This window comes from Rhizobium phaseoli, assembly GCF_001664385.1.
Lineage (GTDB): Bacteria > Pseudomonadota > Alphaproteobacteria > Rhizobiales > Rhizobiaceae > Rhizobium > Rhizobium phaseoli.
This window is the reverse complement of sequence record NZ_CP013536.1, coordinates 1-53,776: the sequence shown is the minus strand read 5'-3', so window position 1 is coordinate 53,776 and position 53,776 is coordinate 1. Positions and strand designations below refer to the sequence as shown.

Here is a 53,776-nt window from a genome sequence, read left to right as displayed (position 1 = left end):
GGATCGGTATCCCTTTCCAAGCGACGAGGCCGGGATCTACCGGCATATGATCGAGAGCGCGCTGGATTACGCTATCATTTCGATGGATCTCGACGGCACTGTGGCGACGTGGAGCGCTGGTGCGGAAAATCTTTTCGGCTATTGCGCGAACGAGGTCGTCGGGCAGAGCGGCGCCGTCATCTTTACCTTCGAGGATCAGCTTGCCGGAGCGGCGTTGAAGGAGATGAGGATTGCTCTGGCGACCGGTCGCGCCGACGACAATCGATGGCACGTCAGAAAAGACGGCAGCATGTTCTGGGCCTCCGGACTGATGATGCCGCTGCGTAACGATGACGGCAAGATCTACGGCCTTATGAAAATCGTCCGTGACCGAACACGGGCGCTTCAGGACGATGAAGCGCTGCGTGCCAGCGAAGAACGGCTGCAGCTCATACTGGAAAGCGCGATCGACTATGCGATCTTTGCCTTCGACCGGGATGGCAGGGTCATCAGCTGGAATACCGGGGCCTGTCGCATCTTCGGCTATGAGGAGCGTGAAATCCTCGGTCGCGACGTGGGTACCCTGTTCCTGCCGACGGACCGCGAGGATGGTGCGCCGCAGCGTGAGATGAAGACGGCGCTGGAGCGTGGTCGCGCCGAAAATGAACGCTTTCACTTACGCAAGGACGGATCGACCTTCTGGGGCAGCGGACTTACCATGCCGCTTCGAGCCCGTCATCAGCGCGCCGGGTTTCTTAAAGTGCTCCGGGACGACACCGAGCGCCATTTCGCCGACGAGCACCAGGAGATCATGATGCGGGAGATGAGCCATCGCATCAAGAATAGCCTGGCGCTGGTTGCGGGCATGCTTGCCATGCAGGCTCGCTCGGCGAAACAGGCCGAGGTCGGTCAGGCGCTGCGTGATGCGGAGGCGCGTGTCGGCACGATTGCCCAGGTGCATGATCAATTGTGGCGCCAGCCGCATATCGAAACGGTTGATCTTGCGGATTTTCTGTCGAGCCTCTGCCAGCGCCTGGAGCAGTCGACGTCCCGTCATGCAGTTTCTGTTGATGTGGATTCATGCACGGTCGATGCGGATCGGGCAATCCAGATCGCCCTTCTTGTCAACGAACTGGTGACCAATGCCTTCAAGCACGCCTATTCCGACACATGTGGCACGGTTAGCGTAATTGCGCGCAGCACCGGCGATGAAATTTGCCTCGAGGTCGCCGACGCCGGCAAAGGCCTGGCTGCGGAATTTTCAGCTGACGAAAACGACGGAAAAAGCCTTGGAATGAAGGTCGTGCGAGCGCTGGTGCAGCAACTGCGGGCCGAACTCCAGGTCGAGGACCGTCGTCCGGGAACAAGTTTTGTCATTCGACTACCGAGAAATATTTGAACGGTCACCTTCTCCGCTTTCCTGCACGGGCCACCGTCAGTTTTGTCAGAACCGTACAAGTTCGAACGCAGATGGCCATAGCGGCTGTTTTGGCGCATAAGCTGATCATTGCCGCGATGACGAAGATATGAGCGCGGGCTCGCTCCCGCAGGAGACGGTCATGGCTACGCTCGATCGGCACAACACCCGCAATTTATTGTTGAAGGCCTTGCCTGTCGAAGCCTTCAATCTGATCGTCTTCAATGCGGACGATTGAACTCCCGGTGAAGCACATCTTGGTCGAATCCGATCGCCCGAACGAACATGTCTGTTTCATTGAGGACGGACTGGCCTCGATTGGCGTCCCCGAACGGGAATACCACCGCTTGATCGGACTGCCGATCCGTCGTGCTCCGAGATCCCTGAGCTAGATAAACACGGAATGTCGCCGAAAGCGCCATGCGTTGTCATCCAACGCTAGTCAGCCATTTTAATCGTTTCGCTGAAAGCCACGACCAGCAGGAGCGCCCCCTGCTCGTCGCAAATGTGGATTTTCCGTCCAGAAATATCTTTCCCTGAGAGCACTGCCTGGCTCATCAAAGCCCTGGCGTCCTTCACGGCTTCACCCCTCGCATCCTCGATCGTCGCAAGTTCCGTGCCGTCGGGGTCGACGACAGTTGCTGCATTCGAAACGATGTTGAAATAATATCTTGGCATCCGCGGCCCCATCGTTGCCGAAGCAATGCCACAACTTGGGATAAGTTCCTCGGAAAACGACCTGTTCATCAATCAAGCAAAGGAGCCCCTGTCTTACACCCGCTATCCCTCTCCGGGAAGCGGATCAATGGCAGATCCTCGCGGGTCCGGCCAGGTGCAGCATGGTCGCGCGCAACTGGAGAAGTTCTTCGATAATGTCATCCCAGCAATCTTCGTCGGCGCCGGCGATTAACCCGGTCGACGCGCGGATCGTGTGAAGGAGGCTGTTGAGCGCCGGACGCCGCTCGCCGCCGGGAGCGCTGTCGCAAAGATCCTGAAGTTCGTCGACGATGCGTCTAAGCACGTTCTGCCGGTCAGGGAAGCTGAGACCGGCGACGGCAATGGACGCTTTGCGCTGGCTCTTATCCATCATGACACGCTAGGCGACCGGCTTTCGCAGCTGGACGCGAACCCTCGCAACGCGCATTCGCTGCACTCGGGACCTCCATGTGCATGTGTCGCATCAGGCCGCTGAGCTTTTGCCGGTTGCGGATGCCGCATTCGAACCAGGAGACAAGCTCCCGTGCAACGTGTTGCGCGTCCGGACTGCCGATCTCGCATGATTTTTCCTGACACCATTCCCTCAGCACAGCATGCAGCATGGCTATGTCATCGGGTTGCAGTGCCGGCTTCGTAATTCCCGAATGCTGGCTCATCCGCATTCCTCCCGGTTACGTAAGGCGATCCTAATCTTCGGGTTCTCGATTTCAACCACGAGTACGGAAGCGTACTGACCTCGGAATCGCCTTCGACTTGCCGCGCCGAAAGCCGTGGAACCAACGCCGTCCGATCAGGTTCGACGGGGACGACAAAGATGTCGCACGGCAGGCTTGGCTGTGTTACGCACGAGGAAGCGGATCGGCTGAGGTTTGAGTTCGCCATTGGAAAGCATGAGTGCCGTCGAACCAAGGCTAGTGTGGTCATCCCTCATGAAATCGCTCAGCCCCCTTGCCGGCAAAACTATTCTTATCATCGGTGAACCGGGCTTCCTTTCGGATGGCGCCAAACAGGCATTGATCGCCCGTCAGGCTTCGATCACCGGGCCCATCGTCGTCTCCACGGCGATGGATTGCTTGAGCGAGGGCCTCGAGTTCGAGGCGGCGATCATTGACGTCAGGATCTCCGACGAGGCTATGCTCTGGCTGAATGAATGGCTGGAGACACGAGGAATACCCTTCGTCTTTGCGCATGATCAGCGATCAAAGGCACCTGCCGGCGGCTTTATTCTCAGCGGCCGTCGCGCCGATATTGACGCGATGATCACAGCGTTGTTCGGGCCGGACCTCTCCTACTATCATTGAGGGTGTCTGCTTCCGTACAGTTCGGCGGGGAGAGTTGTATCGAGTATCATCGGGTCCCATTATCAGAGGCTACGATGGAAACATCGGCATCAGGAAAGATGCTATGCCCAACTGTCAGTCCATTCATCTGAAAGCCTTGGATTCAGCCGATCTCGGCCGATTGCGGGCGATCTTGAAGGTGATCAGCTGCGAAGCCGATGAACCGTTGCGCGGCCCGGCAATGCAAAGGATCGCGGTATTGTTGATCGGACTCTATCGTCACGGTGTAACGGACCACGATAAGCTGCTGTCAGTCGGCCGTCTGGCGCTGGCGCAGAAGGCGCCCGGCGTAGCTGCTGCGATCGTAACGGGCGCTCGCAGAACGAAAGGCGCAATGGCCGGATCGTAAAGTGGAATACGAGCCCGGCGGCGGCTGCATTGATGTCAACGCGCAAGCTGCCTGCCGATCAAACGCCGATATTCTTCCTCGGCCGCCCCATAGGAGCCGTGCGCCTCTTCGATCAGGCCCCGCCGATTGAGAATGACGATCTGCCGCCGCGTAGAGCGGATCAGACCCTTGCCTTCGAGCAGGTGCAACGCGACGGTGACGCCGGCGCGGCGTACACCAAGCATGACTGCGAGGAATTCATGGGTCAGCCCGATGGTCATGCCGTCGGTGCGGTCGTGAACCATCAGCAACCAACGCGCAAGCCGTTCCTCGAGTTTCGCGTGGCCATTGGCAAGAACCGTCGACGTCGTTTGCGCAAGCAGCGCCTGGACATAGGCGAGAAGAAGACCGCGCAGGGCCCGGCTTTCTTCCATCGCCGCCGAGAGGATACGCGCCGGCAATTTGAAACCGTGCCCGGAGACCTGCATGAACGTTCGATTGGCGGACTGATCGCCGCCGAGGATGACGGCGGCGCCGGTCATGCCTTCGCGGCCGACAATGCCTACCTCGATGTCGCGCCCGCCGGGGAACCGCGCCACGATCGAGGCAAGGCCGGATTCCATTATGTAGACGTCACTGACCGGCGTATCCTCCGTCTCCAGAATCTGGGGGACCTCAAGAGCAACAGGCTCCAGATGCGGCAGCAGAAGCTCACGCTCTTGCGGACCCATGGCGCGCAGCAGTTCATTGCGAAAATTCAATTGTTCGTCGTCCATATCCATCCACGCATCGATGATCATGCGATCGTCGTTGCGGGCGAACCTAACCATCTAGAATCATTGAGCAATGCACTGTGCAATAGCGTACAGAGGCAATCGCCGCCACCGCGTCGGTCCTGATCAGCCGTCAAGCGGTGCGAGCGTTCGCAAAATCCACTCCCGGACAAGGGCGTTTGCCTTGGCCGCCAGCTTCGTTGGGAGCCGATTGAAGCCGTGGGGGGCATCGGGAACGACGACACAGTCGGCGTTGCCGCTCTGCTCCTGCCACTGCCGCGCCATCGAAAGACTGTCGTCGACGATAGGATCGAGCGCGCCTGCAATGAGCAGGGCTGGGGGTAGTCCCGAGAGATCGGCAGACAAAGGCCCCTCGGCCTCCCGTCCCGAAAGGCTCCGCGTCAATCGCCGGAGGTTATGAAGCGCCGCCGGACCGTCGATGATGAGGCTCGTGCCTGTGGAGCGCCGCAGACTGTCCGATCCGGTCAAATCGAAGGCGCCGCAAACCGAAACAAATCCTGCGACGGCGCCAGCCCTGCCGCGCTCGCGCAGATGAAGAAGCGCTTCGGCGGCAAGATGCGCGCCGGACGATTCGCCGCCGATGATGATGCGCTCGACCTGAAGTTCGCCTAGATGCTCGACCACCCACTCGACCGCCGCCTTGCAGTCCTGCAGCGTAATGTCGAGGCGATCATCGATCGCGTTATGAAAGTCGACGCCTGCGACCATCATTCCGCATTCCGCCGCGATCGGGCGAGTGATGCCGTCATCGAGGCGGGCATTTCCCATGACCCACGCGCCGCCGTGGAAGTGAACGTAAAGGCCACGGCGAGAGCCTGCCGGAAATAGCAGCCTCAGACGGAGCCGCCTGCCATCGATGAGGATGGTGCGGCAGGCGACTTCGCCACGGCCGATCAATCCGTCGGAAAGCAGGAACTGTGCTGTGCGCACCGCGGCCTGCACGGTCTTGGCGTTCCAGCGACGGTTGGTGTGATATCGGGGAAGAAGCCTGAGCAGAGCATTGAGCCTGCGCGCGCGGCCGCTTTCTCGACGGGTCACCGGCAGCAGGCACAAACCCGGTGCCGTTGCTGGCGCAGCCTTCTTCACTTCGAGGCCAACCCCTGAATTCTGGTGAGATGCATTCTGAGGTCCGGCAAAATCTTCTGCGCTGCGCGCTTCAGCGCGCCGTCCGGGCCCTTTTGCGCGTAATCGGCAAAAAGCGTGACAGCCTCCTCGTGCGCCGTCACCTGCGTCGAAAGATAAGCCTGGTCGAGGATTGACGCGTCGCTTTGCCGAAGCGCTTCAAGCTTCTTGCTGTGCTCGTCGTCGATCGCGGTGGGCAGCGCAATTCCGTCCTCCCTGGCTGCGTCGGCAAGCATCGATCCCGCGCGGCCATGATCCTTCAGCATGTCGTCGGCAAACCCTCTGGCGTCCTGAGCCTTGCCCTTGGCAGTTTCGATCTTTGCTGCCTCCACTTCGAACATGTTCGACGTGGCGGCGCTGTGACAAAAACGGTCGCTTTGCTGCGAGCGGCATCGTCGGCAGCCAAGCCGGGTGCGGCCGTCAACAAGAGAAGGCAAAGCTTGGATATCAGCCGCATGATTGTTCTCCTCGTCCTTGATCCACCGACGTCGCGATTGCGAACGCAACCCAACAATCGGATGCGGGGACGGTTCCGGACGTTGATGGCATCCGGCGCTTGAATCTTCTTCGGAACCAGGAGCAGCCCCTGCAGTTAGACCGGGGCGAAAAAGGAGCACTGATATGGCAGAGAGCGAAATTCGCGATGTTTTCGTCGCAGGCTTGAGAAATGCGCACGCCATGGAAAACCAGGCGCTAAGCATCATGAAACCGCAATTGAAACGGATCGAGAACTATCCTGAAGTCGCTGAAAAGCTCGATCGGCATATTCGCGAAACCGACGGGCAGATCGTGCGGCTGGAAGAGATCCTCGATGGATTGGACGAGGACAAGTCGACCCTGAAGGATATGGTGCTTTCCTTCACCGGGTCCGCGGCTGCACTCGGTCATGCGGTTGCCGGCGACGAAATTCTGAAGAATGCCTTTGCCAATTTCGCCTTCGAGAATTATGAAGCTGCCGCTTATAAATCACTGTTGGCGATTGCCGAGGCGGGCGGATACGGAACGGCGACGACGGGTCTTCAGGCAAATCTGAGCGAGGAGCTCGCGATGGCGGAATGGATCAATGGCAATCTGGTCGCCCTCACGACAAAGTTCCTGTCGCTGCGCCAGTCGGGTGAAACGGCCAAAGTGTAGGTCTTGGCCGTCAGCGGCTCACCGGTCGCCAGAGCGGAACCAATCACGCTCAAGCAAGTTGAAATGACGAAATCGGCCAATGACGGCGCCACGCTGCCTGCAGATCCCGCACTCGTAGGAGGGCGATATGGCAGAAACGACCATGCAGCCTAGAGAGAATTGCTTGCTCGGCCTCTTGCCGAAAGCGGAATATGAAGCGGTTGTCGCCCATCTCGAACCCTGCGCCACACCCCGCGGTTACGTTATCGTCCCGGCAGACGCCGCGATCGAGCATGCCTATTTCCCATGCTCGGGCGTAGGCTCGGTCATCAATATCTCGCCTGAGGGCAATCGCGTCGAAGCGGGGCTGTTCGGCCGCGACGGCTTTGCACCGGTGGCGGCGGCAATAGGTGCAAGCATCAGCGTCCCTGAGGTCGCCGTCCAGGTGCCGGGTTTCGCATATCGCCTGAGGCAAAGCGCATTGCTGGATCTGATGAAAACGCAGCCGTTCTTCGCCGCCCTCCTCCACAAGGCCGCTCATGTTCTGGCAACGCAGGCCGGCTTCACCGCGCTGTCCAACGCCGTCCATGAGATCGATGAGCGGTTGGCCCGCTGGATATTGATGTGCCACGACAGGATCGACGGCAACGAACTCGCGCTGACGCATGAGTTCATCGCCTTGATGCTGGCGGTGCGGCGGCCGAGTGTCACCACCGCCCTGCATCTGCTCGAAGGTTATCGGTTCATCCGCTCCGTCCGCGGCATGGTGATCGTCAGGAATCGCGCCGGCCTGGAGGACTTCGCCGCCGACGCCTATGGCAAGGCGGAGGACGAATATGAGCGGCTGATCGGGCCTCTCAGAAAACCGAAGCGCGGCCTTATCGACGTACCTATCCCGCGCCCCGTTTGAGCAAGCGGGTCGAAGCTCTGTCGATGACTTATATTCCCGCATACCATTCATAGCCGCGATCTTCCCAGAATCCGCCATTGCCGCCGTAAAGCTGACCGAGATCGGCGACGGCCTCGATGCGGGTCAGATATTTCGCCTGCTTGTATCCGAGCTGCCGCTCGACCCTCAGCCGCAGCGGCGCTCCATGCGCCACTTCCAGGTCGCGGCCATTCATCGAATAGGCAAGGATCGTCTGCGGATGGAAGGCGTCAACGAGATCGACGCTCTCATAGTACCAACCGCTGCCATCAAGCGTCTTTTCGTATTCGTCGGCGCAATGGAACACGATGTAGCGCGCCTCCGGCTTCAGCCCGACCGACTGCAGCAGGGCGCCAAGCGGCAGGCCCGTCCATTTGCCGATCGCGCTCCAGCCTTCGACGCAGTCGTGCCGGGTGATCTGCGTGCGCGACGGCATCGCCTTCAGCTGCGCGAGCGAGAGCTGCGACGGCTTTTCGACAAGCCCGCCGACGTCGAGCCTCCAGGTCGAGAACTGCCGGCTCATCCAGTCGAGATATTGCGGGTTATCGGGCATGCTGGTGCCGTTCGAGCGGAAAACCGGCGACAGATCGGCCTCGGTGAACTCACGGGCGAGCGCGGCGTCACCAAGCAGGAAGCGCTGCGTTTTCATGCTGAAGCGCTCGGCGATCTTCAGCACCGATTTCGTCCGGTCGCTTTCGACCAAAGCGTCGCAGCCGCTGAGACCCATTGCAGAGGCGGTGAGGGCCGAGCCGACCAGGAAGCGGCGGCGGGTGATCAGACGGCTCATCATTTCTCTCCCTGTTCGATGGCGTAGTAGCCGGTGATCATCGAACGCAGATTGTTGAACACACCCGACAGGACCACCATGACGATATGCACGATGACGAAGGCGACGAGCGAGAAAGCCGTGAGGAAGTGCACGGTGCGGGCCGATTGCCGTCCGCCGAAGACATCGAGCAGCCAGGGCGCAACGGCATTAAACCCCGGCGACATGGTGAGACCTGTCGCAATCATCAGCGGCAACAACAGGAAGATCACCACGAGATAGGTCAATTTCTGCAGCGTGTTGTAGTGCCGTGCCTCGGGCCCCTTCGGAAAGCGCAACCGGGCGTGGTTGACGACCTCTTGGCCGAGATGGGTAAGCGCCAGTTCACTGCGGGCGGGCGCCAGATCCCGCCGGAAATGCCGGCTGATCAGCCCATAGGCCAGGTAGGCAAGGCCGTTGACGACGAAGAGCCAGGCAAAGAAGAAATGCCAGCGCCGACCGCTCGACAGATCCTGATAGCTCGGAAGCGTCAACCAGCTTGGAAAACCTCTAGCCGTCGCCTCGCCTTCAGCCGTTGAGAGGCCAAGAAAGCCCGTCGTGTTGAAAGTAAACGAGCCGATATGCGTCAGCCCTTTCACCCGGGCACCATCTTCGACGGCTTCCATCGCGATGAAGGAGGGGTCGTTGTCGGCGCCGTACTGGCCCCAATAGAGCGCCGGATGCGCGTTGAATATCTGCAAGCCGCTGAACAGCAGCACGGTGAGGCAAAGCACGTTCACCCAATGCGACAGGCGCACGACAAGGCTGTGGCGGTATATAAGCATGCGGCCGGTTTTCGCGCCGGCATCGATCGTCGCCATGATCTTTCTCCGAAGGTCGGACGTTTCGAGAGGAGGAGACGCGGCCGCAGCGGATAGAGTTTCAGCGGCCGCGCAGATTGCTATTTCATCGCGTCGCAGCTCTTCATCATGTCGGCCTTTTTCATCGCGTCCTTTTCCATGCCGGCCTTATGCATGCAGTCGGTCTTGGTGCCCGACATCTTCATCGCATCCTTCGACATCGCGCTGCTTTGCATCGCATCCTTTTTCATCGTGTCGTTCTTCATCGTGTCGGACTTCATGGCGTCCTCCGCCGAGGCGGCGCCGGCAAGCGAAAGACCGAGGATGAAGGTGCAAGCTGCGAGACGGGAAAAAAGCTTGGTCATGGAACTCTCCTGAAAGGATTTTCGTGTCCACCGGCGACTTGCCGATGGCTCACATCCGGTTATTCGAGGGAGTGTCGGCATGCGTTACAGGCTCACGCGCATGTGATAGAGCTGTGATGACAAAATTGTTTCGATCTTTCCTGTAACCGGTTGGCCGTTTCTGCGAATGAATTCCGTGACAGCATGACAACCGCCCATTCGGAAGAAGCCCTGAAAGCATTGATGCTTCTGTCCCTCGATGGGGACGAGGCAGCCTATCGGCGTTTGCTGACCGCCTTGCGCGTGTTGCTTGTCGGCTATTACGGCCGCAGAATGGCGGCGGCGACGAAAGCGGATATGGAAGACCTGGTCCAGGAGACATTGCTGGCGCTGCATTCCCGTCGGTCCACATATGACCGTGAAAGACCGTTCACCGCCTGGTTCTTCTCGATCGCCCGCTACAAGCTGATCGACCATCATCGCGGCCGCGGCGGACGCAGGCTGGCTGAGACCGAACTTGGCGAGGAGATCGAGAGCGGGTTCAGCGAGGATACGCTGACGGCCCGCATGGATGTCGAGCGATTGCTTGACGGGCTGCCGCCGCGGCAGCAGGAACTGATCCGGCAGGTGAAGCTTGAGGGCCAGTCGGTCGCCGATACCGCAACCCGCACAGGCCAGTCTGAATCGGCGGTGAAAGTCGGTATCCATCGCGCGCTGAAGGCGCTCGGGGAGAGATTGCGAGGCGTATCGTGACAAAGACGGATGACATCATCGAACGCTTGGCAAGCGATCTGAAGGCGGTCCCGCGCCAAGCACTGCGGCGCCGCTTCGCGCTCGGCATAGTCCCTGCCCTCTCGGTCTCCCTGCTGCTGATGCTGATCGGTCTCGGCCTCAGGATCGATATGCCCGACGTGTTGATGCTGCCGGTTTTCTGGATCAAGTCGGCCTACAATGCCCTCATTGCCGTGGCGGGCATCGTCGCCGTCTATCGGCTTTCCCGCCCTGATGGTTCCGAGGGCGGCTTTTTTGGTTTGCTTGCATTGATCTTCGCTGCCATGGCGGCGGTCGCAGCCACCCAGCTCATGACGGCTCCGGTTGAAACCTATCCGGTCCTGATTCTCGGCTCCTCGGCGCTCCACTGCCCGCTCTTGATTTTCGGTTTCGCGCTACCCGTTTATGCCGGTATTGTCTGGGCACTACGGCGGGCAGCGCCCTCGGATCTGCAGTTGACGGGCTTCGTCGCCGGCATTGCCGCGGGAGCGGCCGGCGCCTGGGTTTATTCCTGGTTCTGCACTGAAAACGGCATGCCTTTCGTGCTGATCTGGTACACGCTCGGTATCCTGATCACGGGCGTTCTCGGCGCCCTTACCGGGCCTCGCCTGCTCCGCTGGTGAAGCCCTTGTCACCCTGTTGACTGGAACATTCCGCCTTTCGGCTGGTTCGAGAGCCGAAGGAGTGGAAGATGAACCACGAATCGGATCGTCGCGCTTTCGCAATCTATATCGGGGCTATCGTTTTGGTCGGACTACTGATCGTGCTCGGCGCCACACTTTCCTGGAACGCTAACGGCATAAGCGATCACGGCACACAGTTTTCGAGGGAAGCCAAGCCGTGATGAAACGGCCCAAAGACGACCCGGCCCCGGTGAATGGGCTGAGCGCCGAGCAGCAGCGGAACGGGCTGAAAACCTTATGGTTGGCCGTCGCCCTGTTCGCCACAACGATCGCCATCGCTTTTCTGCTTTACGTCTCGATCCTCGCCTACGCTGTGATGCAGAGGATGTGAGCGGTCGCGGTAATGTGCCGCCTCTATTTCTCTCTGCGGCGCGCGCTCAGCCGGAGCCGGATGGCGAAGTGATCGAGCGTGCCGGGCAGGTTGTCCACGGGCAACACGGGGTCGATCAGCGCAAGACCGCTCTCCGATAACACCGTGCCCACAGCAAGGCTTGCGATCGTCGGCACGAGATTATGTGCTGGGCAAATGACGGGACCGGCGCTGAAGGGCACGAGCCCGGCGTCCGGCAAAGCATCATTCTCTCCCCAGATGCTAGGTTCCATCCGATTGGCATAGAGAAGCGCGGGGTTTCTATGGAAGAAGGGAGCAAAGATGACGACGCCCGCGCCGCTCGGGACGATCCTGTCGGCGGATCTGATCTCTGTGGTCACGTGCCTGAGGATAGCGGGCGTCGCCGGCCAGAGCCGCAAGGCCTCGAGCAGGCAACTGCGCGTAAACGGACGATCAAGACGCCCGCCCATTGCCTCCTCCACGGCTGGGGCCCAATAGCTCGCATGGCTGGCGAGCAGGGCCAGCGTCCTCATGACGGCAATGCCGGCAGCATCGAAGGCGAACAGCCACTGAGCCACCTGGTCTTCCGGGGCGATCTGGTCGCTTGTCGGAAGACGGCCGACCAGGCTGTGCTTGTCTGGCTCGCCGAGATAGCCAGCGAGTTGCTGATGGAATAACGCAAGCTTGCGCCGGTCGACCCGGGCGGTAAACGGCCAGTTTGCCCGTTCTCGCAGTTCGTTTAAGGTTTCGGTCAATGTCACGTCGTTGCGCGCGCGCTCGCCAAGGACAACTCGCCGGACCACTCGCAACCAAGCTTGCGAAAAACCCAGCCAGTCGAGCTCATTCGGCCGGTTCGATCCGATGCCGCTGATTAGTTGCAGGAATTCCGCGTCGACGATACGCTTGAAATGAATCGAATATGGATGGAGCCGGTCTGCGGTCGCCAGAGCGTGTTCATGCGCCGGCCGAAGCTCGGCCCGCCGAGCGGTCGATGAAATCAGGACATTTTCCGGTTCGAAGTGCGCAAGGGCCGCATGCTTTTCCGCAGTTGCCGCGGCGAAAGGCTCGGGCGAGGATCGGAGCACGGTGGCAAGGTCTGCCGGATCCAGGATGAGGAGCTGTGGTCGGAATGGGATAGGCAGCAGAAGAGGTGACGGACCGTATTTGTCCTTCAGCCGCTGCATCTCTTTCACAGCCCTTATATGAAGGCTCTGCCGCTCCGCCAGACGCTCCATTGTCTGGCGGCGGATGATGGTGCCCTTGGCAACCGTCGGGACTATGACCCTCGTCATCACCCGAAGCGTATCGATCCACCCGGCGCGGTTCACTCTGGGAAAGATGGCGTGGCTTCGTGCGTTCATGGTATTTCAATCGGCAGCAGCAGGCCCTCCGCAGCGGATGGTCTGAAGTGATCCTATCGGCGGGGTTGGAACCAGCACCACGGCCGTTTTGTTCCGCCTCACAGGCCAAAGCCGGCGAAACAGCGCTCAGTCGACCAAGTTGTTTCCGAGCATCGCCACCAGGGATTCGCGGGCACGACTGACACGGCTTTTCAAGGTGCCGATCCGGCACCCGCACATTCTGGCGGCATCTTCATAGCTCGTTCCGGCGGCTACCAATGTCAGCGCGCGACGCCGGTCCTCGGAGAGAAGCGTCAACGCCCGCTGAAGCTCATGTTCCCGCAGCACCCACTCCTGGGTCGGCGCAATTGCGACCTGCTCCATCGCGGCGTCCATTCCCGACGGCTCGCGCTTCTTGCGGCGATAATTAGTGCAGAACGTATTTCGGAGAATGGTGAAAAGCCAGGATTTAAGTGAGGTGCCGGGCTGATAGAGATGGAGCGAGTTCAGTGCTTTGAGCAATGTTTCCTGCACAAGATCATCGATGTCGTCCTCGCTGCGCAGAAACCGTCGGGCAAAGGCGCGCAATGCCGGTGTCAGTTCGACGATCTCCAGCTCGATTGCGGACTTTTCTTTACATTGCGACGCGGAGCGTCCTGGGGGCAAGGAAGTCATTTTTTTCTCCCGGAATGTGAAGGAAAGTCGCTGACTGCCTATTCGTTGCCGTACGATACCGGACAGACGCCGAGGGCGGCGGGCAACTCCCGCCGGCCGAATGGAACCACCACCTCTTGCAATCGTTCGGTCATCGCCGCCCGATGCTGTCGGGCCGGCCTCTTCCTTGGCCGGATAGAGATGACGCCTCCGGCCGCGGAGGCGTCATATCCCCAATCGGAACATCCGACCGATGCGAGAGTTGTTTGTCGTCATGCACGCCATAGGAGGACCAACATGGCAACCGAGAAGACTTTGAATGATCTGTTTCTCGATACTCTCAAGGACATCTACTATGCGGAAAAGCAGATCCTGAAGGCTTTGCCGAAGATGGCCCGTGCCGCGCAATCGGAAGAGGGCAAGGCAGGGTTTCTGCAGCATCGCGACGAGACCCAGGCCCAGGTTGAGCGTCTCGAACAGGTTTTCGAAATGATCGGCAAGCCGGCCCGCGGCAAGACCTGCGAAGCCATTCAGGGCATCATCGCCGAGGCCGAAGAAATCATGGATGAGTTCAAGGGCACGCCCGCGCTCGATGCCGGCCTGATCTCATCGGCGCAGGCCGTCGAGCATTATGAAATCGCCCGTTATGGGACGCTGATCGCATGGGCAAAGCAGCTTGGTCTCAGGGATGCCGTGCCGCTGCTGCAGGCGACGCTAGCCGAAGAAGAAGCAACCGACAAGAAGCTCACACGGATCGCCGAGTCTTCGGCCAATGTGAAAGGCAAAGGCAAGGCGGCCTGAGCTCGTCCATTCAGCAACGGCCGTCTTCCCGGCGGTCGTGCTTTGCACCGGCTCATGCCGAGATCAAAGACCGAGCTGCCAGATTTCGGCCGCGATTACATTTCCCTCGGCTGCGATCAGACGCGCCGAGCTCACCCCCTTGAAGCCGGGCAGCCGTTTGGTTCCCGTCCAGCGGCCATCGTCGGCGAAGACTTCGATCGAGCCCGCATCGAGAAAGATCCGGATGGTCGACGGGCGTGCACCGGCGGCGATATAGCGGGGCGATGCCTTGGCATTCGCCACCGAGAAGGGAATGCTCAGCCCCTCGTCGTTCAACTGAACCGCGATCGTCGCATCGGGATGTTCGAGATCGAGGCGGAAAGCGTTGCCGGCTTGTCCGAGGGTGAGCAGGATTTCGACGGAGCCGTTGGCGAGATCGACGGTCTCGCCAACGAGAAGACTTACGGCATCCAGCCGGCGCTGCCGCAGGCTTTCGACAGCTGAGACCGGCGGCGTGATCAGCGCACCGCCTTGCAAAGCCAGCCGGCGCGGCAGGGTCATCGCCGTCGGCATGTCGAGTTCTCTTGATATATCCGTCCAGTTCGCAAGCCAAGCAATGCCGATCGGGCCGGCATCGTCGACGAAGGCCTGGAAAGCATAGGCATCGGTAGCGAAATCCAGTTCCTGTTCGAATTCCACCAGAAACCGCTGGCCATCGAACCGGCCGACGGTGGCAAGCGTCATGTTGCGCCGGCCGGTTACCGGGTCGCGGCTGGTCAGCAGGCCGAAGATCAGGGCCCAGCGCGTCGAAGGATCCTTCGCGGCACCGTCGAGCGGCACCATGCAGGGGCACTCCGCTGCGGTCATCCCGAAGCGGTTTTCGCGGTGAAGCATGCCGAGGAAGGTCCATCCCGCCGCCGCGGCCGGGTCATCCGTCTCATAGAGCAGAATGACGCCGCCCTCACGGTCGCGGGTCCCGAGCAGCATCTTCCACTTCTCGTCCGGTCCCTTAAAGACATAGGGATCGCGGAAATCGGTCGTCAGATCGAGGCCCGCGGGGCGCGCCGGCAGGATCAGCTTGGCCGGCTCGGCGGCCACCAGGTCGCGGCTGGCGGCGGTAAGCTGAACTTGCTCTTCCGGTTTGCGATCCTTCATGTGCTCGGTGAAGAAGATGCGAATGCCGGCTTCCTCGCCGGGGAGCGCGATCGCCGAGCCGGAAAATGCGCCGCCGCGCCCATCGGCCCGTGCGGCAAACTCGTCCGACGGAGGAAGAAACACCGGCAGATGTTTCCAGCGAAGGTAGTCGTCCGAGATCGCATGGCCCCAGTGCATGTTGTTCCAGCGAAGGCTGTGCGGATAATGCTGGTAGAAGAGGTGCAGCCTGCCGTCGAAACGACCAAACCCGTTGGGATCGTTCATCCAGCCGAATGGCGGACGGAAGTGGTAGCCGCCGGAAATCTCGGGTGCGGCGTTGGCAGGCCCGGTGTGAAGCAGCCGGATGCCGTCTTCCAGCACATGGGATTGGGCAAAAGCATAGAGGACCGAGAGTTCGGTCGTGACGGGATCATAGGCGAAAGCGGTCTCCCCGCCTCTTTCCAGCGTCAGCCGCCGGAATTGGAATTCATCGGAATTCGACACGTCGATGGCAGCGAACAGCTCGCCGCCGACGCAGACGCTCAGCCTTCCTGCGGCGCCGCCATGCGACGCCTTGATCCAGGCATGGATCGTGGACTCCGCGGGCAGGACGGCGCTGATCGTCTCCCGCCCCGCTTCATCGGACGGAGAAATCGCTTGGCTTGTCATCAATTCAACCTTTCACGGCAGACCCGATAAATGAGCTCACGAACCAGCGCTGGAATGCGAGGTAGAGCCCCAGGATCGGGATCATCATCAAAACGGAGGCCGCCATCGCCCGATCCCAGTAGATGCTGTCCTGCCCGAAGAAAGTGGCGATGGCCACCGCGATCGGCCGGGCATAATCGGTCTGCGTGACGAGGATCGGCCAGAGATACTGGTTCCAGGTCTCGATGCCCATGAGGATCGAGACGGTAGCGAGCGCCGGCAGGCTGAGCGGCAGGAAGATCGAGCGATAGGCCCGGAAAAAGGAGGCGCCATCGATCTCTGCGGCCTCCAGCAGCTCCTTCGGCAGCTGCGCGAAGAACTGGTAGAACAGGAAGATGTAAAGCGGGCTGGCGATCCAGGGCACGATCTGCACCGCGAAGGTATCGGACATACCCGCTCTGGAGACCATGATCACCAGCGGCATGATGATGCTTTCCTGCGGGATCACATAGAGCGCAATCACGATGGACAGAATGACGGCGCGGCCCTTGTGCGATCCCCAGGCGAGAACGAAGCCGGCCATCGAATTGACGATCAGGCCGGAGCAGACCGTGGTGATCAGGATGATCAGCGAGTTGATGAGGTAACGCCCGAAGGCGAGTTCGCCCGAGAGGTGGCCGACTTCGGCATAGTTGGAAAGCGTCGGGTTCGACACCCAGAAGGCCCGGAAGCTGCCCATGTCGGCGAGAATCTGGAACCGGTCGTCCTTGAGGCTCGCGACGACCAGCAGCAGCAAAGGCGAGACGATCACCAATGCGATGATGAAGATGCTGACGGTCTGCACGGTGCGCAGAATCCTGGTGGCTGAGCGGGGCCGTGCGGCGCGGGCCTCAGGGATCGAGAGAGCGAGATCAGACATCGAAGCGCCTCAGGAGCTGGCGCTGGATCAGCGCGATGACGAGAACGATCACGAACAGGATGACCGAGACGGCGGAGGCATAACCCATCTTCTGCTCTTCGAAGCCGCCCCGAACCATGTAGTGCACCACCGTTTCGGTGCTGCTCTTCGGCCCGCCCTGGGTGAGAATGGCGACCTGGGTATAGAGCTTGAAGGCCTGGATGGTGGTGATCACGAGAACGAAGACATGGGTCGGCCTGAGGCCGGGCATGGTCACATGCCAGAAGCGGCGGAAAGCATTGGCGCCGTCGATCTTGGCGGCATCGTAGAGTTCATCGGGAATGCCCTGAAGGCCGGCGAGATAGACGATCATCTGGAAGCCGTAGGCCTGCCAGGCCGAGAGCAGGACGAGCGAAAACATCGCCCATTGCGGATCGCCGAGCCAATCGATCGGCTGGATCGCGCCGCCGGAGAGGAAGCCGAGGATCTGGTTGAAGGGGCCTGTCGGATACTGGAACAGCGTGCCCCAGATGACGCAGACCACGACCATCGAGGTGATCGCCGGCAGGAAGAACATGCCGCGCAGCAGATTGCGGAACGGCAACTTCTGATGCAGCAGCAGCGCCGTCGCGAAGGCGAGGCCGCATTGCGCCGGAATGATCCAGAAGGTGAAGCGCGAGACGTTCCAAAGGGCCGTCCAGAAGAGATCGTCCTGGAAGATACGGATGAAATTGTTGAACCAGACGAACCGGACGGGCGTCGGGCGCGGCACCAGCGGCTGGTTGGTCATCGCCGTCCAGAAGGACAGGAGGAACGGCACGATCAGAAAAAGGGTCAACAGGATGACGGCCGGCGCCAGCATGGCGGCTTCCTGCATCAGCCGTCCCCTGTCATGGCGGCGCGCCGAGGCCTTTCGAACGACGGTCGAAGATGTCGATTGCTGCAGGACCATATGGCTCCTCCTTTCCCAACCTGACTGCCGGTCCCGCCCGACGATATCTGCTGGAGACATCGCCGGGCCGCGACCTGGCGGCGATGATGCCTATTGCTCGTCGCCGAATGGCGGATAGCCGTCGTTGTCCTCGATATCCTGGTCGATCTTCTTGGCGGCGGACGCCAGCGCCTCCTTCGGATCGCCGCCATTGAAGGCCTCGTCGACGGCCTGCATGAAGGCGGAGGTGATGGTCGGATAGGCAGGATGCGGCGGGCGGGCGACGGCTGTCTTCGATGCCTGCTCGAAGGCGATCGCCATCGGGCCACCAGGGGCATAGAGCGGAGATTCGGCAGCGAAGCTCTTCAGGCCGGGATAGCCGGACTGGCTGGCGACGTAAGTGCGGAACTCCTTGTCCTTCAGCAGGAAGCTGACGAACTTGCCTGATATATCGGGATGGGCCGACGTCTTGGTGACCGCCCAAATCCAGGTGCCGTCGGGGCTCGCGCCCTTGGCGCCGAACTTCGGAAGCGGCAGCACGACGATGTTGTCCTTCATGGTCGCGGCGGCCTCGGCATAGACCCAGTGTCCGCCAAGCGCCAGTGCTGCCGGATTGCCTTCGGCGAAGAACTGGTTGGTCCCGGCCGATTGAGGCACGACCCAGCCGTTCTTGACCCATTTCTGCATCATCGCCAGCGCATCGACGCAGGCGTCGCTATCGAGCGTGCCCTCGGATTTCCAGGCCTTGCGGTCGATGAGATCGCAGCCGGCCGATTGCAGGATCGGGCCATAGGCATAGGTGATCCATTCGGTCTTGATGCCGTAGCCGCGGAAGGTGTCGATCGGCCACTTCACGCCATCGAGTTTCGACAGCTTCTCGAGATAGGTTTCGAACTCCTCCCGGGTCCAGGCATCGTCGACGGATTTCGGGATGCGGGCGCCGATCGCTTCGAGATATTTCTTGTTGCCGTAAAGAACGACCGAGGAGTCGGTCAGGCCGATCGCATAGAGGTCCTTGTCGATCGGGTATGTGCCCTGGGCGATGTTGGACTCCGTCATGTCTTCAAGGACATCCTTGTCGATCAGCGGCTTGATGGGCTGAAGATAGCCCGACCAGACGTAATTGGCGAGGAACGGCGCATCGAGCTCCATCACATCGGGCAGCTGCTTGGCCATGACCGCGGCACTGAACTTCTCGTTATAGGCATCGTGCGGCGCATAGATGAACTGGACGTCGACATCGGGGTTGGCGGCCTCGAAGCGCTCGGCGACCTTGCCATAGGCGGCGACAAAACCGGGATCGCCCTGATGCATGACCTGGATGACGGTTTTCTCCGCGGCCTGAGCGCCCATGCCGGATAGTGCCGAGGACAGGACCAGAGACCAAAGTAAACGTTTACCCATTAGAATTCCTCCTCCATTTGAATTTACCTATTTCAATTTATACCGATGCCCGTTCCACCAGCTGGAACGGCAGTTTCTGCACCCCGACCGGAGCCCGGTCTTCGGCAAGCAGGATTTGCGCGGCCTGGCGGCCCATGGCGCGATGGGGAAGCGCCATCGTGGTCAGCGGCGGGTCGAGCCGCGAGGCGATCTCGACCTGGTTGTCGAAACTCGCAACGGCAACGTCGTCGGGAATGGCCGCCCCTTCGCGGCGCAGCGCGGCATAGACCTCCATGGCCACGCGGTCATTGCCGCACAGGATGGCATCGGGGCGCCGAGGACCGTTCATGAGCGCTTGCACATGCGTGGCCACGAGGCTGTGCGCCCGGTCGCTGTAGATCGCCTTGCTGACGGCGGGCAGGACGATGGCGCCGGCTCCGTCGATGCCGGCTTGATCAAGCGCCCGCCGGAAACCGAGTTCCCGGAGTTCGCCGGCGAGCAGCCCCGGCAGATTGATGAAGGCGATGTTGCGGCGGCCGGCATCGATGAGATAGTAGGTAATCTCCAGCGCCGCCCCCGTTTCATCGGGCACCAGCGAGGTGACGCGGTCGTTGGCATCCCGGCAATTGATCATAACGCCGACGGCATCGGCAAATTCGCGCGGCAGGTCGACACTCTTGTGATACATGGCGGCATAGGCGATCGCCCGCGGGCGAAAACGTCGCATTTCGTCGAGGATCGAGGCGATGCTCCTGTGGCCGCCAAGCGTCATGGCAAAGACAGCCATGTCGGCGGCGCGCACGGCGCCGTCGAGCCCCCTGATGATCTCGGTCGCAAAAGGCGAGGTGATCAGGTCGTCGGCGACAAGGCCGACGAGCGGCATCCAGCCCTGCCGCATGCTGCGCGCGGCGAAGTTGGTGACATAACCGAGCTCCTCAGCAATTTCCTTGATCCGTTGCCGGGTTTCCTCCGACATGCGCGCCGATCCGCCATGCAGTGCGCCAGACACCGTCTTGACGGAGACACCTGCGCGGATGGCTATGTCGCTGAGTGAGGCGGTCACGGGATCTCTTTGGGTTATCGATTACCCAATTGGATACCGATCGTTTTGCCGGGAGTCAAGTTGGGATGGCGTTGCTGAACGCAAATGCCGATTCCCGGAGCTTTGACCGAGCGCTCTGGTCAATTCAACCAGAATTCTTGCGATGTTCGAAAGTGAGAGTTTGGAAAGCGCGGTACACACGCGTAAAAACCCCGCCGAAGCGGGGTTTTTCCCTTAGGGTATCCTCAATTGTTGTGTGCAGCGCAGGCTTCGTCCATCGGCGTGGCGTTGCTCGTGCCGCCCTGCGTCTGGAGGTTTGCCGAGTTATCGACCGGGTTGGGGCACTTGGTCTTGTCCATTTTCATCGTGCCGCCGGTCGTGGAACCGGTCGTGGTGGTGTCGGTTGCCATCGGCTTTTTGGCCTTCGTGTCGCTGGTCGCGCCACCACCCTGATCGGCCTGGTTCTTGTCGATGGTGGCCCCGGCCGGCGCCGGGTTGGATTGGGCGAAAGCGGACGTGGCCATGCCCAGAGCAAAAAGCGAGGCTGCTACGAGTTTCATATGCATTGCGATTTCCTCCTTGGGGAACTTTGCCTTCTTGGCCTATCCACAACAACGACGGCAGGTCATTGTTCCGCCACCGCCGTTGACAAAATAGGCGGTAGGTCCGGAGCCTTCGACCGGAAGATGCCGCAGCGACAAACGTCTGATCGGGTGTGTCAGATCGTCCGGTCGAAGAGCGCCAGCGACCGGGTGTCCTTCAATCGGAAGACCTGGGCAGGCCGGTTGCTCGCCCGGCGCATTTCGCCCTCGATCGGTTCCAGGAAATCGGCTTCGGCGACGCGCTTTCGAAAGGCCGACTTGTCAAGCTTCCGGCCGAGCAGGTGCTCATAGACCGATTGCAGCTCGCTCAATGTGAAGCGGGCCGGCAGCAAGTGGCCGGGCAGGCTCGAATATTCGACCTTGCTGCGGATGCGGCCGAGCGCCTCCTTCAAGAGCGATAGATGGTCGAAGGCAAGCGACAAGCCGACGCCCTCCCCCTCGATTAGCCGCCATTCCGCCTCCCCGGCCATCTCATCCTGCCGTTCGGCGACGTCATCGGCCGAAAGCAGCGCGATATAGACAATGCTGATGCTCCAGCCCCTCGGGTCGCGGCCGCGGCTGCCCCTGGTTTGCAGCTGTTCGAGATAGGGTGTTTCGACCCCGGTCTTTTCCTTCAGCACGCGCCGCGCCGCAGCCTCGAGATCGGCGTCTTCATCGATATGGATCCAGCCGCCGGGCAAGGCCCATTCGCCGGAAAAGGGCGCGTTCGCCCGCCGCACGAGAAGCACGGAGAGGCCGTCCGTCGACAGCGAGAAGATCGCGAGATCGACCGTCGCGATCGGTTTGAAGGCGTCATTGTCATGCGTTGTCATGATGCGAACATAGCATGCGAAAGTCTTAGTGTAAATCTTCAACTAAGTTAGTTGACATTTATCACTAAGTCATGTTTTCTCCATTTCGACACGAGCAGGGGGCTCGTGCCAGGAACAAGGAAACGGTCATGTTCGGACTCCGCTTCATCAAGACGGAACCTACGCAATACGTCATCCAATATCAAAACGGCACCGCCGTCCGCGAAGGTGCGGGCCTGGCCTTCTGGCATTTCGCGCCATCGAGCTCGCTGGTCCTGGTGCCGACGGCGAGCGTCAACGACCCCTTCATCTTTCCGCTGGTGACGTCGGACTTCCAGGAAGTGACCGTGCAGGGGCAGATCACCTACCGCATCGCCGAGCCGCGCCGCACGGCAGCCCTCCTGAATTTCACGCTCGACCGCAAGGGCCGTTATGTCTCGGAAGATCCGCAGAAGCTTTCGACCCGGGTGATCGACCGCGTGCAGGTGGCGATGCGTGCCGAGGTGCAGATGCTGTCGCTCAAGGAGGTTCTTGCCTCGGGCGAGGCGCTGGTCGCCGGCGTGGCGGAAGCGCTCAGGGTACACCCGACGATCGAAGCGCTCGGCCTCGAAATCCTCGGCCTGTCGCTGCTCGCCGTCATGCCGAAGGCCGAGACGGCCAAGGCGCTGGAAGCGCAGGCCCGCGAGGCCCTGCTCCGCCAGGCCGACGAGGCCATCTACAGCAGGCGCAATGCCGCCATCGAACAGGAGCGGACGATCAAGGAAAACGAGATCGCCACCGAGATCACGCTGGAGAACAAGAGGCGGCAGGTGCGCGAGGCGCAGATGGAAGCCGAGCGCGCCGTGCAGGAACGGCAGCTGCAGATCCGGCGGGAGGAGATGGCCGGCAAAATCGCGCTGGAGGAGCAGAACCGCGATCTGGTGACGCTTGCCGCGACCAACGCCAAGGCCGAGGCCGACGCGCAGGCCTATGCGCTGACGGCGATGATGAAATCCTTCGAGCAGGCCGATCCGAAAGTGCTGCAGGCGCTCGCCTCGGTCGGCATGAAGCCCGGCCAGCTGATGGCGCTCGCCTTCCGCGACCTTGCCGACAATGCCACGAAGATCGGCCAGCTCAACGTTTCGCCCGATCTTCTGCGCGAGATATTGCAGCCGCAGGAGGGCAAGGACCGTGCCGGCCTCTGACGAACGCAAGATCATCCTGGTCGTCCGCCCGACCCGCCTCGACGAACTCATCGCCCGGTTCAACACGGTGCAGCAGGCGCAATTCTATGTCGAACATCTCGGCGCCGATTTCAGCGATTACCTCGCCGAGAAGAAGCGCTATGAAACGGCGATCGCCGAGGTCGAGGCCAGCCTGCGCGCGGTCGCCCGCGTGCAGCGACTCGACCGCCGCTACCTCCCGAACTTCGTCTTCGGCCCCGACGATGTCGTCGTCGTGCTCGGCCAGGACGGGCTGGTCGCCAATACGCTGAAATATCTCGACGGTCAGCCGGTGCTTGGCGTCAATCCCGATCCCAAGCGCTGGGACGGCCTGCTGCTTCCCTTCAATCCGAAGAGCCTTCAGAAGGTGATCGGCGAGGCGCTCAGGAACAAGCGGCCGATCAAGCGCGTCAGCATGGCGAAGGCGACGCTGAATACCGGCGCCGTCATCCACGCGGTCAACGATCTCTTTATCGGCCCGCAAAGCCATGTCTCGGCCCGTTATCTCCTGAAGGCCGAGGAGCGCGAGGAGCGCCAGTCCTCCAGCGGCATCATCGTCTCGACAGGCATGGGCTCGACCGGCTGGCTGAAGAGCCTCTATTCCGGCTGGCTCGGAGCCGCAAGCGCCCTCGGCCTCGAACCCAGCGACAGGACGATCGATATGTCGTTTGCCTGGGACGCCGATTACCTGCGCTATTTCGTCCGCGAACCCTTCCCGAGTCGCACCACCGGCGCCAGCATCGTTGCCGGCCTCGTCTCCAATACCCAGCCGCTGACCATCGTCTCGGAAATGCCGGAACACGGCGTCATCTTCAGCGACGGCATCGAGGCGGATTTTCTGGAGTTCAACGCCGGGACACGGGCGGTGGTAACCGTCGCTGAAAGGCAGGGGTTGCTGGTGGTTTGAGCGGCGGGGGATCCGATGCAGGCCGATTACGGCCATTGCGACCTCCGCGATATCCCCTATTCTGAGCATATCTCAGCGGGAAATTGGAAAGCTGACACTGCCATGAGCGTTTTCGTTTTGCTGATGGGCTTCCCCGGCGTCGGAAAGCTGACGATCGCGACCGAACTGAGTTCTGTCTTTCCCGCAAAGATCATCGATAATCATTGGTTCAATAATCCGATACTCCGCCTGCTCGATGACGATGGCGCGACACCGCTTCCGAAAGGAATCTGGGAATACACCGGCAGAGTGCGGCAAGCGGTGCTGGATGCGATTGTCGCATACTGCCCTCCCCCGTCGAACTTCATTTTCACCCATGCCGGTATCGACGGCGACGAGCGTAGCGCCCGCACGTATCAGCAGATCTCCGACGCGGCCCGGCGGTGCGAGGCATTGCTGGTTCCGATTAGATTGCTTTGCGACGAGGAGGAATTGGCGCGCCGTGTTTCGACGCCGGCGCGTCGCGACCGGCTGAAGTCAATTGACGCGCAAGCCTCCAGAGAGAAATGCAGGCAAGCGCGCGTGCTCGATCCCAAACATCGGTTTACCCTGGACTTGGACGTGACTGCCAAAACCGCAGAGGCCAGCGCAGCAGCAATCCAGCATCACGTTTTGAGCGTTGCCGCCGGCGATTTTGGCCCGCCTTAGAGAAGGTGCTGTTGTCGCACCACAGTTGGCACTCGGTTGGCTCGGCTTTTCACTGTCGAGAGAAAAATCTGGAACATAACGCATTGATTTCTCTGCGCCGTATTGCCTTATGGAAGTAATATTATCAATTATTTCCGCTACATCGTGTCCGCATGGAGGGATGCGTGAAATCGCTGCCGAGGGCTGGAACCTTAAATCTCGGGGCGGGTGTGCCGATCTTCGTTCATGCAAGAAGCAACGTTGCGGCGGGTCCTTCGAGGCTTCGCCCTTTGGGCGGCGCGCCTCAGGATGATGAGCGTCGGAGGATGCCGCGCCGGCGCTGAAGAGAAGCCTTCACGGGGCCGCCAACACTCAAGCAGTTCCAAGATCTCGCAAGCGCTCAAGAGAGCCTCATCCTTGAGGCGCGGAAGCCGAAGGCTGGAGCCTCGAAGGGCGAGGCGGGTGCACCTAGATCGGAACAGTGCGGTCAAACCCGGGCAAGGCGCCCTTTCGATCAGCGTTCAATTGCCCCACGGCTGGTCATCTACGGTAGCGGCCGGCGAAACCAATCCGCGCTGTGCGTGCTTGATGTCGTCAGGCAGATGGAGCCACTCGTGCTTGGACTGTTCGAAGACGGACACCGAGGCCGCAGGAAACGTCGGGTCCGCAAAGGCGCCGACGGCGACGACGCAGAGGTTCGGATTGAAGTCGCCTTCCCAGTATAAGGACGTCCCGCAATTCGGGCAGAAGTGAAACCGAACGGTGCGCCCCTGCGCCGCGTCGCGCACGAGAACCTTCCGCTCTCCCTCAATCGTCACCTCGGATTTCTCGAAGATCGCGCCGCTGCCCGCCACGGCGCCCGTTCGGCGCTGGCAATCACGGCAGTGGCATAGGCTCACCATCAGCGGGTCGCCTGAGGTCTTCGCGCGGAGCGATCCGCAGTGGCATTGTGCAAGTCTTTCCATGTCCAATCTCGCTTGCTTTGCTGTTGGTCCTGTCGAATGTCCGAGGAGCATTCGATGAGAGATGCGGGGGTAAGGAACGGAGCGACGATGAGAGCCTCAGCTTGAAGTCCCTCGAAGGATGAGGAGGAGGTGTCGGCATTTTTCGGGAGGGCAGAAGCCCGGCGCGGGGGGGAGAGATGCGCCGGGCTTCGATAGTGACCGACAGCCTGGGAGGAGAAGTGCTGCCCGTCGGGCCGAAGCCGCTTAAGAGGGTGCAGCGCTTCAGCTCATCATGAGTTAGTGACCCAATGCGGCAAATTCAAGCCGGGCGGTTGCGTCGATATTGCGCAGATGTAAATGCGGGCGAGAGGCGGGCTGCGTGCGGCAAATGCCGTCAGGTCTCGAGTGACCCGCGTGAATATATGATCGTTGTCCGTGGACAACGAAGCTCGGTCGCTAGTTGAATCCGTCATGTGATAGACATCGTGAATAAGCATAGACCGGCGAAGCGCGGCCCTTGAGGGTGGCGGATTTGAAGGCTAAAATCTGAGTCTGGGGGCCCATTCCAAACCTGCTGCCGGGTTGAAGGGCGCTTGGAGTTTATCGACGGCCATGTTCACCGCGGTCGAAGCGTAATCGGCAGACTTCGACCAAGAACATTGGATCGTCCTATGCTCCATCCATCGATGAGATTCTCGCCTTCGAATGTCGCCGCTTTGAAGAAAGCTCTGCGGCGGCAATATCCCCACATTAAGTCGTCGCACCTCGATGAAGCCATCGCCGCATCTTTTGGCTTCAACTCCTATGCAGCCATGCGTCCGACGCTGCATCAACTCAGCGCCTATGCGAGACTGGTCGTCGTGACCGACCATCTGCTTATGCTGCTTCGGCTGGAAGAGCTTGGATATCGGAACCTTCCCCGGGAGGTGCTGCATCGCCTCCTCTGGAATATTGAATTCCCCGATGAGAGATACGACAGCGCGGTGGAAGAAATCATCCAGGCCCGCAGGCGGCCGGCGGCTGCTAACGCGGAATAGCTGCGGGCGTCGACTGCCGGCGGCGGAAATTCGCCGTGAGAGTCAAGGTGACCGACTCCGGCGGTTGTCCGCGGACAACTCGAAGCTCTGCGCCGTCGTTGCCGCCGACACGCCCGTCTGCTTGGCGATGTGCTTGCCTGTCAGCCGCTGTCAGCGCAACACTGCAATCTCGCCGGCAATGTTGGTCGCGGTGCGTCTCGGACTTCTCCTCGGCCGCGACGACCGGTCCGCCATGCCGGCGGTGCCATCCGCCAGAAAACGCGCCGTCCAACGAGCGACCACCTTCGACGTCACCCCCATATATCCTCGCAGCATCGGCTTTGGAGCAAGCGCCCTAAAGAACGGCGCGTGCCATCTCCTCTCGACGCCCCGGTGTCAAACGGGCATTCTTGTGAATGTTCATTCGGTCCTCCGAGAATCACTGAAGCTTTGACAACCTCAGCTTTCTCGACCAGGACAAAATGGACAACCTCCTGAAAGCTCACATCGAGAGCTTTTCCGGGTTAGATTGAAGCATTCTGTTGGCTCAAGCGGAACCGGCCGGTCGATCAGCCGGCCCGTTTCAGTCAGCCCTCCCGCAGATTCTTCAGGCAAATCTGCAAGACTTGGGAATCGTAGGACGCACGGATTGCTTCGCCGCGGCGAAGCGGCGCGTCCGGTGGGCCGGGCATCTCTAGCCAGGATCAGAGGCGATCGGCTCGGACGTACCTTGGGGTATGCCCGTCGCCAATCGCCTCTGCCCTGACGAAAAACTGCTCCGGCAGAATGCTTCAATCTAACCAGGAAAGGCTCCAGGGGAGGTCGGAGCGAGAGTGTGGCATTCCCGCCAAGCGTCGTCATCAGCGCGGCATTCCTAGTCTCCCTAATCTTTGTATGTTGGGGATCTGTGGATTGAGCGCCGTGACACGAGCGTCATCCTCGGTTTGAACCCGTGCCTCACGAGCGTCTCCGTTGCATCCTCTCCGCTGGAACGGTTGGCTGGGCTTCGAGCCGACGAAGCGAGGAGGCCCGGGCATGCATGCCCCTCAAGCTTTCGTGGTTGCCATCGATCCTCCAAGGCGCAACTCGACGTGGCCGTCGATGGCAAGGGCGCGGTTGTCCGCTTCTGCAACGATGCGCCAGGCTGCGCTGCACCGTTGGCGGTCGGCTCCGGGCGGACGAGCCGGACTGCCTTTGGCGGACTTCATCATGCGCGGATGGGCGAACGATGGCGCTTGACCGCTCCGTTGTCCGCGGGCAACCGGTTCGCACGCAGGGGGAGAGCCTGCATGAAGTTCCCGCCAGTTGGGATCGAGAGTGCCGATCGGAGCCGGCGCGGAAGGCCGTGTTGCTCCCTCCGGCAGCCGATTTCTTCTGCTCATGTCCGGTTCGGCATTTCCAACCTCCGTCATTCTGAGGTGCGAAGCGCTAAAAGGACGAGGCCTCGAAGCACGCTTCAGTGCTGCTTCTTGCATCGATCCGCCCACGGCGTGCCACCTCGCCCCGTGAAGTTCGGCCTTCAGCCTCCGCACTACCGAGTGAGGCTCCTTGAGCGATGGCGATGCTAGCGGTACCCGCCTCGTCCTTCGAGGCCCCGGGGGCGCTCGGGATCAGGCTCTCTTAAGCGTTTTGGCGTGGCTATTAACCGCAGCAGCCTCCATCCTGCTGCTGCGATATTCTCCCTGCCTGCGAGGAGAAGGGAACAAGCCGCAAGCTGTCCCATCCCCCGCCATCTTTCGCAGGCGCGTCCCCTTTACCGTTGTTGAAGAGGGTGGGGCGAGGGCAATCGCGGCAACCTCCAGCGTCCCTCATCCTGAGGCCGGAGCCTCGAAGGACACGCCGCAGCATTACTTCTTGCATCCTTCCAGTCTCGGCGCACCCGTCTAGCCTTCGAGGCCCCTTGCGGGAGATCAGGGCGAGGTTTCCTGGAAGCTAGCGCTGGCGCTCCCGGCGCAGACGAGTTTTGTTCGAGCCATGTTTTAGGTCCGAGTCATCGAGCGACGTTGGCGGGATAGTTGGTTGTCCGCGGGCAACCGGGTGTGCTCGCAGGGGCGTGGAGGATGTTCCGTCCTCTGAATGGTGTCCCGGGGATTGCCGAGGCCGCGCATCTGATATCTGTCGGGGAGGGCGTCGGTCCGAGTTCGATGCAGGACTTCGAGAGGGGTGAATTCCGGAGAAGGCGCGCTTCGCCCGCGCGTAGCGGCGTCGGCTGCTGTCTGCTGTGTTGATCTAGACGTGAGGCGAAGCTGACGCTTTGGCCATCATCGCTCCGATCGAGTCGCGCGGTTCCGGCCTCGTCGATGCACGCTTGTGGGCCTCGCCGAACGGGACGCCGGTTCATCAATCGGATCCAATGTTTGTTGTGGATGACAAGTCAAGTCTTGCCGGCCGCTGCCGCTGGGCCCATTGGTGAAGGCGGAGTTGCTTGGCGGATTTGTCGCGCAGCTGTTTCGTGTGATGCCTGAAGACCGACGATGATAGCACGCGGAATTCCAGCAGAATTGCGCTCATAAACGGCTTCAGCGCTCCAATGTGACGCCGTAAACGGCCGTCAAGCGATCGCTATCGGCGACCCGGTCAAGAAATCGGCGTAGCAGTAACGAAACTAAACTTCGCTTTCGGTTCCGTAGCGCGAAACGAATCCAACAAAATCATCGACTTATAATCTTTGAACCTGTGGCGGATCCCGGCCTTTCTCAGCGCGCCGGACCCCTTCCCTCTTCCGAATCTTCGCCAGGAAGCAACGGCTTGCATCCTTTAGCGACACTCGGGCGTTATCCACTCAGCAAATCGGAGGATAAGGTAATGGCAGACGGGCTTCACCTCAAGAGGTTCCCAACCGCCGCTCTGATAATGGCCGCTGCGGTCGGCGCGCTCGCGTTGTTAGAGGCGCGGCAGCAAGCTTCGATGGCTCCCGGGAAACCCGGCCGGGCCGATGACGATCATGGGCGCAGCGCCGCCGTGCCTGAGGCCATTCCGCTCAGCGGCCTTCGCGACGTGTTCTGGCGTGTCTATCATGAAGTACTGGATGACCGGATCACGCTGATTGCCGCCGGCGTGACCTTCTATCTGCTGCTCGCGCTGTTTCCCGCTTTGGCGGCACTCGTCTCTCTCTACGGGCTGGTTGCCGATCCGGTCACGATATCAGAACATCTGCGGGAGCTCGCCGGCCTCCTGCCGCCCGGCGCCTTCGATCTCATCGCCGATCAGATCAAGGCGCTGGTCGAAAAGCGCGAGAGCACCCTCGGCATCACCTTCTTCGTCGGCCTTGCCATCGCGCTCTGGAGCACGCATAGCGGCACGCTGGCGATCTTCGACGCGATGAACGTCGCCTATGAGGAGAATGAGAAGCGTGGCTTCCTCCGCCTGAACCTGACCGGCCTCTGCTTCACCTTGTGCGCGATGGTCTTTGCGGTCGTCATGGTGGTGCTCGTCGGCGTCATGCCGGTCATGCTGTCTTATCTCTGGCTCGACCAGTTCAAGGAGCACCTGGCCCTTCTCTTGAGGTGGCCGCTGCTGCTCTTTATTGTCGCGGTGGCCGTGACATTGGTCTACCGCTTCGGCCCCAGCCGTGAGCCTGCCAGGATCCGATGGATGACATGGGGGGCGGCGCTGACGACGCTCGCCTGGGCCGTCATGTCGATCGGCTTTTCCTTCTACCTCGATCATTTTGCCAATTACAACGCGACCTACGGCACGCTCGGTGCGCTGATCGGCTTCCTCATCTGGATCTGGCTGTCCGTCGTCATTCTCATCGTCGGGGCGGAACTCAACGCCGAGCTCGAGCATCAGACGGCACGCGACACGACGACGGGATATCCGTTGCCGATGGGCGCGCGCGGTGCCTATGTCGCGGACACTTTGGGCGAGACCGTAAACTGACCGTCAAGCAGCATTGTCGATGACTGCTCCCCGGCTGTGATTTTGATGTACCTTATCTCTCGGCAGGCTCGATAGAGGAGACGATCATGACCGCCCCGCATCCTTCCAAAACCCACATCGGCAATCACGCTCTGCATCCCGAAACGCAGATGCTGAACTACGGCTACGATCCCGAGCTCTCGGAAGGGGCGGTCAAGCCGCCGGTGTTCCTCACCTCCACCTTCGTCTTCAATTCGGCCGAGGACGGGCGCGATTTCTTCGACTATGTCTCCGGCCGGCGCGAGCCGCCGGCGGGCAAGGGCGCCGGCCTCGTCTATTCACGCTTCAACCATCCCAACAGCGAGATCGTCGAGGACAGGCTTGCGGTCTATGAGAAGACGGAAAGCGGGGCGCTGTTTTCCTCGGGCATGGCGGCGATCGCCACGACCTTGTTCGCCTTCGTCCGGCCGGGTGATGCGATCCTGCATTCGCAGCCGCTCTACGGCGGCACGGAAACCCTGCTGGCGAAGACCTTCCTCAATTTCGGCGTCGCCGCCGTCGGCTTTGCCGATGGCGTCAGCGAAGGCTCGGTGCAGAAGGCGGCCGACGAGGCGGTCGCCAAGGGCCGCGTCTCCGTCATCCTGATCGAGACACCTGCCAATCCGACCAACAGCCTGGTCGACGTCGCGATGATCCGGCGTGTGGCCGATGCGATCGGCGCAAAGCAGGGGCACACGCCCATCATCGTCTGCGACAACACCCTGCTCGGGCCGGTGTTCCAGCGGCCGATCGAGCATGGCGCCGATATCTCGCTCTATTCGCTGACCAAATATGTCGGCGGCCATTCCGATCTCATCGCCGGCGCCGTTCTCGGCCGCAAGGCCGTGATCAAGCAGGTCAAGGCGCTGCGCGGGGCGATCGGCACGCAGCTCGATCCACATTCCTGCTGGATGCTCGGCCGGTCGCTCGAGACGCTGCAGCTGCGCATGGAGCGGGCAAACAGCAATGCGCGGGCCGTCGCCGATTTCCTGCGCGATCACCCGAAGGTCGAGAAGGTTCATTACCTGCCTTACCACGATCCGGAATCGCCATCGGGCCGCACCTTCGCCGCCCAATGCAGCGGCGCCGGCTCGACCTTCTCCTTCGATATCCGCGGCGGCCAGCCGGCCTCGTTCAAATTCCTGAACGCGCTGCAGGTCTTCAAGCTCGCCGTCAGCCTGGGCGGCACGGAATCGCTTGCGAGCCACCCTGCCACGATGACGCATTCCGGCGTGCCCGCCGATGTAAGGGAGCGGATCGGCGTGCTGGAATCGACGATCCGCCTGTCGATCGGCATCGAGCATCCCGATGACCTGATCGCCGATCTGGAACTGGCGCTGCAATCCGCTTGACGGCGCAGGCAGGAAACGATGCCCGACGGCGCCGGGCATCGAGGGCTGCCTACTTGTCGTCGGTCGTCAGTTCGGTCTCGTCGGAGTTCACCACGAAGACGGCGAGAAGTTTCGCCGGCTCGGTCTTGCTGCCGTTGGCGCTGACGCTGTGATGATCGCCGGGGAATTCGGGAAAGCTTTCGCCGGCCTTGTAAATCTTCACCGGTCCGTCGTTCACCTGGCTTTTGATCGAGCCCTCCAGAACGGTGGCGTAGATGAAGGCCGATTTCGGGTGGGTATGGCCCGGCGATGTACCGCCGGGCTTATATTCGACGAGCACGGCCTTGATGCTCTTGCCGGGAACGTTCGGAAGCTGATGGTCGTAGACGAGGGTTACCTTGGCCTTGTCGCCCGCGGCATAGGCTGCGGTGCAGGCAACAAGGGCAACGGCGAATGCCGCTGCCGAAATTTTTTTTCCTGACATGTCTGGTCTCCTTGGATTGACGGGAACGGTTGCAGCGAGGGCCGCGAAAGCGGCCCCGGCGATCAGGCGCTCATCTTCTGGGGCGGATGCTGGCGCAGCCAGTCATCGAAGCGGATGCGGCCGAGCCGGGCCTTCGGCCCTGCCACGAGCGAATTGTCCTCAAGCTCGACGCCGAAATAGCGGGCGTGCGGATCGGCCATAATCTGACGCGGATCGTTCGTCGCCTTGAAGAGCCGCGTCACGACCTCGGTGAGGCGGATCTTCTCCGGGCCGCCGATTTCGATCGTGCCGTTGACGGGTGCTGAGAGCGCCACGTCGGCCATGACGTCGGCGACGTCGTCCGAGGCGATCGGCTGCACGTAAGCCGGCGACAGGTGCACCATCTGGCCGACCGCGCCCGCCTGGGCGATGCCCGCCATGAACTCATGAAACTGCGTGGAGTGCACGATGGTGTAGGGAATGCCGGAGCCCTTGATCAGATCCTCCTGGGCTTTCTTGGCGCGCATGTAGCCGCTGTCCTGCAGCCGCTCCATGCCGACGATCGACAGTGCGATGTGATGCTTGACGCCGGCGGCAGCTGCTGCCTTCAGCAGGTTGCGGCCGGAGGTCTGGAAGAATTCCATCACCGCCTTGTCCTCGAAGGAGGGCGAGTTGGCGAGGTCGAGCACCACCTGTGCGCCTGCCAGCGCTTCGGCAAGACCCTTGCCGGTGATCGTATCGACGCCTGAATTCGGCGAAGCCGGCAGCACGTCATGTCCCTTCTTGCGCAATCTTCCCACGGTCTTCGAGCCGATGAGGCCGGTGCCGCCGATAATGACGATTTTCATGGGTAGTCTCCTTGTCCTTTGCGAGGAGTATCCTCTGTTGACTTGAAGGCAGGCGCCGAAACCACGATCCCGATGAGGCTGGCGAAGGCTTCTGTGGCCGTCCCGCTCGCGATGTTCGGCTTGGCCGGCCGAAACCGACGGGCCGCAGAATGCGCCGGATCTTGCCCTCGAGCCATTCTTCGCTGGTCGCTGTCATCCTATGCGAAGGCAGTAGTGCTGCTCGCCTTGCGACCGAGGTAAACGGCCAAACGATGACCGAAGCCCTCGTGCAGATCACGGAAAGCCGTGCGCTTGACGATATTTACGGCGAGGCGTCTTGCGGCGATTGGCAGCTGGAACAGGGCCGGCGATCGGCCTTGGGCGCAGGCGGAGAACCGGGCGGAGCGCTTCGTCCGGGCTCAATCATGTTTTGTGGCTGGCGTTTTCCTCTCCGCCGATCCTGAGTGCAGCGGCGATCCTCACCTGTGAGGCGTTGATTGACGGGCAGCAGCAAGTCGCGGCCGTCAGTGCGTCCGGTCCGCCTCCCAGTTCGCCGGCCCCTGAAATTCGATGCCGTAGCGTTCCGCCAGCTGCAGGAGCCGATCCATGTCTTCGGGCAGCCGCGGTGCCTCGGCGGCCGCCTCGATGAAGAATTCTTCCAGGCCACCCGGCGTCAGGATGGTGAGGTTGCGTCCGGCAGACGTGCCGGTGACCCGAAAAGTGTGCGGCACGCCGCGCGGCAGGAAGATCGAGCTGCCGGGACCGACCGGAACAAGCCTGCCATCGCACCAGAACTCGTAGTCGCCTTCGATCACATGGATCACTTCGTCCTCGTTGTGATGAATGTGGATCGGTGGCCCACCGCCTGAAGGCACCTTGCTTTCGAAAACGCCAAGGATGCCGCCGCTTTCAAACCTGCCGATATTGATGGCGTAGGTGGTGTTCATCCAGTTTACCGTCCTCACGGTTCTCGCCGCAACGTTCATGGCAATTTCCTTCCGAGGTCATTTGGAATAGAGTTCCAGGCTGCTCTCCATCGCTATCGCCGACGGCCGCCGCACGGAAATCGAATGATCGTATAAGGGATATTGACCGCGTGAATTTCTCCGCCCTCGACCTGAACTTGTTGCGCGTCTTCGACGCCATGATGGCAGAGCTCTCGACGGTGCGGGCAGGCGAGCGGGTCGGCTTATCCCAGCCGGCTGTGAGTTCGGCGCTCGGCAGGCTGCGCGCCTTGCTTGATGACGAATTGTTCGTGAGGGAGGGCAACCAGATGATGCCGACGGCGCGCGCCCTCGAATTGCGCCAGCCGATCAGGCAGGCGCTAGCCGGTATGGAAGAGGCATTGGCGACGACCGCTGTGTTCGATCCCGCCACCTCGAACCGTTCCTTCTTGCTGATCGGATCGGATTACTTCTCGACATTGCTGATGCCGCCGCTGGCTGCGCGCGTGGCCGAAGCTGCGCCCTCCGTCACCTTGCAGATGATCGATCATGCCTCGTCGGAAGTTTTCGAGATGCTGCGCGACGGCCGGGCGGATATCGTCATCGACCGATCGCTCGAAGCACCCGAATGGGTTGCGAGCAGCAAGGTGCTCCAGTCATGGCTGGTCTGCATCGCGAAACAGGGGCATCCTCTTTTAGCCAGCCACGGACTTCGTCCGGGAGACGCCATACCGGCAGATCTCTTTTGCGCCGTCCCCCACGTTCTGCGCTCCGCCGATGGGAGCCGCACCGGAACGATCGATCCCGCCCTCGCCCGCCTTGGCCTTGCCCGGCGCGTCATGGTCACGGTGCCACATTTCCAGGCAGTCGCCCTCGCGGTTGAATCGAGCGAAATGCTGGGAAGCATTCCGGTTCATTTTGCCCGCACCCTGATCGGCCGGCTCAAGCTCGATGTGTTCATGCCGCCGATGGAATCGCCGAAAATGGATGTGACCATGTACTGGCTTCGCCGTTTCGACGGCGATCCGGGAAGTGCATGGCTGCGAAGCGAAATCGCGCACGCGCTCGCCGCGCCGGAGACGCCTTCATTCTCATCATCGGTCGAACAATCCGAGAATTGATCCGCAGGGACGAAGAGCGTCGCTTCAGGAAAGCGCGACAGTCTCGAACAGCGCCGTCAGCCCGATGCCGCCGCCGATGCCGAGCATGGCGAGGCCGGTTGTTCCGGGAGCGCCGCTGCGCACCAGCTGGGTATGTAGCCGGGTAACGAGAATCGCGCCCGAGGCGCCGAAGGGATGGCCGAGTGCGATGGCGCCGCCTTCCCTGTTGACCGCATCCGAAGAGATTGCGAGCTGATCCAGCGAAGCCAGAACCTGGGCGGCGAAAGCCTCGTTGAATTCGATGGCGTCGACGCCGGAGAGCGAGAGCCCGGGCTGGCGCTGCAGAAGCTTCTTCGTCGAGGCGACCGGGCCTATGCCGAGCAGGTTGGGATCGACGCCGGCGGCGGCGCTGTCGATGAAGGCGAGGCCTTTTTCGATGCCCAGGCGTCTTGCCATGCCGCGGCTCATGACGAGCACCAGGCATGCGCCGTCATTCACAGGGCAGGCATTGCCTGCAGTCACTGTGCCGTCGGTCAAGAAGACCGGCCGGAGGTTGGCCAGTGCCTCGAGCGATGTCGTCGGGCGCGGGCACTCGTCGCGTTCGATCAGGCCGTGGCCGGTGGCGATGCCGACGATCTCGGGCCGGAAGGCGCCCGCTTCGGCAGCTGCGACGGCGAGCCGGTGGCTGCGCAGCGCGAATTCATCCTGCCGCTCACGCGAGATGGCGAATTCCCGGGCGACGTTTTCGGCGGCGATGCCCATATCCGGGTCGCCGACCGTTTCGGGCGAGAACCGGGCGCGACCGTAAAAGCGCGGCAGCGCGCCATTGGCTTTCGGCCTTTCGACACGCCATGGCGCGGTGCTGACGCTTTCCACGCCGCCGGCGAGAAAGCAGGCGCCGGCCTTTGCCTGGATCAGCCGTGCGGCCATGATGATCGCCTCCAGCCCCGAGCCGCATTGCCGGTCGATGGCGACGCCGGGAACGGCAACGGGCAGGCCGGCAGCGAGTGCCGCCAGCCGGCCGATATTGCCGCCGCCGCCGGCGGCGTTGCCGACCAGCACGTCGTCTATGTCCTCGGGCGCGATCGCCGTTTCGGCGAGGATGCGGCGGATGATCGGCGCAAGCAGGTCTTCGGCCGTCACCGTCGCAAGCGCGCCGAAGGCCCGGCCGATCGGCGTGCGGTAGGCGGCAACCACGACAGGCTGCCAATCCTCGTCAGGCTGGTAGGCGTAGGACAAGACCATCTCCCGCGATGACCGCCGCTTCCACCCGCCCCCTTGCTATCTTGCCGCTGCTCGTCATCGGCCAGGAGGCGATATGGTAGAACTGCTTGGGGATTTTGAACCTGGCAAGCTTGTCTGCGCAATGGCCGGCCAGGATTTTTGCATCAACGGCCTCGCCGGAGACGACGGCGACGATGCTCTCGCCGTAATAGTCATCCGGCAGGCCGAAGACGACGGCATCCTCGACGCCGGGGCAGGTTTTGAGCGCGCTCTCGACTTCGGCGGGATAGACGTTGTTGCCGCCCGATATCATCATGCCGCCCGCCCGGCCGATCACCCGCAGCATGCCGCCGGCATCGATCTCGCCGAGATCGCCGACCGTGGCACCCGCCTCGGTGACCCGGAAAGCCTGGCCGTCGTCGCCCCAGAGATAACCGTCGGCGATCAGATCGCTGTTCACGAAGATGGTGCCCGGAACATCGGCGCCGACATCGTTTCCCTCAGGGTCGCGGATGGAGATTTCGACGCCGGGATAGGCCTGCCCCACCCGGTCGATCGGGAAATCGACCGGCCCGCCGACAAGCGTCGAGACGGTCATGAAGCCAATCTCGGATGCGCCGTAATATTCCCGGATGCGCGCCTTGGGAAAGAGGCGGCGCATGGATCCGACCTCGTTGAGGTTCAGCTTGGCGCCGGCGGTCAGCACGTCGCGCAGGCAATTCAGCGCCGGTTCGCTTGCCCATGCCCGCGCAATGCCGGCGATATGGGTCGGGACGGCAACCAGCCGTTCGATCTTTTCGGCGGCGAGAATGCGCGCGACGGAAGCCGGGTCCCATTTCCGCACCGAATGAAAGCTTCCTCCGGCATCGAGCGCTTCGACCAGGGCGTAAAGCGCCAGCCCATGCGCGAGCGCGCCCGGGCATAGCGTCGAGGGTGCGTCTTCGAGTTCGAAGATGAAGCGCCCGCGATCGAGGCTGCGGCGCCACTGCTCGCGTGAGCGGCAATAGGCCTTCGGCTCGGCGGTGGTGCCTGATGTGAAACCGATCAGGAAGATGCCCTCGGCACCACAGGGCAGGTCGGCTGCCGCAGCGGAGAGATCGAAGGGCTCGGCGCCGGCGACGATGACAGGAACGCCGAGCCTGCGGGCGATCCCGGCACTTGGGCTCGCATCGTCGTCGACGACGAGCACGTCGGGCGCCAGACGCTCGATGATGCGCTCGATCCTTTCCGGCGGCATCATCGGGTCGATGACGGCGCAGGCATTCGGCAAGGCGGTCGCTGCCGTGAAATATTCGGCAAATCCGATGTGGTTGCCGAGGCTCAAGGCCACGAGTTTCTCGACGCCGGGCAGATCGAACGTGCGGTTGCCGGAGCACGGAAGCTCACGGAGAAAGCGGCAGATCGCCCGGGCGCGCAGATAGAGCGCGCCATAGCTCAGGGTGCTGCCGTCGATCACCAGCGCCGGCTTGTCGGGCCTGTCCTTGGCGTGGCGAAGAAGCGCTGCGTGGATCGGCATGGATCAGCCCTGCGACAAGGCGGCTCTGGTCGCCTCCGGGATCGGCGTCGGGCGGCTGTCGGAAAGGCCGACGCAGACCCAGACAAGGCCGGCCGTTGCGCAATGGGCGCCGTCGCGCCGGCGAAAGAGTTCGATCGCAAAGGCGAGGCTGGTGCGCCCGATCTTTTCGACGGCGACCTTCGCCTCGACGACATCGTCGACGTCGATCGGGTTGTGAAAGGTGATTTCCGCCTTCTTGACGTGATATGCCACACCCGAGGTGGTGTGACGGAAATGGCCGAGGATCTCGCGGTGTCTGAGGAACTCGACGACGGCATCCTCGCAATAATCGAGGTAGACCGAATTATGGACATGGCCATAGATGTCGATGTCTCGCATCGAGACCCGGAACGATGCTAAAGCCCTGTCGTCAACGCTCATTCGATCACCCAAAATTGGTGGGCTGTTCTAACCGCGAGTGCGTGGGGGATGCAAATGCAATATCAGGCGGTGGTGCGAAAATTCGGTCCGGTCCAAGAGGTCGTCGGGATCGAGCGGACGCCGCTGCAGGCGCTGCGGCGCGATCAGGTGCGGGTGCGGCTGCTGGCGCGCTCGATCAATCCTTCCGATATCATCACCATTTCGGGCGCCTATGCCGGCCGCACGACCCTGCCCTTCATTCCGGGCTTCGAGGCCTTCGGCGTGGTCGAAGCCTGCGGTGAAGAGGTCTATGGACTGCCGCCGGGGACGCGCGTACTGCCGGTGCGCAGCGCCGGCGGCTGGCAGGAGTTCAAGGACACCGACCCGAACTGGTGCCTGCGCGTGCCGGAGACGCTTTCCGATTTCGAGGCGGCGACCAGCTACGTCAACCCGATGACGGCCTGGCTGATGCTGCATATCAAGATCGGGCTGAGACCGGGCATGCGCATCGCCGTCAATGCCGCCGCCTCCTCGATCGGATCGATCCTGATCGGCCTCGCGAATGCCGTTGGTGTCGAGCCGGTGGCGATCGTCCGCAGCGAAGAATCCCGCCAGAGCCTGCGCGGCCGGCTCGAGGCTGTCATCGTCGACAGGGAGGACAGCGACCTGGCAGCCGGGCTCGCCGGCCGGCATGGCCTGGACGCCGTGCTCGACTGCGTCGGCGGCCCGCGCGCCTCTGTTCTTGCCGATGCGCTGAAGCCCGGCGGCCATTTCGTGCACTATGGGCTGCTCTCCGGTGAAAGCATCCCGAATTCCTTCTGGGCCACCCATCCCGACATCACCTTTTCCTTCTGCCATCTTCGGGAATGGGTCCATTCCGAAACCATCGACAATGTCCAGCGCGCTTATTCAGAGGTGGCCGCGCAGATCGCCGCAAAGGTGATCGCAACCGAGGTGCGGGAGGTGTTTCCCTTGGAAAGGATCGGCGAGGCGCTGCAAGCCGCCCTTCCCTTCCGGACTGGCGGCAAGGTGCTGCTCGCTTGAGGGGCCACGCTCCAACCTTGCTTCTTGCGCCCAGCCCCGGGTGGCCGACCTCGCCCTTCGAGGCCCCTGCGGGGCACCTCAGGATGAGGTCGGAGAGAGGCCGCGGCATTCTCCAACACCCATTGTTGTCCGCGCGGCATCCACCAACCCCCTCATCCCGAGGTGCGCAGGCCGAAGGCCGAAGCCTCGAAGGACACGCTCCGATCTTGTTTCTTGCCTCTATTCAAACCCTACTCGGCCCCATGCCGGAGCCGCGATCGGATGATCTCAGGATGGTTCTGCTCCGCCCATTGGATCAGGGTTTTCATGGGAGTGAGGAAAGATCGACCCAGTTCCGTCAGCTCGTATTCCACGCGCGGCGGCACCTCGGGGTAGACGGTGCGGCTGATATAGCCGTCCTGCTCCAGGTGCCGCAGCGTCTTGGAGAGCATCTGTTTGGAGATGTCGCCGACCTCGCGCAGCAGCTCGTTGAAGCGCTTCTTTTCGGTTTCCAGCGCCTCGAGCGTCAGCAGGCTCCATTGATCGCCGATACGGTCGAGCACGCCCCTGATCGGGCATCCCGCGCCCGGCCCGTCCGTTTTCTCAGGCATGGCGTCCTTCCTCTCGGTCATCGCGCGCTGACCTTGGCACTGAAAACTGCCTTCTTGCTGGGCATTTCGCGCTGTCCTAGACCAAGCCTTATAGTCTGTTTCTTAGACTAGATCGCGGAGCCATACCAAGGAGCTTGATGCATGACATTCGGGAAATCGCTTTGCGCGCTCGCCATTCTAGGGGGCATCGCCATGCCTTCCGGCGCTTTTGCCGCCTCTCGGGATTTGAAGGTCGAGGAAGCCAATCGGAAGCTGGTGGTGGAGTTCTACGACCGCTTCTTCAACAAGCATGATGTCGAGGCGGCCTCGGTGGTCGCGGAGGATTATCGACAGCACAATCCTCAGGTTCCCGATGGGAGGAAGCCACTCGTTTCCTTCTTCACCGGTTTCTTCAAGGACAATCCTCAGTCGAAGGCAGAAATCGTTCGCACCGCGGCTGACGGCGATCTCGTCTGGCTTCATGTGCATGCGACGAACGGCGCGGACGACCGCGGCGAGGCGATCGTCGATGTTTTCCGCGTCAAGGACGGCAAGATCGTCGAGCACTGGGACGTGATCCAGGCCGTTCCGAAAGAAGCAGCCAACAAGAACACTATGTTCTGAAACAATGGGGCCGGCTCTCGCCGGCCTCGACCATTGGGCGGTTAGGTGAGCGACAGCCGCGTCGCGCACCAGTCCCATACCGCGTCCACGGCCTTTCGCGGCGATGACGAGCGTTTGCGGACGAGGAAGTAATTGGGACCGATGGTCGCCGTCGCGTCCGTGACCTGCACCAGGCGCCCGGCCTCGAGATCGGCTGCCACGAAGGCGCGGCATGCGAGCACCACGCCCTGGCCGGCGAGTGCCGCATCCAGGGCCAGCGTCGTGTGGTTGAATGCCGCGCCGGACAGCTTCTCGCGGCTTCCCAGGAATACCCGCCAGTGATCTTGCGAGTCATGCAGGAGCGGCAGGCTGCGAAGCGCTTCATTGGCGAGCGGAAGGGTGAGGCCTTTGACCAGATGCGGGCTCGCGACCGCGACCAGTTCCTGGCGAAACAGCAGCTCTGCCTGCAGGGTCGCCGGAAAAGGCTGCCGGGTGAGGCGCACGGCGATATCCACCTGGTCGCGGTCGAAATCCGCCAGCGCCTCGGTGGCGACCGTTCTCAGATCTATGTCGGGAAGGGCGGTGTAGAGTTCGGCTAGGCGCGGTATCAACAGCTTTGCGGCGACGGTCGGTGTGACGCTGATCGTCACGGTTTCCGGCCGCGCGAGAAGCCGTCCGGTTGCCTCGCCGAGCGTATCGAAGGCTCGGGTCACGTCCGCCAGATAGGCCGCGCCCTGCGCGGTCAGCGCGAGCCCGCGGGGAAGGCGCTGGAACAGCATCAGGCCGAGCTGACCTTCCAGCCCGCGAACCTGCTGCGCAACCGCCCCTTGCGTGATGCCCAGCTCCTCGGCGGCGGTGCGGAAATTCAGCCTGCGGCCGGAAACCTCGAAGGCACGCAGCGCATTCAGGGGCGGCAGCTGGCGGCGGGATTGAGTCATTGATTCACCCAGTAGATTTTCTACAGTCTGGCATGTTTCTTTCTCGCGCGAAAGTCAGCACCGCATCTGGCATAATGCCTTGGAAATTCAGCAGTCGGAGATTTCAATGTCTGAAGAAAAAGTCGCTCTCATCACCGCTGGCGGATCCGGCATGGGCGCCGCAGCCGCGCGGAAACTGGCCGCGGACGGCTACCACGTCGCCGTGCTCTCCTCCTCCGGCAAGGGCGAGGCGCTGGCAGAGGAACTCGGCGGCGTCGGCGTCACCGGCTCCAACCAGTCCAACGAGGACGTGAAGCGGCTCGTCGATCTCTCGATGGAGCGATGGGGGCGCATCGACGCGCTGGTCAATTCCGCTGGCCACGGCCCGCGCGCGCCGATCCTCGATATCTCGGACGAAGACTGGCACAAGGGCATGGAGGTTTATTTCCTGAGCGCTGTGCGCCCGATCCGGCTGGTCGCGCCGATCATGGAGAGGCAGGGCGGCGGCGCCATCGTCAATATCTCGACGGCATGGGCATTCGAACCCTCGCCGATGTTCCCGACCTCGGCCGTCTTCCGGGCGGGCCTGGCGAGTTTCACCAAGATCTTCGCGGATAGCTATGCGGCCAAGAATATCCGCCTGAACAACGTCCTGCCCGGCTGGATCGACAGCCTGCCCGCCACCGAGGAGCGGCGCGACAGCGTTCCGATGCGCCGCTACGGCACGAGCGAGGAGATCGCGGCCACCATCGCCTTCCTCCTGTCGGAGGGCGCGGGCTACATCACCGGCCAGAACATCCGCGTCGACGGCGGCATCGCCCGGTCCGTCTGAGCGGGAGCTCGCCGGTGGATTTGACTGACATCGACGCCGCGGCATGGGCGGAGCTCGAAACGGCTGCGGCGGACCCGCAGTCCGGTTTCCGCTATCTCAACCTCTGCTCCGTCGATGCCAAGGCGAGACCGCAGGCGCGCATGGTGGTGCTCCGCGCGGCTGACAGGTCGGCGCGGCGTCTCGAATTTCATACGGATACGCGGAGCCCCAAATGGCTGGAGCTTTCGGCCAATCCTCACGTCACGGTCCTGGGCTTCAGCGCCGGGAGCCGGCTGCAGCTTCGGCTACAGGGAAAGGTCGAGCTTCACGGGCCGGGAAGCGGAGCGGCTGAGGCCGCATGGGACAAGCTGCCCGCGCGGACACGGACGACCTATGCCGGCGGCCCGCCCGGGGACCAGCGCGCCTTCCAAACCACCGATATGCCAGAGCCTGCGGATGTGGCCGAGGGAAAGGCGCGCTTCGGCCTCTTGATCTTTCAGGCCCGGTCGCTGGACTGGTTCCAGCTGCGCCGCCAGGACAATCGGAGGGCGTTGTTCTATTATGACGAAGCCGGGGCCCTCTCCGGTTGCCGCTGGGGTAATCCCTGAACCAATGGCACAAGGCCATGACGAGGTCGGGTAAATTTGAAAGCTGGCACCGATCATAGAGCTTTGATGGGCGAGCGGTATCGGCTAGCATCCTTGGGCAGCGGCAAGACTCAAGCGGCGGGCCCGGGAGATGCGATAATGAAGCACAGATTCCTGATGTTCGCGATGCTCGCGCTCGGCTCGGCATGGCCGGTGTCCGGCGCCTTCGCTACGGCGCAGCCGATTTTCTGGAGCGCCTTGCGGCCGGCCGATCAGGCCAGGGCGACGGTTCCGCTGTCGCCGAAAATGGTCAGCGGCCCGCAGGGCGAAACGCTGGTCTGGCGTGACGAGGGCCAACCGGTCGAACTGACAGGCTTCGTCCTGCCGATCGATCAGGACGGCGATCTCGTCTATGAATTCCTGCTGGTGCCTTGGGCCGGGGCCTGCAGCCACATGCCCACGCCGCCGCCCAACCAGCTGGTCCGTGTCATCCCGCAGGAGCCTCTGCACCTTGAAAAAAACTATGAGACCGTCACCGTGACGGGCGCGCTGCGGCCCGGCCTGGATCAGGCGCAGTTCTTCATGATCGACGGTGTCCGCGTCCTGTCCTACGGCTACAGCATGGGTCATGCCGAGGTGGCGAAGGCGACGGCAACGAAAGACCCGGATCTGCTGTCGCTATCGCCTTTCGGTGTCGTGCCGCGCTAGCGGAGAGGAGCGCGCCCCTCTCCCGACATACGGCCTCGTGTCAGATGTCGAAGGAACTCGGGAGGATCACCACGTCGCGGATCGTCACATTGCGCGGCCGGGTCAGCATGAAGAGCACGGCTTCCGCTACGTCGCGAGGTTCGATCAGCGCGCCCGCCTCTTTTGCCTTGCGCAGGTTCTCTTCCGGCCAGTCTTTCAGCAGCGCGCTGCTGACAGGGCCCGGCGAGACGGAGCCGACGCGAATGCCGTTCTTCAGGAGTTGCCGCCGCATGGTCTGGACGAAGCAGTGCATCGCCCACTTCGAAGGCGAATAGACAGGCTCCCATGGAACCGCGGCTTGGCCCGCGACCGAACTGGTGACGATGATGTCTCCCGTCCCTCTCTCGATCATGTGGGGCATGACCGTGCGGACGTTCTTGATGACCACGTTGACGTTCAGATTGAGCATGCGGTCGATCGCGTCGAGATTCGCTTCCACCAGATCCCCGCCGATATAGCTGCCGGCATTGGCGTGGAAGATGTCGAGCTGACCGACCTTCGAGAGAATGCCATCGAGCAGGCCGGCGCAATCCTCGGGGTTGAGGAGGTCGAGCGGCAGCGCGATCGCCTTCTCTCCCAGCCTGCCGCAGGCCGCACTCAGCGCCGCCTCGTCCCGGTCTATCATCACGACCGTACCGCCGGCCGCGATGATCGCTTCTGTCGACGCCAATCCAATGCCCGAGGCAGCGCCAGTGATGGCCGCGACTTTGCCTTGCAAACCGTTCATATCCACTCCTCCACTGTGTCGATCTTCTATCGCATGCGAGGTCCGCCATGGCTAGAAGTTCGCGGCGTGGCGGGGATGGTGTGGATGATCGGGCGGTGGTGCGCCGGGTGCTTCGGCGCGGGAGAGAATGCCTGACATCTCGTCCGTCATACTCAGGCTTGTCCTGGCTTGTCCCGAGTATCTGCCTCCGGTCGATAGGGCAGCAGATCCTCGGCACAAGGCCGAGGACGACGCCGAGTAGAAATGAAACGGCTGCAGAAAAGTGGCCGGAGGCCAACCCCACACTCCTCACGAAATCAGGTCATGTGGACAAGGCCCCACTCTCGGCCGTCATTCCTGTGCCTGTCACAGGAATCCAGCCACCGCGCGTCCGCGCGGTGAATGACTTACTGCCAGGCAAAGGAGTCTTCTGCGCCCAAGGACTTGGGCGCGCTGGATCCCTGTGACATCCCTCGGGCGAAGCCTGAGGCTACAGGGATGACGGCGGAGAGGTGCCTATATCCACCTAATCTGACTCGGTGAGACAGGAGAATGAACGCCTTGAGCAATACAAGGCATCCCGTACAGACAAAAAAGCCCGGGCGCGGCCGAAACCGCGCCCGGGCAAAACTCACTGAACCGATCAGACGAGATCGAAGCGGTCGGCGTTCATCACCTTGTTCCAGGCGGCGACGAAGTCCTTGACGAACTTCTCCTTGGCGTCGGCCTGGCCGTAGACTTCGGCGAAGGCGCGCAGCTGCGAGTGCGAGCCGAAGATCAGGTCGACGCGGGTGCCGGTCCACTTGGCAGCACCCGTCTTGCGGTCGCGGCCTTCATAGACTCCGTCCTTGCCGGCGGCCGGAACCCACTGGGTGGCCATGTCGAGCAGGTTGACGAAGAAGTCGTTCGTCAGCGTCTCGGGACGGGCGGTGAAGACGCCGTGTTCCGGCTGGCCGGCCTTGAGGACACGCAGGCCGCCGACGAGGACGGTCATCTCAGGGCCGGTCAGCGTCAGCAGCTGGGCGCGGTCGACGAGCGCTTCTTCCGGCTTCATGAACTGCAGGCGCTTGTCGTTCACGTAGTTGCGGAAGCCGTCGATGCGCGGCTCGAGCGCTGCGAAGGAATGCGCATCCGTCTGGGCTTCGGAGGCATCCATGCGGCCCGGCGTGAAGGGCACGCTGACGGCGGTGCCGCCGGCTGCCGCGGCCTTCTCGACGCCGGCTGCACCGGCGAGCACGATCAGGTCGGCGAGCGAGATCTTCTTGCCGCCGGTCTGGGCGGCGTTGAAGTCCTTCTGGAGGCCTTCGAGGACGCCGAGCACCTTGGCGAGCTGGGCCGGCTGGTTGGCTTCCCAGTCCTTCTGCGGCGCAAGCCGGATGCGGGCGCCATTGGCGCCGCCGCGCTTGTCGGAGCCGCGGAAGGTCGAGGCAGACGCCCAAGCGGTCGAAACCAGCTCCTGCACGCTAAGGCCGGTGGCGAGAACCTTGGCCTTCAGCTCGGCAATGTCCTTGTCGTCGACGAGGGGATGATCGACGGCCGGGATCACGTCCTGCCAGATCAGGTCTTCGGCCGGAACCTCAGGGCCGAGGTAGCGGACTTTTGGGCCCATGTCGCGGTGGGTCAGCTTGAACCAGGCGCGGGCGAAAGCGTCGGCGAACTGATCCGGATTCTCCAGGAAACGGCGCGAGATCTTTTCGTAGATCGGGTCGAAACGCAGCGCCAGGTCGCTCGTCAGCATGGTCGGCAGATGCTTCTTGCCGGCCTCGTAAGCATCCGGAATGGAGGCTTCGGCGTTCTTGGCCTGCCACTGATGCGCGCCGGCCGGGCTCTTCGTCAGCTCCCATTCATAGGCGAATAGGTTTTCGAAGAAGTAGTTGCTCCACTTGGTCGGCGTTTGCGACCAGGTGACTTCGAGGCCGGCGGTGATCGCATCCTTGCCAACGCCGCTGCCGAACGAGCTTTTCCAGCCGAGGCCCTGGTCCTCGATCGCCCCGCCTTCCGGCTCGGCGCCGATGAAGGACGGGTCGCCGGCGCCATGCGTCTTGCCGAAGGTGTGGCCGCCGGCGATCAGCGCCACGGTTTCTTCGTCGTTCATCGCCATGCGGGCGAAGGTTTCGCGGATGTCACGCGCCGAAGCGAGCGGGTCGGGATTGCCGCCCGGGCCTTCCGGGTTCACGTAGATCAGGCCCATCTGCACAGCGCCGAGCGGCTCGGCGAGCTGCCGTTCGCCGCTGTAGCGCTCATCACCGAGCCAGGTGCCTTCAGGACCCCAGTAGAGCTCTTCCGGCTCCCAGACGTCGGCGCGGCCGCCGGCGAACCCGAAGGTCTTGAAGCCCATGGATTCCAAGGCGACGTTGCCGGTGAGGATCAGAAGGTCGGCCCAGGAGATGCGGTTGCCGTATTTCTGCTTGATCGGCCAGAGCAGGCGGCGGGCCTTGTCGAGGTTGGCATTGTCGGGCCAGCTGTTGAGTGGCGCAAAACGCTGCTGGCCCTGGCCGGCGCCGCCGCGCCCGTCGGTGATGCGGTAGGTGCCGGCGCTGTGCCAGGCCATGCGGATGAAGAGACCGCCGTAATGGCCGAAGTCGGCCGGCCACCAATCCTGCGAATCGGTCATCAGCGCGGTGAGATCCTTCTTCAGCGCGTCGAGATCGAGCTTCTTGAACTCCTCGGCATAGTCGAAATCCTTGCCCATCGGATCGGCGCGGCCGGAATTGTGATGAAGAATCTGCACGTTCAGCTGGTTCGGCCACCAGTCGCGGTTGGAAGGGCCGCGCGGCTTGTTGCCATGGGCCACAGGACATTTGCCTGCGGTGTCAGTGGGGTTGTCCATGATCGTCTCCTTCATTGCTTGATCTGTCTGCGGTTCAAAAAGATGAGCCGAGCTGGCGCCCCACTCTCTCCCTTGCAGTCTTCATATCGGAAGCGTTCAATAATTTTAAGTTGGATTTACTGATTGCTGCGATAAGCTGAGCTTATGAAAAATCTTACCCTGAAACAGCTACGTTATTTTGAAGCCTTGGCAAGGGACGGCCGTTTTCGCCGTGCCGCCGATGCCTGCGCCATCTCCCAGCCGGCGCTCTCCATGCAGATCAAAGAACTTGAGCAGGAGTTGGGCAGCGAACTCTTCGAGCGCGGCGCCCGCGAGGTGAAGCTCACCCCGTTCGGCCAGACCTTCGCGCTGCGCGTTCGCGATATCCTGCGCGCCGTGGACGAGCTCGGCGAGTTTGCCCGCGCCTCGCGCGACAGTTTCCTCACGCGCCTGCGCATCGGCATCATCCCGACGATCGCGCCTTATCTGCTGCCGGCGATTATAAACGATCTCAACAAAAGCTTCGCGGGAATTCAGATCGAGGTGCGCGAGACGCAGACGGGCAAGCTGGTCCAGGAGCTGGCGCAGGGCCAGCTCGATATGGCGATCGTCGCGCTGCCGGTGTCGGAACCCTCGCTGACCGAGCTCGAACTGTTCAAGGAGGAGTTCGTGCTGGTCCGGCGGCACGAGGATGGCGGCAAGCCGGTGCCCGAACGCGAGGCGCTACGCGAAATGCGGCTGCTGCTGCTCGAAGAGGGCCACTGCTTCCGCGACCAGGCCCTGTCATTCTGCAAGGTGGGGCCCGCCCGCCCGCGGGAAATCATGGAAGGCAGCTCGCTCTCCACCCTCGTCCAGATGGTCGGCGCCGGCATCGGCGTCACTTTGATCCCGGAGATGGCCGTTCCGGTCGAAACGCGCTCGGCCCATGTCTCGATCTCCCGCTTCCCGTCGCCGCAGCCATCGCGAACCATCGGCATGGTCTGGCGCAATTCCACGCCGATGGCCAAGCAGTTGCAGGAGGTCGCCGAGGCGGTGCGCCGCTCGGCGGAGGCGATGCGGGAGCAGTATGCCGAGGGGTGACGAACGACGGCTGTCGCAGTCGGTGCCCAACACTTGCCTTTGTGGGGAAGGTTGAGGATCGATAAGTGCCAGCGCCTTCGCGTTACGGCCTTCGCTTGAAGGTATGGTCGGCTGTGGGGAACTTCCGCGCGCGCACCTCGTCGGCATAGGCGGCGGCGGCATCCGCGACCCTCTTGCCAAGATCGTCGTAACGCTTGACGAAACGAGGCTTGAAATCGTTGAAGAGCCCGAGAATGTCGTCGCAGACCAGAACCTGGCCGTCGCACGCGGCCGAGGCGCCGATGCCGATGGTCGGTATGTGTATGGCTGAAGTCACCTCGCGCGCAAGCGGTTCCACCGTGCCTTCGACGACGACGGCAAAAGCTCCCGAGCCGCCGATGGCATGTGCGTCGCGCCGGATCTTCGAGGTCTCGTGTTCGGAGTGCCCGACGGAACGATAGCCCCCGGCGGTCTGGACCTGCTGCGGCATCAGCCCGATATGCCCCATGACCGGTATCCCGCGCTTCGTCAGGAAGCCGATGGTCTCGGCCATCTCCTCCCCGCCTTCCAGCTTGACGGCGTCGCAGCCGGTCTCCTGCAGGATGCGCACGGCGTTGCGGAATGCAACCTCTTTCGATTCCTGGTAACTGCCGAACGGCATGTCGACGACGACGCAGGCCTTGGCGACGCCGCGCATCACAGCCCTGCCGTGGGCGATCATCATATCGAGCGTGACGCCGATGGTGGTCTCCATGCCGTAGAGCACCATGCCGAGCGAATCCCCGACCAGCAGCAGGTCGCAATGCTCATCGAGCAGCCGTGCAATCGGCGTGGTGTAGGCCGTCAGGCAGACAATCGGTTTGCCGCCCTTCATGGCCGAGATGCGGGCTGGCGTCAGGCGCTTCTGGGTTCCGGTGGCGCTCATTTCGTCACTCCCTTTCCCGACTGCCCGGTCATGCGGTTGTTCCGGACGATGTTATTGTCCCCGGCGCTTTGGCTACGGATCACCCGATTGTCGAGAAGCCGCGTCGTGCCGATGCTGATGAAGAGCGCCACGACGATGGGGTCTTCGATCCTAGCGACCGGCGCGAGCGTCGAAGCATCCCGGACGGCGACAACTTCCGCCTTTGCCAGGGGCTGCCGGCCGATGAAGGCGGTGAGCTTTTTCTCGAGCTCCCCGGCATCGGTGAGACCCTCGGAGACCAGGCGCTCGGCCTCATCGAGCGTCTGAGGAACGATCACCGCCGCGCGACGTTCGTCGGGGCTGAGATAGACATTGCGCGACGACAGAGCGAGGCCGTCGCTGTCGCGCACCGTCGGAACCGCAATCACCCGCACCGGCACGGCGAGATCCTCCACCATGCGCTTGATGATGACGACCTGCTGGTAGTCCTTCTCTCCGAAATAGGCGGTCTGCGGCTGGACGATGTTGAACAGCTTAGAAACGACGGTGGCGACACCGGCGAAATGGCCGGGCCGGACTGCGCCTTCGAGCTCGCGGCCGAGATCGGGAACGTCGACCACCGTCTCCATAGGGCGAGGATACATGTCCTCGACGCCGGGCGCGAAGAGGAAGTTGACGCCGGCCTGCTTGAGCATGGCGCCATCGCGTTCGAGATCGCGCGGATATTTGCCGAGGTCTTCGGCCGGCCCGAATTGCAGCGGATTGACGAAGATCGAGACGACGACAATGTCGTTTTCGGCCCGGGCGCGCGTGACGAGCTGCATGTGCCCGGCATGGAGATAACCCATGGTCGGCACGAGGCCGACGGTGCGCCCCTGCCGCTTCAGCGCGTCGAGCGTGTGGCGCAGCTCTTCAATATTCGAGAAAACCCGCATGCATCCTCCCCGCGGCCGGTCATTCTTCTTGGGCGCGGATAAGAAATGTAATCGAAGCCAGAGGTCAATGCACTTCCTGACAAAAAACGATTAGATGCATGGCCGGCGGATCAGGCTGGCCCAGTCAACTCGCAAATCGAATCTCATACCCGGCTTGCCGCACGGCTAGCGCGGGGCTAGCAATTTGCGAACTGCGCCTCTATCTACCCCCTCTCCTTCAAGATACCATCACAGTCGGCCGTTATGGAGTTTACATGGACAAACCCTGGAAGATCAGCCGCGGGCCGATAGCGGCGACCGAGCTCGATGTTGAGAAGGCAAACGCGATCAACTCGCTGTTGATCCGGCCGGTCGGCGTGCTTCCGGCCAAGCCCGGTGACCCCGTCCTCCCCTTCGTCGTCGGCCTGTTCAACGAGCTGCGCCCGCTCTTAAAGCCTGATGCCGGCGTGACGGCGCTCCGGCGTGCGACCGCTGCCTATGTCCACTGCCGGCGCTATTATTTCGCAAGCGCCCAACCCGATTCCATGCGCCATAATCTCGAGGGCGAACCCGTTGAAGCGCTGTCGCAGGAGGACAGGCTGGTCGCGCAGAAGCGCTTCCTGAGCCTGAAGCAGACCGCCCACAAGTCCGAGCCGCCCGAGGAGGTGGCGCCGGTCCCTCCTCCCGTCATCAGCAAGAACGAGCAGATCCGCGCCGCCCTCCTCCGCAAAAGAAACGCCGTCCAATAGGGTAACCGACGTAGGTCTTGCTCCTCCTGCGGCCAGACCGGTGCGTTTCCACGGCAGGTTGCCGTTTGCCGCATAAGAATGCTGCAATGGGTCGACGACGGCGCGCCTGGCGGATTCTGCTTGCCAGTGTGGTGGCGGGCGCCCGGTGGGAAGCCGCGGGGCCGGCCATCACCTTCGCCGCCGGCGCGGCCTTTGCGGGGCTCGCCGACGCTGCCCTCCTCGTCGTCAAAGCAACCATGACGCAGAAGTCTTGAAGAATATTGCGCTCGACATGCAGTGGAAGAATAACCTGCTGGTGTATTCTCAGGCCAGACTATTTCCTGTGCAACGTAAGGTAGTTATAACTTCAGTTATTTCACGCTTTACAGAGCTTTAACGCTATTACTCTAATTTAAGCACCAGCTATTAAATCTCGCTGGACGTTCTAAAACGATGCGCTTTCTGGTTGCAGCTTCCCTCTTTGCAATGGCCGCAGCCCAGTCCGCGGCGGCCGATCTTTCCGCCTACAAGCGGCCGCTGACGGTGCCTTTCGAGAAGGTGACGCCCTATTCGCCGCAACTCGCGACGCTCGGCAAGATGTTGTTCTTCGATCCCCGGCTTTCCGGCAACAAGAACATGACCTGCGCCAGCTGTCATAATCCTTCCTTCGGCTTCGAGACGCCGGTGAAGACACCGATCGGCGCGGCCAATACCGCGCTCGACCGGCAGGCACCGACGGTTCTGAACGTCGCCTGGGTGTCCCCCTTCTTCTGGGATGGCCGCGCGCAGAATCTGGAGGAGCAGGCGGCGGGCCCCATCACCGCAGCCGCCGAGATGAACGGCAAGCTCGAGACTGCTGTCGCTGAAATGCAGAACATTCCCGATTACAAGGCGTGGTTTGGCGAGGTCTTCCCCGAAAAGGGCATCACAAGGGAGACGATCCTGACGGCGATCGCCACCTATGAGCGGACCGTGGTTTCCAACTGGTCGCCCTTCGACCGCTGGGTGGATGGCGACGAGAAGGCGGTCTCCGACGGCGCCAAGCGCGGCTTCGAGGTCTTCACCGGTAGCGCCGGCTGTTCCGCGTGCCACTCCGGCTGGAATTTCACTGACAACAAGTTCCATGACATCGGCCTGCCGGATGAGGATATGGGCCGCTTCAAGATCGATCCGAGCAGTCCGAACAATCAGCATGCTTTCAAGACGCCGGGACTGCGAAACACGCTCTATCGCGGCCCCTATATGCACGATGGCAGCCTGAAGAGCATGGACGAGGTGATCGCCCATTATGAAAGCGGCGGCGTCGGCCGCCCCTCGCAAGATGCCGCCATGATGCCCTTCCTGCTGACGGACCAGGAGCGCGATGATCTGATCGCCTTTTTGGGAACTCTGACCGCCGAGAAGCAGGACATTCCCCTGCCGACGTTGCCAAACTGAGGTGCATATCATGAGACTCTCCATACGCATGCAGATACTCTTCCCCATGGTGGCGACAATCGTCGTCGGCTTCGGCAGCGCCCTCCTGATCGGCAACCAGGCTATCACCGGCCAGGCCCGGGTCGCCGCTGTGGTGCAGGAGGCTGTGAACGCCAAGTTGGCGTCGGCCCATATCGAACAACAGTTCCGGCAGGCGACATCGGTGGTCGACCGGGTACTATCGATGACGAATTTCGTGCCGGCAGCCGAGGTCAAGGCAGCGTTCGAGGAAAGAAATGGCGCACTTTCGCAATCGCTCGATGAACTTGGGCGCGTTGATCTCGCAATGTCGCTGACTGAGGGGGTGCGCTCGCTTCGCGAGGCGCATGGCGCCTGGGAAACGGACGTCAAGGTGAGCCTCGGCCTGCAGCAGGCAGACCAAGTCCCGACGGCCGAGAAGCTGGCGCGCTCGCAGCAGGCGATCATGACCGGCATCACAACCGTCAACAGTATCGTCGACAGGATCGCGACCGAAAGCGTCGCCGAAGCGGGCAAGGCCCTGGAATCGAAGATCGAAGCCGAACTGGCGCTCGCGGGTCTTGCCGCCATCATCGGCCTCGGCATTCTCATTGCCATCGCCCGGCATGTGTCGCGTCCGATCCAGCGCATCACCCGATCCATGCAGGAACTGGCCGCGGGCGAGACTGATAAGGCGATCCCCTATGCCGGGCGCGGCGACGAAATCGGGCTGATGGCGGGCTCCGTCGAAATCTTCCGCCAGAACGCCATCGCCCGGATCCGGCTGGAAAGCCAGGCCGAGGAAAACCGGCGTCTGGCCGAAGCAAACCGGCTGGCCGACCAGGAGCAGGCGGAGCGCAGCGCTGCAGCACGGCTGAAGACTGCGACCTCGGGCCTCGCCGCCGGCCTGAAACGTCTCGCCGAGGGCGATCTCGCCTTCCAGCTCTCGGATCGGTTCGCGCCGGAATTCGAGCCGCTGCGGCACGACTTCAACGCATCGGTGGAGCAGCTCGGCGGCACGCTGCTTTCGGTTTCAAAAAGCGTGTCGATCATCAATTCGGGCACTCGCGAGATCAACAACGGTTCCAGCGAACTTTCCGGCCGTACCGAACGGCAGGCTGCGACGCTCGAGGAGACCGCCGCTGCGCTCGACGCCGTGACCGCCAAGGTGAGCCAAGCCTTCACGATCGCCGAAGAGGCGCGCAACGTTGCCGACAACGCCAATCGCAGCGCGATGGCATCCGGCAAGGTGGTGGCTCAGACCGTCGACGCCATGGGTCAGATCGAGGAATCCTCCAAGCAGATCAACAATATCATCGGCGTCATCGACCAGATCGCCTTCCAGACCAATCTGCTGGCGCTCAACGCAGGCGTCGAAGCTGCACGCGCCGGCGAGGCCGGCAAGGGTTTTGCCGTCGTCGCCCAGGAAGTGCGCGAGCTTGCCCAGCGTTCGGCCCAGGCCGCCCGGGAGATCAAGGAGCTGATCGGGCGGGCATCCGCCAAGGTCGCGAGCGGCGTCGAGCTGGTCAACCACACCGGCGCGGCGCTTAGCGACATCGGCCGTTTCATCGTCGATATCAACCAGCGCATGGAAGCGCTCGCCGCCTCGGCGCGCGATCAGGCGACCAGCCTGTCGGAAGTCAATTCGGCCATGGGCCAGCTCGACCAGGTAACCCAGCAGAACGCGGCCATGGTGGAGGAAACAACCGCCGCCAGCGTCACACTGGCCAGCGAAGCCGAACGGCTGCGCGAACTGGTCACCCAGTTCGAATTGGGCGGGGCAGAGTCCGGCACGCGGAGCTATCGCGACGCAGCGTGAGGTAAGCACGA

The 53,776-nt window shown here is 62.2% G+C and carries 58 protein-coding genes and 1 pseudogene (1 of these 59 cut by a window edge); 27 read left to right on the top strand and 32 right to left on the bottom strand.

Going from position 1 to position 53,776, the window contains the following annotated elements; all coding sequences use genetic code 11:
- A protein-coding gene (locus tag AMC88_RS27495) for a sensor histidine kinase (RefSeq protein WP_064826321.1) crosses the window boundary here: on the top strand, positions 1–1,378 show its 3' portion. It extends 2 nt beyond the left edge of the window; only the last 1,378 of its 1,380 coding nucleotides appear in the window; only part of the start codon is in view: it crosses the left edge, with 1 base visible at position 1; its stop codon occupies positions 1,376–1,378.
- Positions 1,379–1,834: 456 nt separating this feature from the next.
- Here the strand turns inward: AMC88_RS27495 and AMC88_RS27490 are convergent, their stop codons facing one another.
- The 3 genes from AMC88_RS27490 to AMC88_RS34310 all read right to left on the bottom strand — a co-directional run bounded on the left by AMC88_RS27490 (position 1,835) and on the right by AMC88_RS34310 (position 2,769).
- Positions 1,835–2,074, bottom strand: a complete 240-nt coding sequence (locus AMC88_RS27490) for a DUF6894 family protein (RefSeq protein ID WP_037113788.1) — start codon at positions 2,072–2,074, stop codon at positions 1,835–1,837.
- Between the two features lie 124 nt (positions 2,075–2,198).
- Positions 2,199–2,486 carry a hypothetical protein gene (locus tag AMC88_RS27485; protein ID WP_086003886.1) on the bottom strand — a complete coding sequence of 96 codons (288 nt, stop codon included), beginning with the start codon at positions 2,484–2,486 and terminating at the stop codon, positions 2,199–2,201.
- Positions 2,476–2,769, bottom strand: coding sequence for a hypothetical protein (locus AMC88_RS34310; protein ID WP_037113779.1), 294 nt, complete (start codon positions 2,767–2,769; stop codon positions 2,476–2,478). Before AMC88_RS34310 ends, AMC88_RS27485 begins: the two co-directional genes overlap by 11 nt.
- Before the next feature lie 273 nt (positions 2,770–3,042).
- On the opposite strand from AMC88_RS34310, the gene AMC88_RS27475 reads away from it, so the two are divergent.
- On the top strand, positions 3,043–3,414 hold the full coding sequence (locus AMC88_RS27475; protein WP_037113777.1) for a hypothetical protein: 372 nt from the start codon (positions 3,043–3,045) through the stop codon (positions 3,412–3,414).
- A gap of 103 nt (positions 3,415–3,517) precedes the next feature.
- Positions 3,518–3,802 carry a hypothetical protein gene (locus tag AMC88_RS27470; protein WP_064826320.1) on the top strand — a complete coding sequence of 95 codons (285 nt, stop codon included), beginning with the start codon at positions 3,518–3,520 and terminating at the stop codon, positions 3,800–3,802.
- 35 nt (positions 3,803–3,837) lie between these two features.
- On the opposite strand, the gene AMC88_RS27465 is transcribed toward AMC88_RS27470, so the two are convergent.
- From AMC88_RS27465 to AMC88_RS27455, 3 genes are all read right to left on the bottom strand, one after another.
- Entirely contained in the window at positions 3,838–4,557 is a 720-nt protein-coding gene (locus AMC88_RS27465) for a Crp/Fnr family transcriptional regulator (protein ID WP_029531723.1), read from the bottom strand.
- Between the two features lie 123 nt (positions 4,558–4,680).
- The gene (locus AMC88_RS27460) at positions 4,681–5,661 is read right to left on the bottom strand and encodes an alpha/beta hydrolase (RefSeq protein ID WP_237353203.1); all 981 of its coding nucleotides are present in this window, start codon (positions 5,659–5,661) and stop codon (positions 4,681–4,683) included.
- The gene (locus AMC88_RS27455) at positions 5,658–6,203 is read right to left on the bottom strand and encodes a DUF4142 domain-containing protein (RefSeq protein ID WP_237353202.1); all 546 of its coding nucleotides are present in this window, start codon (positions 6,201–6,203) and stop codon (positions 5,658–5,660) included. The genes AMC88_RS27460 and AMC88_RS27455 overlap by 4 nt, the downstream gene beginning before the upstream one ends.
- Before the next feature lie 115 nt (positions 6,204–6,318).
- On the opposite strand from AMC88_RS27455, the gene AMC88_RS27450 reads away from it, so the two are divergent.
- Both AMC88_RS27450 and AMC88_RS27445 read left to right on the top strand, forming a co-directional pair.
- Entirely contained in the window at positions 6,319–6,831 is a 513-nt protein-coding gene (locus tag AMC88_RS27450) for a YciE/YciF ferroxidase family protein (RefSeq protein ID WP_004671185.1), read from the top strand.
- 127 nt (positions 6,832–6,958) lie between these two features.
- On the top strand, positions 6,959–7,720 hold the full coding sequence (locus AMC88_RS27445) for a Crp/Fnr family transcriptional regulator (RefSeq protein ID WP_037113774.1): 762 nt from the start codon (positions 6,959–6,961) through the stop codon (positions 7,718–7,720).
- A 28-nt stretch (positions 7,721–7,748) separates the two neighbouring features.
- Here the strand turns inward: AMC88_RS27445 and AMC88_RS27440 are convergent, their stop codons facing one another.
- From AMC88_RS27440 to AMC88_RS27430, 3 genes are all read right to left on the bottom strand, one after another.
- The gene (locus AMC88_RS27440) at positions 7,749–8,525 is read right to left on the bottom strand and encodes a molybdopterin-binding protein (RefSeq protein ID WP_037113771.1); all 777 of its coding nucleotides are present in this window, start codon (positions 8,523–8,525) and stop codon (positions 7,749–7,751) included.
- Positions 8,525–9,364 carry a cytochrome b/b6 domain-containing protein gene (locus AMC88_RS27435; protein WP_064826319.1) on the bottom strand — a complete coding sequence of 280 codons (840 nt, stop codon included), beginning with the start codon at positions 9,362–9,364 and terminating at the stop codon, positions 8,525–8,527. Before AMC88_RS27435 ends, AMC88_RS27440 begins: the two co-directional genes overlap by 1 nt.
- A gap of 80 nt (positions 9,365–9,444) precedes the next feature.
- Entirely contained in the window at positions 9,445–9,708 is a 264-nt protein-coding gene (locus tag AMC88_RS27430; RefSeq protein ID WP_064826318.1) for a pentapeptide MXKDX repeat protein, read from the bottom strand.
- A gap of 183 nt (positions 9,709–9,891) precedes the next feature.
- On the opposite strand from AMC88_RS27430, the gene AMC88_RS27425 reads away from it, so the two are divergent.
- From AMC88_RS27425 to AMC88_RS33815, 4 genes are all read left to right on the top strand, one after another.
- Entirely contained in the window at positions 9,892–10,440 is a 549-nt protein-coding gene (locus AMC88_RS27425; RefSeq protein WP_037139068.1) for a sigma-70 family RNA polymerase sigma factor, read from the top strand.
- Entirely contained in the window at positions 10,437–11,081 is a 645-nt protein-coding gene (locus AMC88_RS27420; protein ID WP_064830124.1) for an NrsF family protein, read from the top strand. The genes AMC88_RS27425 and AMC88_RS27420 overlap by 4 nt, the downstream gene beginning before the upstream one ends.
- Positions 11,082–11,149: 68 nt before the next feature.
- Positions 11,150–11,302, top strand: coding sequence for a hypothetical protein (locus AMC88_RS33820; RefSeq protein ID WP_004671170.1), 153 nt, complete (start codon positions 11,150–11,152; stop codon positions 11,300–11,302).
- Positions 11,302–11,472, top strand: coding sequence for a hypothetical protein (locus AMC88_RS33815; protein WP_167355299.1), 171 nt, complete (start codon positions 11,302–11,304; stop codon positions 11,470–11,472). The genes AMC88_RS33820 and AMC88_RS33815 overlap by 1 nt, the downstream gene beginning before the upstream one ends.
- A 23-nt stretch (positions 11,473–11,495) precedes the next feature.
- Here the strand turns inward: AMC88_RS33815 and AMC88_RS27415 are convergent, their stop codons facing one another.
- Both AMC88_RS27415 and AMC88_RS27410 read right to left on the bottom strand, forming a co-directional pair.
- Entirely contained in the window at positions 11,496–12,833 is a 1,338-nt protein-coding gene (locus AMC88_RS27415) for a cytochrome P450 (RefSeq protein WP_064830123.1), read from the bottom strand.
- Positions 12,834–12,959: 126 nt separating this feature from the next.
- Positions 12,960–13,487 carry a sigma-70 family RNA polymerase sigma factor gene (locus AMC88_RS27410; protein ID WP_064830122.1) on the bottom strand — a complete coding sequence of 176 codons (528 nt, stop codon included), beginning with the start codon at positions 13,485–13,487 and terminating at the stop codon, positions 12,960–12,962.
- Positions 13,488–13,763: 276 nt separating this feature from the next.
- Between AMC88_RS27410 and AMC88_RS27405 the strand changes: the two genes are divergently transcribed.
- Positions 13,764–14,267: a YciE/YciF ferroxidase family protein gene (locus tag AMC88_RS27405; protein WP_012489630.1), complete on the top strand. Its 504-nt coding sequence runs from the start codon at positions 13,764–13,766 to the stop codon at positions 14,265–14,267.
- A 63-nt stretch (positions 14,268–14,330) separates the two neighbouring features.
- Here the strand turns inward: AMC88_RS27405 and AMC88_RS27400 are convergent, their stop codons facing one another.
- The 7 genes from AMC88_RS27400 to AMC88_RS27370 form a co-directional block, all read right to left on the bottom strand.
- Positions 14,331–16,049, bottom strand: a complete 1,719-nt coding sequence (locus AMC88_RS27400) for a GH32 C-terminal domain-containing protein (RefSeq protein ID WP_064826475.1) — start codon at positions 16,047–16,049, stop codon at positions 14,331–14,333.
- A 4-nt stretch (positions 16,050–16,053) separates the two neighbouring features.
- Positions 16,054–16,947 carry a carbohydrate ABC transporter permease gene (locus AMC88_RS27395; RefSeq protein ID WP_037139061.1) on the bottom strand — a complete coding sequence of 298 codons (894 nt, stop codon included), beginning with the start codon at positions 16,945–16,947 and terminating at the stop codon, positions 16,054–16,056.
- Positions 16,940–17,878, bottom strand: a complete 939-nt coding sequence (locus tag AMC88_RS27390; protein WP_064820076.1) for a carbohydrate ABC transporter permease — start codon at positions 17,876–17,878, stop codon at positions 16,940–16,942. Before AMC88_RS27390 ends, AMC88_RS27395 begins: the two co-directional genes overlap by 8 nt.
- Before the next feature lie 90 nt (positions 17,879–17,968).
- The gene (locus tag AMC88_RS27385) at positions 17,969–19,261 is read right to left on the bottom strand and encodes an ABC transporter substrate-binding protein (RefSeq protein ID WP_004671153.1); all 1,293 of its coding nucleotides are present in this window, start codon (positions 19,259–19,261) and stop codon (positions 17,969–17,971) included.
- Between the two features lie 37 nt (positions 19,262–19,298).
- Entirely contained in the window at positions 19,299–20,303 is a 1,005-nt protein-coding gene (locus AMC88_RS27380; RefSeq protein WP_064830121.1) for a LacI family DNA-binding transcriptional regulator, read from the bottom strand.
- A 224-nt stretch (positions 20,304–20,527) separates the two neighbouring features.
- On the bottom strand, positions 20,528–20,848 hold the full coding sequence (locus tag AMC88_RS27375) for a hypothetical protein (protein ID WP_010023998.1): 321 nt from the start codon (positions 20,846–20,848) through the stop codon (positions 20,528–20,530).
- Between the two features lie 152 nt (positions 20,849–21,000).
- On the bottom strand, positions 21,001–21,696 hold the full coding sequence (locus tag AMC88_RS27370) for an NUDIX hydrolase (protein ID WP_004671147.1): 696 nt from the start codon (positions 21,694–21,696) through the stop codon (positions 21,001–21,003).
- 128 nt (positions 21,697–21,824) lie between these two features.
- Between AMC88_RS27370 and AMC88_RS27365 the strand changes: the two genes are divergently transcribed.
- From AMC88_RS27365 to AMC88_RS27355, 3 genes are all read left to right on the top strand, one after another.
- Positions 21,825–22,859, top strand: coding sequence for an SPFH domain-containing protein (locus AMC88_RS27365; protein WP_012489624.1), 1,035 nt, complete (start codon positions 21,825–21,827; stop codon positions 22,857–22,859).
- A complete protein-coding gene (locus AMC88_RS27360; RefSeq protein WP_012489623.1) occupies positions 22,846–23,784 on the top strand; it encodes a diacylglycerol kinase catalytic domain-containing protein in 939 nt (312 codons plus the stop codon). The genes AMC88_RS27365 and AMC88_RS27360 overlap by 14 nt, the downstream gene beginning before the upstream one ends.
- Before the next feature lie 102 nt (positions 23,785–23,886).
- On the top strand, positions 23,887–24,471 hold the full coding sequence (locus tag AMC88_RS27355; RefSeq protein WP_012489622.1) for a phosphotransferase-like protein: 585 nt from the start codon (positions 23,887–23,889) through the stop codon (positions 24,469–24,471).
- A gap of 500 nt (positions 24,472–24,971) precedes the next feature.
- On the opposite strand, the gene AMC88_RS27350 is transcribed toward AMC88_RS27355, so the two are convergent.
- Positions 24,972–25,415 (bottom strand): GFA family protein, encoded by a 444-nt coding sequence (locus AMC88_RS27350; RefSeq protein WP_064830120.1) that lies wholly within the window; start codon positions 25,413–25,415, stop codon positions 24,972–24,974.
- A 650-nt stretch (positions 25,416–26,065) separates the two neighbouring features.
- Here AMC88_RS27350 and AMC88_RS27345 point away from each other — a divergent pair.
- Positions 26,066–26,431, top strand: coding sequence for a hypothetical protein (locus tag AMC88_RS27345; protein WP_010008800.1), 366 nt, complete (start codon positions 26,066–26,068; stop codon positions 26,429–26,431).
- A gap of 87 nt (positions 26,432–26,518) precedes the next feature.
- On the opposite strand, the pseudogene AMC88_RS32745 reads toward AMC88_RS27345, so the two are convergent.
- A pseudogene (locus AMC88_RS32745) lies at positions 26,519–26,834 on the bottom strand (leucine zipper domain-containing protein); the annotation flags it as partial.
- Positions 26,835–29,215: 2,381 nt separating this feature from the next.
- Between AMC88_RS32745 and AMC88_RS27335 the strand changes: the two are divergent.
- Both AMC88_RS27335 and AMC88_RS27330 read left to right on the top strand, forming a co-directional pair.
- Complete coding sequence (locus AMC88_RS27335) at positions 29,216–30,292, top strand: YihY/virulence factor BrkB family protein (protein WP_012489619.1); 1,077 nt, start codon at positions 29,216–29,218, stop codon at positions 30,290–30,292.
- Between the two features lie 86 nt (positions 30,293–30,378).
- Positions 30,379–31,662: a cystathionine gamma-synthase family protein gene (locus tag AMC88_RS27330; protein WP_012489618.1), complete on the top strand. Its 1,284-nt coding sequence runs from the start codon at positions 30,379–30,381 to the stop codon at positions 31,660–31,662.
- A 49-nt stretch (positions 31,663–31,711) separates the two neighbouring features.
- On the opposite strand, the gene AMC88_RS27325 is transcribed toward AMC88_RS27330, so the two are convergent.
- From AMC88_RS27325 to AMC88_RS27310, 3 genes are all read right to left on the bottom strand, one after another.
- Positions 31,712–32,125: a cupin domain-containing protein gene (locus AMC88_RS27325; RefSeq protein WP_012489617.1), complete on the bottom strand. Its 414-nt coding sequence runs from the start codon at positions 32,123–32,125 to the stop codon at positions 31,712–31,714.
- Between the two features lie 62 nt (positions 32,126–32,187).
- Complete coding sequence (locus AMC88_RS27320) at positions 32,188–32,952, bottom strand: SDR family oxidoreductase (protein ID WP_064830118.1); 765 nt, start codon at positions 32,950–32,952, stop codon at positions 32,188–32,190.
- Between the two features lie 503 nt (positions 32,953–33,455).
- Positions 33,456–33,917: a cupin domain-containing protein gene (locus AMC88_RS27310; protein WP_064823816.1), complete on the bottom strand. Its 462-nt coding sequence runs from the start codon at positions 33,915–33,917 to the stop codon at positions 33,456–33,458.
- A 110-nt stretch (positions 33,918–34,027) separates the two neighbouring features.
- Between AMC88_RS27310 and AMC88_RS27305 the strand changes: the two genes are divergently transcribed.
- Entirely contained in the window at positions 34,028–34,996 is a 969-nt protein-coding gene (locus tag AMC88_RS27305; RefSeq protein WP_064823815.1) for a LysR family transcriptional regulator, read from the top strand.
- Between the two features lie 24 nt (positions 34,997–35,020).
- Here AMC88_RS27305 and AMC88_RS27300 read toward each other — a convergent pair whose 3' ends face one another.
- The 3 genes from AMC88_RS27300 to AMC88_RS27290 are packed head-to-tail and all read right to left on the bottom strand — an operon-like array spanning position 35,021 to position 38,135.
- Positions 35,021–36,214: a thiolase family protein gene (locus AMC88_RS27300; protein WP_064823814.1), complete on the bottom strand. Its 1,194-nt coding sequence runs from the start codon at positions 36,212–36,214 to the stop codon at positions 35,021–35,023.
- The gene (locus tag AMC88_RS27295; RefSeq protein ID WP_064830117.1) at positions 36,192–37,715 is read right to left on the bottom strand and encodes a class I adenylate-forming enzyme family protein; all 1,524 of its coding nucleotides are present in this window, start codon (positions 37,713–37,715) and stop codon (positions 36,192–36,194) included. The genes AMC88_RS27300 and AMC88_RS27295 overlap by 23 nt, the downstream gene beginning before the upstream one ends.
- A 3-nt stretch (positions 37,716–37,718) precedes the next feature.
- Positions 37,719–38,135 carry an acyl-CoA thioesterase gene (locus AMC88_RS27290; protein WP_064820057.1) on the bottom strand — a complete coding sequence of 139 codons (417 nt, stop codon included), beginning with the start codon at positions 38,133–38,135 and terminating at the stop codon, positions 37,719–37,721.
- A gap of 54 nt (positions 38,136–38,189) precedes the next feature.
- Between AMC88_RS27290 and AMC88_RS27285 the strand changes: the two genes are divergently transcribed.
- The gene (locus AMC88_RS27285) at positions 38,190–39,158 is read left to right on the top strand and encodes a zinc-dependent alcohol dehydrogenase family protein (protein WP_064823812.1); all 969 of its coding nucleotides are present in this window, start codon (positions 38,190–38,192) and stop codon (positions 39,156–39,158) included.
- Positions 39,159–39,388: 230 nt separating this feature from the next.
- Here the strand turns inward: AMC88_RS27285 and AMC88_RS27280 are convergent, their stop codons facing one another.
- On the bottom strand, positions 39,389–39,748 hold the full coding sequence (locus tag AMC88_RS27280) for a winged helix-turn-helix transcriptional regulator (protein WP_064823811.1): 360 nt from the start codon (positions 39,746–39,748) through the stop codon (positions 39,389–39,391).
- A gap of 141 nt (positions 39,749–39,889) precedes the next feature.
- Between AMC88_RS27280 and AMC88_RS27275 the strand changes: the two genes are divergently transcribed.
- Entirely contained in the window at positions 39,890–40,351 is a 462-nt protein-coding gene (locus tag AMC88_RS27275; RefSeq protein WP_010008154.1) for a nuclear transport factor 2 family protein, read from the top strand.
- 41 nt (positions 40,352–40,392) lie between these two features.
- On the opposite strand, the gene AMC88_RS27270 is transcribed toward AMC88_RS27275, so the two are convergent.
- Positions 40,393–41,268 (bottom strand): LysR substrate-binding domain-containing protein, encoded by an 876-nt coding sequence (locus AMC88_RS27270; protein WP_004674075.1) that lies wholly within the window; start codon positions 41,266–41,268, stop codon positions 40,393–40,395.
- A gap of 106 nt (positions 41,269–41,374) precedes the next feature.
- Here AMC88_RS27270 and AMC88_RS27265 point away from each other — a divergent pair, with 106 nt between their 5' ends.
- The 3 genes from AMC88_RS27265 (at position 41,375) to AMC88_RS27255 (ending at position 43,353) form a co-directional block, all read left to right on the top strand.
- On the top strand, positions 41,375–42,079 hold the full coding sequence (locus AMC88_RS27265; RefSeq protein WP_010025415.1) for an SDR family oxidoreductase: 705 nt from the start codon (positions 41,375–41,377) through the stop codon (positions 42,077–42,079).
- A 14-nt stretch (positions 42,080–42,093) separates the two neighbouring features.
- Positions 42,094–42,666, top strand: a complete 573-nt coding sequence (locus tag AMC88_RS27260; protein ID WP_064823810.1) for a pyridoxamine 5'-phosphate oxidase family protein — start codon at positions 42,094–42,096, stop codon at positions 42,664–42,666.
- Between the two features lie 138 nt (positions 42,667–42,804).
- A complete protein-coding gene (locus AMC88_RS27255; protein WP_418314130.1) occupies positions 42,805–43,353 on the top strand; it encodes a DUF3299 domain-containing protein in 549 nt (182 codons plus the stop codon).
- 40 nt (positions 43,354–43,393) lie between these two features.
- Here the strand turns inward: AMC88_RS27255 and AMC88_RS27250 are convergent, their stop codons facing one another.
- Entirely contained in the window at positions 43,394–44,119 is a 726-nt protein-coding gene (locus AMC88_RS27250; RefSeq protein ID WP_064823809.1) for an SDR family oxidoreductase, read from the bottom strand.
- Between the two features lie 622 nt (positions 44,120–44,741).
- Positions 44,742–46,928, bottom strand: coding sequence for a catalase/peroxidase HPI (gene katG / locus AMC88_RS27245; RefSeq protein WP_064824284.1), 2,187 nt, complete (start codon positions 46,926–46,928; stop codon positions 44,742–44,744).
- A gap of 144 nt (positions 46,929–47,072) precedes the next feature.
- On the opposite strand from katG, the gene AMC88_RS27240 reads away from it, so the two are divergent.
- Positions 47,073–47,987 carry a hydrogen peroxide-inducible genes activator gene (locus tag AMC88_RS27240; RefSeq protein ID WP_004674065.1) on the top strand — a complete coding sequence of 305 codons (915 nt, stop codon included), beginning with the start codon at positions 47,073–47,075 and terminating at the stop codon, positions 47,985–47,987.
- An 82-nt stretch (positions 47,988–48,069) separates the two neighbouring features.
- Here AMC88_RS27240 and panB read toward each other — a convergent pair whose 3' ends face one another.
- Together panB and panC are read right to left on the bottom strand one after the other, a co-directional pair.
- Entirely contained in the window at positions 48,070–48,891 is an 822-nt protein-coding gene (gene panB, locus AMC88_RS27235; RefSeq protein ID WP_016735359.1) for a 3-methyl-2-oxobutanoate hydroxymethyltransferase, read from the bottom strand.
- Positions 48,888–49,805: a pantoate--beta-alanine ligase gene (gene panC, locus AMC88_RS27230; protein ID WP_064823808.1), complete on the bottom strand. Its 918-nt coding sequence runs from the start codon at positions 49,803–49,805 to the stop codon at positions 48,888–48,890. The genes panB and panC overlap by 4 nt, the downstream gene beginning before the upstream one ends.
- Before the next feature lie 254 nt (positions 49,806–50,059).
- Here panC and AMC88_RS27225 point away from each other — a divergent pair, with 254 nt between their 5' ends.
- From AMC88_RS27225 to AMC88_RS27215, 4 genes are all read left to right on the top strand, one after another.
- Entirely contained in the window at positions 50,060–50,533 is a 474-nt protein-coding gene (locus AMC88_RS27225) for a ProQ/FINO family protein (RefSeq protein WP_016735357.1), read from the top strand.
- A gap of 86 nt (positions 50,534–50,619) precedes the next feature.
- Positions 50,620–50,787, top strand: coding sequence for a hypothetical protein (locus AMC88_RS33425; RefSeq protein ID WP_190304501.1), 168 nt, complete (start codon positions 50,620–50,622; stop codon positions 50,785–50,787).
- A gap of 178 nt (positions 50,788–50,965) precedes the next feature.
- Positions 50,966–51,949, top strand: a complete 984-nt coding sequence (locus tag AMC88_RS27220; protein WP_064830116.1) for a cytochrome-c peroxidase — start codon at positions 50,966–50,968, stop codon at positions 51,947–51,949.
- 10 nt (positions 51,950–51,959) lie between these two features.
- Positions 51,960–53,765 carry a methyl-accepting chemotaxis protein gene (locus AMC88_RS27215; protein WP_064830115.1) on the top strand — a complete coding sequence of 602 codons (1,806 nt, stop codon included), beginning with the start codon at positions 51,960–51,962 and terminating at the stop codon, positions 53,763–53,765.
- The last annotated feature ends 11 nt before the right edge of the window (positions 53,766–53,776 follow it).

Excerpts from the sequence above, each read along its gene's own strand:
- AMC88_RS27490 (WP_037113788.1), bottom strand. The coding sequence starts at position 2,074 with ATGCCAAGATATTATTTCAACATCGTTTCGAATGCAGCAACTGTCGTC.
- AMC88_RS27485 (WP_086003886.1), bottom strand. The coding sequence starts at position 2,486 with ATGATGGATAAGAGCCAGCGCAAAGCGTCCATTGCCGTCGCCGGTCTC.
- AMC88_RS34310 (WP_037113779.1), bottom strand. The coding sequence starts at position 2,769 with ATGAGCCAGCATTCGGGAATTACGAAGCCGGCACTGCAACCCGATGAC.
- AMC88_RS27475 (WP_037113777.1), top strand. The coding sequence starts at position 3,043 with ATGAAATCGCTCAGCCCCCTTGCCGGCAAAACTATTCTTATCATCGGT.
- AMC88_RS27470 (WP_064826320.1), top strand. The coding sequence starts at position 3,518 with ATGCCCAACTGTCAGTCCATTCATCTGAAAGCCTTGGATTCAGCCGAT.
- AMC88_RS27465 (WP_029531723.1), bottom strand. The coding sequence starts at position 4,557 with ATGGACGACGAACAATTGAATTTTCGCAATGAACTGCTGCGCGCCATG.
- AMC88_RS27450 (WP_004671185.1), top strand. The coding sequence starts at position 6,319 with ATGGCAGAGAGCGAAATTCGCGATGTTTTCGTCGCAGGCTTGAGAAAT.
- AMC88_RS27445 (WP_037113774.1), top strand. The coding sequence starts at position 6,959 with ATGGCAGAAACGACCATGCAGCCTAGAGAGAATTGCTTGCTCGGCCTC.
- AMC88_RS27440 (WP_037113771.1), bottom strand. The coding sequence starts at position 8,525 with ATGAGCCGTCTGATCACCCGCCGCCGCTTCCTGGTCGGCTCGGCCCTC.
- AMC88_RS27435 (WP_064826319.1), bottom strand. The coding sequence starts at position 9,364 with ATGGCGACGATCGATGCCGGCGCGAAAACCGGCCGCATGCTTATATAC.
- AMC88_RS27430 (WP_064826318.1), bottom strand. The coding sequence starts at position 9,708 with ATGACCAAGCTTTTTTCCCGTCTCGCAGCTTGCACCTTCATCCTCGGT.
- AMC88_RS27425 (WP_037139068.1), top strand. The coding sequence starts at position 9,892 with ATGACAACCGCCCATTCGGAAGAAGCCCTGAAAGCATTGATGCTTCTG.
- AMC88_RS33820 (WP_004671170.1), top strand. The coding sequence starts at position 11,150 with ATGAACCACGAATCGGATCGTCGCGCTTTCGCAATCTATATCGGGGCT.
- AMC88_RS33815 (WP_167355299.1), top strand. The coding sequence starts at position 11,302 with ATGAAACGGCCCAAAGACGACCCGGCCCCGGTGAATGGGCTGAGCGCC.
- AMC88_RS27415 (WP_064830123.1), bottom strand. The coding sequence starts at position 12,833 with ATGAACGCACGAAGCCACGCCATCTTTCCCAGAGTGAACCGCGCCGGG.
- AMC88_RS27410 (WP_064830122.1), bottom strand. The coding sequence starts at position 13,487 with ATGACTTCCTTGCCCCCAGGACGCTCCGCGTCGCAATGTAAAGAAAAG.
- AMC88_RS27405 (WP_012489630.1), top strand. The coding sequence starts at position 13,764 with ATGGCAACCGAGAAGACTTTGAATGATCTGTTTCTCGATACTCTCAAG.
- AMC88_RS27400 (WP_064826475.1), bottom strand. The coding sequence starts at position 16,049 with ATGACAAGCCAAGCGATTTCTCCGTCCGATGAAGCGGGGCGGGAGACG.
- AMC88_RS27395 (WP_037139061.1), bottom strand. The coding sequence starts at position 16,947 with ATGTCTGATCTCGCTCTCTCGATCCCTGAGGCCCGCGCCGCACGGCCC.
- AMC88_RS27390 (WP_064820076.1), bottom strand. The coding sequence starts at position 17,878 with ATGGTCCTGCAGCAATCGACATCTTCGACCGTCGTTCGAAAGGCCTCG.
- AMC88_RS27385 (WP_004671153.1), bottom strand. The coding sequence starts at position 19,261 with ATGGGTAAACGTTTACTTTGGTCTCTGGTCCTGTCCTCGGCACTATCC.
- AMC88_RS27375 (WP_010023998.1), bottom strand. The coding sequence starts at position 20,848 with ATGCATATGAAACTCGTAGCAGCCTCGCTTTTTGCTCTGGGCATGGCC.
- AMC88_RS27370 (WP_004671147.1), bottom strand. The coding sequence starts at position 21,696 with ATGACAACGCATGACAATGACGCCTTCAAACCGATCGCGACGGTCGAT.
- AMC88_RS27365 (WP_012489624.1), top strand. The coding sequence starts at position 21,825 with ATGTTCGGACTCCGCTTCATCAAGACGGAACCTACGCAATACGTCATC.
- AMC88_RS27355 (WP_012489622.1), top strand. The coding sequence starts at position 23,887 with ATGAGCGTTTTCGTTTTGCTGATGGGCTTCCCCGGCGTCGGAAAGCTG.
- AMC88_RS27350 (WP_064830120.1), bottom strand. The coding sequence starts at position 25,415 with ATGGAAAGACTTGCACAATGCCACTGCGGATCGCTCCGCGCGAAGACC.
- AMC88_RS27345 (WP_010008800.1), top strand. The coding sequence starts at position 26,066 with ATGCTCCATCCATCGATGAGATTCTCGCCTTCGAATGTCGCCGCTTTG.
- AMC88_RS27335 (WP_012489619.1), top strand. The coding sequence starts at position 29,216 with ATGGCAGACGGGCTTCACCTCAAGAGGTTCCCAACCGCCGCTCTGATA.
- AMC88_RS27330 (WP_012489618.1), top strand. The coding sequence starts at position 30,379 with ATGACCGCCCCGCATCCTTCCAAAACCCACATCGGCAATCACGCTCTG.
- AMC88_RS27325 (WP_012489617.1), bottom strand. The coding sequence starts at position 32,125 with ATGTCAGGAAAAAAAATTTCGGCAGCGGCATTCGCCGTTGCCCTTGTT.
- AMC88_RS27320 (WP_064830118.1), bottom strand. The coding sequence starts at position 32,952 with ATGAAAATCGTCATTATCGGCGGCACCGGCCTCATCGGCTCGAAGACC.
- AMC88_RS27310 (WP_064823816.1), bottom strand. The coding sequence starts at position 33,917 with ATGAACGTTGCGGCGAGAACCGTGAGGACGGTAAACTGGATGAACACC.
- AMC88_RS27295 (WP_064830117.1), bottom strand. The coding sequence starts at position 37,715 with ATGCCGATCCACGCAGCGCTTCTTCGCCACGCCAAGGACAGGCCCGAC.
- AMC88_RS27290 (WP_064820057.1), bottom strand. The coding sequence starts at position 38,135 with ATGAGCGTTGACGACAGGGCTTTAGCATCGTTCCGGGTCTCGATGCGA.
- AMC88_RS27285 (WP_064823812.1), top strand. The coding sequence starts at position 38,190 with ATGCAATATCAGGCGGTGGTGCGAAAATTCGGTCCGGTCCAAGAGGTC.
- AMC88_RS27280 (WP_064823811.1), bottom strand. The coding sequence starts at position 39,748 with ATGCCTGAGAAAACGGACGGGCCGGGCGCGGGATGCCCGATCAGGGGC.
- AMC88_RS27275 (WP_010008154.1), top strand. The coding sequence starts at position 39,890 with ATGACATTCGGGAAATCGCTTTGCGCGCTCGCCATTCTAGGGGGCATC.
- AMC88_RS27270 (WP_004674075.1), bottom strand. The coding sequence starts at position 41,268 with ATGACTCAATCCCGCCGCCAGCTGCCGCCCCTGAATGCGCTGCGTGCC.
- AMC88_RS27265 (WP_010025415.1), top strand. The coding sequence starts at position 41,375 with ATGTCTGAAGAAAAAGTCGCTCTCATCACCGCTGGCGGATCCGGCATG.
- AMC88_RS27255 (WP_418314130.1), top strand. The coding sequence starts at position 42,805 with ATGAAGCACAGATTCCTGATGTTCGCGATGCTCGCGCTCGGCTCGGCA.
- AMC88_RS27250 (WP_064823809.1), bottom strand. The coding sequence starts at position 44,119 with ATGAACGGTTTGCAAGGCAAAGTCGCGGCCATCACTGGCGCTGCCTCG.
- katG (WP_064824284.1), bottom strand. The coding sequence starts at position 46,928 with ATGGACAACCCCACTGACACCGCAGGCAAATGTCCTGTGGCCCATGGC.
- AMC88_RS27240 (WP_004674065.1), top strand. The coding sequence starts at position 47,073 with ATGAAAAATCTTACCCTGAAACAGCTACGTTATTTTGAAGCCTTGGCA.
- panB (WP_016735359.1), bottom strand. The coding sequence starts at position 48,891 with ATGAGCGCCACCGGAACCCAGAAGCGCCTGACGCCAGCCCGCATCTCG.
- panC (WP_064823808.1), bottom strand. The coding sequence starts at position 49,805 with ATGCGGGTTTTCTCGAATATTGAAGAGCTGCGCCACACGCTCGACGCG.
- AMC88_RS27225 (WP_016735357.1), top strand. The coding sequence starts at position 50,060 with ATGGACAAACCCTGGAAGATCAGCCGCGGGCCGATAGCGGCGACCGAG.
- AMC88_RS33425 (WP_190304501.1), top strand. The coding sequence starts at position 50,620 with ATGGGTCGACGACGGCGCGCCTGGCGGATTCTGCTTGCCAGTGTGGTG.
- AMC88_RS27220 (WP_064830116.1), top strand. The coding sequence starts at position 50,966 with ATGCGCTTTCTGGTTGCAGCTTCCCTCTTTGCAATGGCCGCAGCCCAG.
- AMC88_RS27215 (WP_064830115.1), top strand. The coding sequence starts at position 51,960 with ATGAGACTCTCCATACGCATGCAGATACTCTTCCCCATGGTGGCGACA.